58 protein-coding genes and 3 tRNA genes (1 of these 61 running past the window's edge) are annotated in these 55571 nt (G+C 59.0%); 49 read left to right on the plus strand and 12 right to left on the minus strand.

Annotated features, from left to right (window positions below; all coding sequences use genetic code 11):
• Positions 1-5: 5 nt before the first annotated feature.
• The 3 genes from waaF to V7714_RS16425 all read right to left on the minus strand — a co-directional run bounded on the left by waaF (position 6) and on the right by V7714_RS16425 (position 2267).
• A complete protein-coding gene (gene waaF, locus V7714_RS16415) occupies positions 6-1067 on the minus strand; it encodes a lipopolysaccharide heptosyltransferase II (RefSeq protein WP_335710679.1) in 1062 nt (353 codons plus the stop codon).
• Between the two features lie 8 nt (positions 1068-1075).
• Positions 1076-1279, minus strand: coding sequence for a zinc-finger domain-containing protein (locus V7714_RS16420; RefSeq protein WP_335710680.1), 204 nt, complete (start codon positions 1277-1279; stop codon positions 1076-1078).
• 67 nt (positions 1280-1346) lie between these two features.
• The gene (locus tag V7714_RS16425; protein ID WP_335710681.1) at positions 1347-2267 is read right to left on the minus strand and encodes a branched-chain amino acid transaminase; all 921 of its coding nucleotides are present in this window, start codon (positions 2265-2267) and stop codon (positions 1347-1349) included.
• A gap of 127 nt (positions 2268-2394) precedes the next feature.
• Here V7714_RS16425 and V7714_RS16430 point away from each other — a divergent pair, with 127 nt between their 5' ends.
• A complete protein-coding gene (locus V7714_RS16430; protein ID WP_335710682.1) occupies positions 2395-2796 on the plus strand; it encodes an MAPEG family protein in 402 nt (133 codons plus the stop codon).
• 18 nt (positions 2797-2814) lie between these two features.
• Here the strand turns inward: V7714_RS16430 and V7714_RS16435 are convergent, their stop codons facing one another.
• Both V7714_RS16435 and trxB read right to left on the minus strand, forming a co-directional pair.
• Complete coding sequence (locus V7714_RS16435; protein ID WP_335710683.1) at positions 2815-3447, minus strand: Smr/MutS family protein; 633 nt, start codon at positions 3445-3447, stop codon at positions 2815-2817.
• Between the two features lie 65 nt (positions 3448-3512).
• Complete coding sequence (trxB, locus tag V7714_RS16440; RefSeq protein WP_290331638.1) at positions 3513-4466, minus strand: thioredoxin-disulfide reductase; 954 nt, start codon at positions 4464-4466, stop codon at positions 3513-3515.
• 230 nt (positions 4467-4696) lie between these two features.
• Between trxB and V7714_RS16445 the strand changes: the two genes are divergently transcribed.
• From V7714_RS16445 to V7714_RS16560, 24 genes are all read left to right on the plus strand, one after another.
• On the plus strand, positions 4697-5329 hold the full coding sequence (locus V7714_RS16445; RefSeq protein ID WP_335710684.1) for an ABC transporter permease: 633 nt from the start codon (positions 4697-4699) through the stop codon (positions 5327-5329).
• Entirely contained in the window at positions 5326-5877 is a 552-nt protein-coding gene (locus V7714_RS16450; protein ID WP_335710685.1) for a hypothetical protein, read from the plus strand. The genes V7714_RS16445 and V7714_RS16450 overlap by 4 nt, the downstream gene beginning before the upstream one ends.
• Positions 5877-6839, plus strand: coding sequence for an MlaD family protein (locus V7714_RS16455; protein WP_335710686.1), 963 nt, complete (start codon positions 5877-5879; stop codon positions 6837-6839). Before V7714_RS16450 ends, V7714_RS16455 begins: the two co-directional genes overlap by 1 nt.
• Entirely contained in the window at positions 6836-7621 is a 786-nt protein-coding gene (locus tag V7714_RS16460; RefSeq protein ID WP_335710687.1) for a hypothetical protein, read from the plus strand. Before V7714_RS16455 ends, V7714_RS16460 begins: the two co-directional genes overlap by 4 nt.
• 230 nt (positions 7622-7851) lie before the next feature.
• Positions 7852-8574 (plus strand): 30S ribosomal protein S2, encoded by a 723-nt coding sequence (gene rpsB / locus V7714_RS16465; RefSeq protein WP_284197374.1) that lies wholly within the window; start codon positions 7852-7854, stop codon positions 8572-8574.
• A gap of 91 nt (positions 8575-8665) precedes the next feature.
• Positions 8666-9538: a translation elongation factor Ts gene (gene tsf, locus V7714_RS16470; protein ID WP_284197373.1), complete on the plus strand. Its 873-nt coding sequence runs from the start codon at positions 8666-8668 to the stop codon at positions 9536-9538.
• A gap of 136 nt (positions 9539-9674) precedes the next feature.
• Complete coding sequence (gene pyrH, locus V7714_RS16475; protein ID WP_284197372.1) at positions 9675-10394, plus strand: UMP kinase; 720 nt, start codon at positions 9675-9677, stop codon at positions 10392-10394.
• A 241-nt stretch (positions 10395-10635) separates the two neighbouring features.
• A complete protein-coding gene (gene frr, locus V7714_RS16480; protein ID WP_284197371.1) occupies positions 10636-11193 on the plus strand; it encodes a ribosome recycling factor in 558 nt (185 codons plus the stop codon).
• A gap of 76 nt (positions 11194-11269) precedes the next feature.
• Positions 11270-11959, plus strand: a complete 690-nt coding sequence (gene uppS, locus V7714_RS16485; protein ID WP_439954242.1) for a polyprenyl diphosphate synthase — start codon at positions 11270-11272, stop codon at positions 11957-11959.
• Entirely contained in the window at positions 11953-12771 is an 819-nt protein-coding gene (locus V7714_RS16490; RefSeq protein WP_335710689.1) for a phosphatidate cytidylyltransferase, read from the plus strand. The genes uppS and V7714_RS16490 overlap by 7 nt, the downstream gene beginning before the upstream one ends.
• Positions 12772-12776: 5 nt before the next feature.
• Positions 12777-13964, plus strand: a complete 1188-nt coding sequence (ispC, locus tag V7714_RS16495) for a 1-deoxy-D-xylulose-5-phosphate reductoisomerase (RefSeq protein WP_335710690.1) — start codon at positions 12777-12779, stop codon at positions 13962-13964.
• 78 nt (positions 13965-14042) lie between these two features.
• Positions 14043-15386, plus strand: coding sequence for an RIP metalloprotease RseP (rseP, locus tag V7714_RS16500; RefSeq protein ID WP_335710691.1), 1344 nt, complete (start codon positions 14043-14045; stop codon positions 15384-15386).
• Positions 15387-15440: 54 nt separating this feature from the next.
• Positions 15441-17750, plus strand: coding sequence for an outer membrane protein assembly factor BamA (bamA, locus tag V7714_RS16505; RefSeq protein ID WP_335710692.1), 2310 nt, complete (start codon positions 15441-15443; stop codon positions 17748-17750).
• 41 nt (positions 17751-17791) lie between these two features.
• Entirely contained in the window at positions 17792-18283 is a 492-nt protein-coding gene (locus V7714_RS16510) for an OmpH family outer membrane protein (RefSeq protein ID WP_335710693.1), read from the plus strand.
• A gap of 10 nt (positions 18284-18293) precedes the next feature.
• The gene (gene lpxD, locus V7714_RS16515; RefSeq protein WP_335710694.1) at positions 18294-19334 is read left to right on the plus strand and encodes a UDP-3-O-(3-hydroxymyristoyl)glucosamine N-acyltransferase; all 1041 of its coding nucleotides are present in this window, start codon (positions 18294-18296) and stop codon (positions 19332-19334) included.
• 77 nt (positions 19335-19411) lie between these two features.
• The gene (gene fabZ / locus V7714_RS16520) at positions 19412-19876 is read left to right on the plus strand and encodes a 3-hydroxyacyl-ACP dehydratase FabZ (protein ID WP_335710770.1); all 465 of its coding nucleotides are present in this window, start codon (positions 19412-19414) and stop codon (positions 19874-19876) included.
• 7 nt (positions 19877-19883) lie between these two features.
• Positions 19884-20660 (plus strand): acyl-ACP--UDP-N-acetylglucosamine O-acyltransferase, encoded by a 777-nt coding sequence (lpxA, locus tag V7714_RS16525; protein ID WP_335710695.1) that lies wholly within the window; start codon positions 19884-19886, stop codon positions 20658-20660.
• A 30-nt stretch (positions 20661-20690) separates the two neighbouring features.
• Positions 20691-21863, plus strand: a complete 1173-nt coding sequence (gene lpxB / locus V7714_RS16530; protein WP_335710696.1) for a lipid-A-disaccharide synthase — start codon at positions 20691-20693, stop codon at positions 21861-21863.
• Positions 21864-21865: 2 nt separating this feature from the next.
• Positions 21866-22447 (plus strand): ribonuclease HII, encoded by a 582-nt coding sequence (rnhB, locus tag V7714_RS16535; RefSeq protein ID WP_335710771.1) that lies wholly within the window; start codon positions 21866-21868, stop codon positions 22445-22447.
• Between the two features lie 200 nt (positions 22448-22647).
• Positions 22648-23502 (plus strand): flagellar motor stator protein MotA, encoded by an 855-nt coding sequence (motA, locus tag V7714_RS16540; protein WP_284197360.1) that lies wholly within the window; start codon positions 22648-22650, stop codon positions 23500-23502.
• 27 nt (positions 23503-23529) lie between these two features.
• A complete protein-coding gene (gene motB / locus V7714_RS16545; protein ID WP_335710697.1) occupies positions 23530-24441 on the plus strand; it encodes a flagellar motor protein MotB in 912 nt (303 codons plus the stop codon).
• Entirely contained in the window at positions 24438-25163 is a 726-nt protein-coding gene (locus V7714_RS16550; protein WP_335710698.1) for a class I SAM-dependent methyltransferase, read from the plus strand. The genes motB and V7714_RS16550 overlap by 4 nt, the downstream gene beginning before the upstream one ends.
• On the plus strand, positions 25148-26584 hold the full coding sequence (locus V7714_RS16555; RefSeq protein ID WP_335710699.1) for a hypothetical protein: 1437 nt from the start codon (positions 25148-25150) through the stop codon (positions 26582-26584). The genes V7714_RS16550 and V7714_RS16555 overlap by 16 nt, the downstream gene beginning before the upstream one ends.
• Before the next feature lie 92 nt (positions 26585-26676).
• Positions 26677-27453 carry a TrmH family RNA methyltransferase gene (locus tag V7714_RS16560; RefSeq protein WP_335710700.1) on the plus strand — a complete coding sequence of 259 codons (777 nt, stop codon included), beginning with the start codon at positions 26677-26679 and terminating at the stop codon, positions 27451-27453.
• 12 nt (positions 27454-27465) lie between these two features.
• Here V7714_RS16560 and V7714_RS16565 read toward each other — a convergent pair whose 3' ends face one another.
• The 3 genes from V7714_RS16565 to V7714_RS16575 all read right to left on the minus strand — a co-directional run bounded on the left by V7714_RS16565 (position 27466) and on the right by V7714_RS16575 (position 29528).
• Positions 27466-28383 (minus strand): DMT family transporter, encoded by a 918-nt coding sequence (locus V7714_RS16565; protein WP_335710701.1) that lies wholly within the window; start codon positions 28381-28383, stop codon positions 27466-27468.
• A 489-nt stretch (positions 28384-28872) separates the two neighbouring features.
• The gene (gene cadR, locus V7714_RS16570) at positions 28873-29304 is read right to left on the minus strand and encodes a Cd(II)/Pb(II)-responsive transcriptional regulator (protein WP_335710702.1); all 432 of its coding nucleotides are present in this window, start codon (positions 29302-29304) and stop codon (positions 28873-28875) included.
• The gene (locus V7714_RS16575) at positions 29301-29528 is read right to left on the minus strand and encodes a hypothetical protein (RefSeq protein WP_335710703.1); all 228 of its coding nucleotides are present in this window, start codon (positions 29526-29528) and stop codon (positions 29301-29303) included. The genes cadR and V7714_RS16575 overlap by 4 nt, the downstream gene beginning before the upstream one ends.
• A gap of 75 nt (positions 29529-29603) precedes the next feature.
• Here V7714_RS16575 and V7714_RS16580 point away from each other — a divergent pair, with 75 nt between their 5' ends.
• The 6 genes from V7714_RS16580 to V7714_RS16605 all read left to right on the plus strand — a co-directional run bounded on the left by V7714_RS16580 (position 29604) and on the right by V7714_RS16605 (position 34537).
• On the plus strand, positions 29604-31748 hold the full coding sequence (locus V7714_RS16580) for a heavy metal translocating P-type ATPase (RefSeq protein WP_335710704.1): 2145 nt from the start codon (positions 29604-29606) through the stop codon (positions 31746-31748).
• A 66-nt stretch (positions 31749-31814) separates the two neighbouring features.
• On the plus strand, positions 31815-32351 hold the full coding sequence (locus tag V7714_RS16585; protein WP_335710705.1) for a DUF3703 domain-containing protein: 537 nt from the start codon (positions 31815-31817) through the stop codon (positions 32349-32351).
• Positions 32352-32356: 5 nt separating this feature from the next.
• A complete protein-coding gene (gene lspA, locus V7714_RS16590; protein WP_335710706.1) occupies positions 32357-32869 on the plus strand; it encodes a signal peptidase II in 513 nt (170 codons plus the stop codon).
• A complete protein-coding gene (locus tag V7714_RS16595; RefSeq protein ID WP_335710707.1) occupies positions 32866-33327 on the plus strand; it encodes a protein-disulfide reductase DsbD N-terminal domain-containing protein in 462 nt (153 codons plus the stop codon). Before lspA ends, V7714_RS16595 begins: the two co-directional genes overlap by 4 nt.
• A gap of 50 nt (positions 33328-33377) precedes the next feature.
• Complete coding sequence (locus V7714_RS16600) at positions 33378-33812, plus strand: hypothetical protein (RefSeq protein WP_335710708.1); 435 nt, start codon at positions 33378-33380, stop codon at positions 33810-33812.
• 68 nt (positions 33813-33880) lie between these two features.
• Positions 33881-34537 (plus strand): thiol:disulfide interchange protein DsbA/DsbL, encoded by a 657-nt coding sequence (locus V7714_RS16605; RefSeq protein WP_335710709.1) that lies wholly within the window; start codon positions 33881-33883, stop codon positions 34535-34537.
• Positions 34538-35000: 463 nt separating this feature from the next.
• Here V7714_RS16605 and V7714_RS16610 read toward each other — a convergent pair whose 3' ends face one another.
• Positions 35001-35771, minus strand: a complete 771-nt coding sequence (locus V7714_RS16610; RefSeq protein WP_335710710.1) for a phytanoyl-CoA dioxygenase family protein — start codon at positions 35769-35771, stop codon at positions 35001-35003.
• A gap of 157 nt (positions 35772-35928) precedes the next feature.
• Between V7714_RS16610 and V7714_RS16615 the strand changes: the two genes are divergently transcribed.
• Both V7714_RS16615 and ung read left to right on the plus strand, forming a co-directional pair.
• A complete protein-coding gene (locus tag V7714_RS16615; RefSeq protein WP_335710711.1) occupies positions 35929-36450 on the plus strand; it encodes a PilZ domain-containing protein in 522 nt (173 codons plus the stop codon).
• Positions 36440-37114 (plus strand): uracil-DNA glycosylase, encoded by a 675-nt coding sequence (gene ung, locus V7714_RS16620; RefSeq protein WP_442891387.1) that lies wholly within the window; start codon positions 36440-36442, stop codon positions 37112-37114. Before V7714_RS16615 ends, ung begins: the two co-directional genes overlap by 11 nt.
• 89 nt (positions 37115-37203) lie before the next feature.
• Here the strand turns inward: ung and V7714_RS16625 are convergent, their stop codons facing one another.
• Both V7714_RS16625 and lplT read right to left on the minus strand, forming a co-directional pair.
• Positions 37204-37512: a cupin domain-containing protein gene (locus V7714_RS16625; protein WP_335710712.1), complete on the minus strand. Its 309-nt coding sequence runs from the start codon at positions 37510-37512 to the stop codon at positions 37204-37206.
• A gap of 10 nt (positions 37513-37522) precedes the next feature.
• Positions 37523-38815: a lysophospholipid transporter LplT gene (lplT, locus tag V7714_RS16630; protein WP_335710713.1), complete on the minus strand. Its 1293-nt coding sequence runs from the start codon at positions 38813-38815 to the stop codon at positions 37523-37525.
• A gap of 484 nt (positions 38816-39299) precedes the next feature.
• Between lplT and V7714_RS16635 the strand changes: the two genes are divergently transcribed.
• The 14 genes from V7714_RS16635 (at position 39300) to V7714_RS16700 (ending at position 53218) form a co-directional block, all read left to right on the plus strand.
• On the plus strand, positions 39300-40526 hold the full coding sequence (locus V7714_RS16635) for an aspartate kinase (RefSeq protein WP_335710714.1): 1227 nt from the start codon (positions 39300-39302) through the stop codon (positions 40524-40526).
• A gap of 53 nt (positions 40527-40579) precedes the next feature.
• Positions 40580-40673: transfer RNA gene (locus V7714_RS16640), tRNA-Ser, on the plus strand.
• Between the two features lie 23 nt (positions 40674-40696).
• Positions 40697-40773 (plus strand) — tRNA-Arg (locus V7714_RS16645).
• Positions 40774-40806: 33 nt separating this feature from the next.
• Positions 40807-40883: transfer RNA gene (locus tag V7714_RS16650), tRNA-Arg, on the plus strand.
• 795 nt (positions 40884-41678) lie between these two features.
• Positions 41679-42329, plus strand: coding sequence for a hypothetical protein (locus V7714_RS16655; protein ID WP_335710715.1), 651 nt, complete (start codon positions 41679-41681; stop codon positions 42327-42329).
• A 111-nt stretch (positions 42330-42440) separates the two neighbouring features.
• Positions 42441-43361, plus strand: coding sequence for a MotA/TolQ/ExbB proton channel family protein (locus tag V7714_RS16660; protein ID WP_335710716.1), 921 nt, complete (start codon positions 42441-42443; stop codon positions 43359-43361).
• Between the two features lie 9 nt (positions 43362-43370).
• The gene (locus tag V7714_RS16665; RefSeq protein ID WP_308447054.1) at positions 43371-43790 is read left to right on the plus strand and encodes an ExbD/TolR family protein; all 420 of its coding nucleotides are present in this window, start codon (positions 43371-43373) and stop codon (positions 43788-43790) included.
• A 26-nt stretch (positions 43791-43816) separates the two neighbouring features.
• Positions 43817-44242: an ExbD/TolR family protein gene (locus tag V7714_RS16670; RefSeq protein ID WP_284197339.1), complete on the plus strand. Its 426-nt coding sequence runs from the start codon at positions 43817-43819 to the stop codon at positions 44240-44242.
• 175 nt (positions 44243-44417) lie between these two features.
• A complete protein-coding gene (locus tag V7714_RS16675; RefSeq protein WP_335710717.1) occupies positions 44418-45569 on the plus strand; it encodes a tetratricopeptide repeat protein in 1152 nt (383 codons plus the stop codon).
• Between the two features lie 143 nt (positions 45570-45712).
• Positions 45713-47515, plus strand: a complete 1803-nt coding sequence (locus tag V7714_RS16680; protein ID WP_335710718.1) for an ABC transporter substrate-binding protein — start codon at positions 45713-45715, stop codon at positions 47513-47515.
• Between the two features lie 47 nt (positions 47516-47562).
• Positions 47563-49548, plus strand: a complete 1986-nt coding sequence (locus V7714_RS16685; protein WP_335710719.1) for a M3 family metallopeptidase — start codon at positions 47563-47565, stop codon at positions 49546-49548.
• Positions 49548-50486, plus strand: a complete 939-nt coding sequence (locus V7714_RS16690) for an ABC transporter permease (RefSeq protein WP_335710720.1) — start codon at positions 49548-49550, stop codon at positions 50484-50486. The genes V7714_RS16685 and V7714_RS16690 overlap by 1 nt, the downstream gene beginning before the upstream one ends.
• A 91-nt stretch (positions 50487-50577) precedes the next feature.
• The gene (locus V7714_RS16695) at positions 50578-51528 is read left to right on the plus strand and encodes an ABC transporter permease (protein WP_335710721.1); all 951 of its coding nucleotides are present in this window, start codon (positions 50578-50580) and stop codon (positions 51526-51528) included.
• A 10-nt stretch (positions 51529-51538) separates the two neighbouring features.
• Complete coding sequence (locus V7714_RS16700; protein WP_335710722.1) at positions 51539-53218, plus strand: ABC transporter ATP-binding protein; 1680 nt, start codon at positions 51539-51541, stop codon at positions 53216-53218.
• 256 nt (positions 53219-53474) lie between these two features.
• Here the strand turns inward: V7714_RS16700 and V7714_RS16705 are convergent, their stop codons facing one another.
• Positions 53475-54011, minus strand: a complete 537-nt coding sequence (locus V7714_RS16705) for a phasin family protein (RefSeq protein ID WP_284197332.1) — start codon at positions 54009-54011, stop codon at positions 53475-53477.
• Positions 54012-54333: 322 nt separating this feature from the next.
• Here V7714_RS16705 and phaR point away from each other — a divergent pair, with 322 nt between their 5' ends.
• Both phaR and V7714_RS16715 read left to right on the plus strand, forming a co-directional pair.
• Positions 54334-54894 carry a polyhydroxyalkanoate synthesis repressor PhaR gene (phaR, locus tag V7714_RS16710; protein WP_335710723.1) on the plus strand — a complete coding sequence of 187 codons (561 nt, stop codon included), beginning with the start codon at positions 54334-54336 and terminating at the stop codon, positions 54892-54894.
• A 185-nt stretch (positions 54895-55079) separates the two neighbouring features.
• On the plus strand, positions 55080-55571 hold the start of the coding sequence (locus V7714_RS16715; protein ID WP_335710724.1) for a helix-turn-helix domain-containing protein. 492 nt of this gene lie beyond the right edge of the window; 492 of the gene's 984 nt are visible here — the first part of the coding sequence; it begins with the start codon at positions 55080-55082; its stop codon lies beyond the right edge, outside the window.

Raw genomic sequence — 55571 nt, forward strand, 5'->3', positions numbered from 1 at the left:
TAGTCCTAGACGGACGCGATGGGTATATAGGGGCTGGCGGGCGTGCCGGGCGGCTTGGTCAGGGTGCGTGCGATGGCGGCTTCGACCAGATTGCTGTCCAGCTGCTCCATACAATCGAAATGCTTGAGTGGGCAATTGCGTTCGAAGCAAGGGCTGCACTCGAGATCCAGCGAGACGATTTCGGCCCTGTCGCTCAGCGGCGGGGTGAACTCTGGGCTGCTGGAGCCATACAGTGCCACCAAGGGGCGTTCCAGCGCAGCAGCCACATGCATCAGGCCTGAATCATTGGTGACCACCATATGGGCCAGCGACAGCAGGTCTATCGCCTGGGCCAGCGAAGTGCGGCCCGCCAAGTCTACCAGCGGGACGCCAGCCAGCCGGCTGATGGCTTGGGTTTCGGCCTGATCCTTGGCCGAGCCGAACAGCCAGACTGCGTAACCCTGCGAAACCAGGCGGCGGGCCAAATCAGCAAAATGCCGGGCTGGCCAGCGTTTGGCCGGGCCATACTCGGCGCCAGGGCAAAAAGCCACGATGGGGCGTTCGGTATCCAGCCCCAGGCTGCTCAGGGCTGCCTGCTGTTGTTCCGGCTGTATGGTCAGCCTTGGTGCCGGGATGGGGCGTGGCAAGGGGTTGCCGGGCACACGCTCAGCCAGGATGGCGAAGCGCTCCACCATCTGCGGCAGAGCCTTGGGGTTGAGGGTGCGGGCATCGTTGAGCAGGCCGTAGCGTGATTCACCAATAAAGCCGGTGCGCAGCGGGATGCGGGCAAACCAGGGCACCAGTGCCGATTTGAGTGAGTTCGGCAGCAAGATGGCCTGGTCGAACTGGCCACGCAGGCTACGCCCCAGACGGTAGCGGGCACCCAGCTTGAGTGCGCCGTGGCCGAAAGGGTTGCGCAGGGTGGCATCCACCTCGGGCATGCGCTCAAGCAGGGGCAGGGTCCAGTCCGGCGCCATGACGGTGAGATGGGCGTCGGGCTGGTACTGCTTCAGGCGCCGATAAAGCGGCTGGGCCATGACGCTGTCGCCCACCCAGGCAGGCGCAACTACGAGAATGCGATCAGGCATTGCCAGGCTCAGTGGCCGTGGCCAACGGGACCGCCTTTGAGTACGTACTTGGTGCCGCAATAGGGGCACAGTGCTTCGCCGGTATTGCCCACCGGGATAACCACGCGCGGGTGGGCATTCCACTTCACCATATCGGGCATGGGGCAGTACAGGGGCAGATCCTTGGCTTCGACTTCGATCTGGCTACGGTTATTTTCTTTGAGTTGCGTCATGGTGCTTCCTTTTTACGTACTACCCGGCCGCTGTCGGCGGCCGGGAGTGGATATCGGGTGTCGTTGATCAGACCCAGCTCAGCCAGTCGTTGTGCTTGGCGGACTCGCCCTTGACGGCAGCAAAGTAGGCTGCCTGCAACTGGGTGGTGATGGGCCCGCGGCTGCCTTCGCCTATGGTGCGGCCATCCAGCTCGCGTATGGGGGTGATTTCGGCGGCTGTGCCAGTAAAGAAGGCTTCATCGGCGATATAGAGCTCGTCGCGGGTGATGCGCTTCTCAATGACTTCGTAGCCGTGTTCGGCCGCCAGCTGGAAAATGCTGTCGCGGGTAATGCCTGCCAGGCAGGAGGTCAGGTCAGGTGTGTAGATCTTGCCCTTGCGGATGACGAAGATGTTCTCGCCCGAGCCTTCGGCCACATAGCCGTCCACGTCCAGCAGCAGGGCTTCTTCGTAACCGTCGCGTACGGCTTCGGTATTGGCCAGGATGGAATTCATGTAGTTGCCATTGGCCTTGGCCTTGCACATGGTGACGTTGACATGATGACGGGTGAAGGACGAGGTCTTGACCCGTATGCCCTTCTCCAGCCCGTCGGCACCCAGATAGGCGCCCCAGGGCCAGGCTGCCACGATCACATGTACATCGCCCAGCGGCGGTGCAATGCCCAGCTTGCCTGAGCCATAGAAAGCCATGGGACGGAAATAGCACGACTTGAGCTTGTTCTCGCGTACCACCTGCTTGTGGGCCTCGTTGATCTCATCCTTGCTGTAGGGCAGGGTCATGCCGAGGATTTTGGCCGAGTTGAACAGGCGGTCGGTATGGTCCTGCAGGCGGAAGATTGCCGGGCCCTTGCTGGTTTCGTAGGCGCGCACGCCCTCAAAGACGCCAAGGCCATAGTGCAGGGTATGGGTCAGCACATGGGTATTGGCATCGCGCCAATCCACCAGTTTGCCGTCATACCAGATGACGCCGTCGCGATCGGACATGGACATGCTTGTTCTCCTCAAGTCTTGCTGCCGCAGGCAGGTGTTTCAGCCAAAGAGGGCATTTTAGCGGTTTCACTCACTGCGCTCCATGCATGGCGTAATATCCGGCCCATTAATCATGGAGAGGCGTGCTATGTCCCTGGCTTACAGCTGCATTCTGATTGCCGTATTGCTGCCCTATGTGTGGATCTGCTTTGCCAAATTCGGGCGCCAGCCCGATGGCAGCAAGCTACGCTACAACAATCATACTCCCCGCTTGCAGCAGGCACAGATGGAAGGGCGAGCCGCCAGGGCGGTAGGCGCACATCAAAATGCCTTCGAAGCCTTACCGGCATTCGCTGTCGCCGTGCTGGTGGCGGTGCAGGCGGGGGTGCCGGTGGCGCAGGTGGATATCGCGGCCATGGTATTTATTGTGGCGCGCGTTCTGCATGGCGTCTGCTACCTGGCAGATTTGCCCCGTGCACGCTCCTTGAGTTGGGTGGTGGGGCTGTTGAGTGTGATCGCCCTGTTCGTGATGGCGCTGCGCTTGGCGTAGCCGAGCCTGGGTGGATGGTCAGCGCCTGCGGCCACGCAGCAGTACGATCACGGCGCCTGCACCACCGTCCACTTGTCGTGCCTGGCAGAAGGCCTGTACTTCGTCCCGCTGTACCAGCCAGTTGCGCAGCTTGTTCTTCAGTACGGGCTCCTTGTTCTTGGAGCCGAGACCTTTACCATGGACGATGCGGACGCAGCGCCTGTCCTGTTGCACACAGTCGTGCACAAAGGCTCCGACAGCGGCGCGGGCTTCGTCGGTATTGAGCCCATGCAGATCCAGATGAGCTTGCACCACCCAATGACCGCGCCGTAGCTTCTTCATGGTGTCCAGCTTTTGGCCTGCGCGCAGGTAGAGCAGCTCCTCGCCGCTTTCAATTTCATCCCAGGGCCAGAAGTCTGTCATGGCATCGTGCATGACCAGTCCTTCGTCGTGCAGATGTTGCTGTGGCCAGGGAGAGATGGCTGGGCTGGGATGGGGGAAGGGCAAGGGGTGCTTTAGCGGCTGGACATCCGCCACGGCTTTGCGGAACAGCGCTGCCTCGTCGTCGGCAACCGGTTTGGCCGGCTGGCCGGCAGGCCGTCCTTTTGCTGCCTTGAGGGTGCGGGCGAGCGGCTTGAGCTGGTCGGCAAGTAGGGTCTTGGGGCGGGCCATGCGGTATTTTACCTGCTGCAAACGACAAGGCCGCCTCGCGGGCGGCCTTGTCGTAAGCGCAAGGCTTACTTCAGTGTATCCAGATACTTGTCGGCGTCGAGCGCGGCTTGGCAGCCGGTAGCGGCGCTGGTGATGGCCTGGCGGTAGATATGGTCTTGCACATCGCCGGCTGCGAACACGCCTGCTACGCTGGTGCTGGTGGCACCGCCCTGATTGCCGCCCTTGGTGATGATGTAACCGTTTTCCATCTCCAACTGGCCTGCAAAGATATCAGTGTTGGGTTTGTGGCCGATGGCGATAAAGCAGCCTGTCACGGCCAGGTCCTTGGTGCTGCCGTCCTTGGTGGACTTGAGGCGTATGCCGTTGACACCGGTGTTGTCACCCAGCACTTCGTCCAGGGTGCTATCCAACTGCAGGCTGATCTTGCCGCTGGCAACCTTTTCCATCAGGTGATCGATCAGGATCTTCTCGGCGCGGAAGGTGTCACGGCGGTGTACCAGGGTGACGTGGCTGGCGATATTGGCCAGGTACAGGGCTTCCTCGACGGCAGTATTGCCGCCACCAACCACGGCGACCTGTTGGTTGCGGTAGAAGAAGCCATCGCAGGTGGCGCAGCCGGACACACCCTTGCCCATGAAGGCCTCTTCGCTGGGGAGGCCCAGGTATTGGGCCGATGCGCCCGTGGCGATGATCAGGGCGTCGCAGGTGTATTCGCCGGCATCGCCTATCAGGCGTATGGGCTTTTCGTCGAGCTTGGTGGTATGAATATGGTCAAACACGATCTCGGTGCCAAAGCGGCGTGCGTGTGCTTCAAAGCGCTGCATCAGCTCAGGCCCTTGCACACCGTCTGCATCGGCGGGCCAGTTGTCCACATCTGTGGTAGTCATCAGTTGGCCGCCCTGAGCCAGGCCAGTTACCAGCAGCGGCTTGCGGTTGGCGCGTGCGGCGTAGACGGCGGCGGTGTAGCCGGCGGGGCCGGAGCCGAGAATCAGCAGGCTGCTGTGCTTGGTACTGGACATGGCGGGTTCCTTTTTGTTTGGATACTGGGAAAGCTGGCGTGGCTGGCTGTGGCCGGTCACAATTGGGCGATAGTATAAGTCCGGCATCGCAAAGGAATTAAATTGATTGTTTCAATATATCCGATAGCCCACTGTGCTCCACGAGGTGTGGCATGAGTAGCGCAGGCTTGCTCTGGGCCAGCTTGTGCGGTTTACCGGCCTTGCGCTATTGGCCGGTGCGGCGGGTTTTGATGAAGCAATTGTACTTCTGCGGCATCGAGGCGCTGCCCTTGCTGCTGTTTGTGGGCGTGGCCGTGGGCGGTATTGTGGTGGCGCAGTTGCATTACCAGATAGGCCAGAGCGGCGAGGGCAGCCTGCAATTGCTGGCTACCATTACCTTGGGGGAGCTAGCCCCCATGCTGACCGCCATCCTTCTGACGGCACGTTCCAGTTCGGCCATGGCCAGCGAACTGGCGCTGATGCGTTTTCATGGTGAGCTGACCAGCCTGAGCCGGATGGGCGTGAACATCCATCTGTACCTGGTCATGCCACGGGTGCTGGGCATGATGCTGGCCTGTGGCGTGCTGACCTTCTACTTTGCAGCGGCTTCGCTGGTTACTGGGGCCATTGCGGTGGCAGGCTTTGGGTGGCTGCAGGAGCTGACGCGGCTATCGTTGGTGTTGCCGCCGGCTACCTTGTTGCAATGTTTGGCCAAGGGGGTGACGTTTGGCGCGGCGATCGCTGCGGTTGCCTGCGCGCGCGGCCTGGCTGGGGGGCATAGTGGTACCGATGTGCCCATTGCGGCCTCCAGTGCGGTGATACGTGCCTTGTTGACAGTGTTTGCGTTGGACCTGGTATTCATTGTGGTGAGGTATTACGCATGAGCCTGCTCAGCCTGACGTATGAGGGTGGGGCTGCTCGCCTCCAGCCTGGCGGGCGGCTGTGGTTGCCGGTGTCGGGGCATGAGCGTGAGCTGTTGTTTGATACTGCGGCAGCGGCGGTGGCGGGGCCGCATGGCTGGCTGCCAGGTGAGGGCGGGTTGGTGGCCAATCTGCGTGTATGGGAGAACTGCCTGTTGCCGCTGAGTTATTTCGGGCGGCCGCCGGCCATGGCGGATGAGGCATTGTTCCAGCGATTGCTGGATGGATTGGCGATGTCTATGCCGGATCGCGCTGCTTTTGCGGCGTCGCCAGCGGGTAGCCTGACACCAAGACTACGGCGAGTGGCCTGTGGCTTGCGCGCCCTGTTGGCCAGGCCGGCGCTGTTGCTGGCCGAAAGCGAGTGGTTCGGCAGGTTGGAAGAGGTGGATGCGCTGAATCTGGCTGGGCTGTTTGCCGAGCATTGCCCCCATAGCGCCTGGCTGGTGCTGGGCAGCCGCCGGCCTGCGGCCTGCTGGGGATTTACTGATGATGACAACCGGGAAGCATCCTGATGCTGCTGCGTGACAATGACCCGCGCTTTCGTGCGCTACCCTGGAAGCTGGCCTTGTTCGGGCTGGCCGCCTTGATCAGCTCGGCGGCCATCCTGCTGTTTCTGGCCATCAAGCAGGGCTATTTCGAGGCCAAGACACCGATCAGCTTTATCAGTGACAGCGGCAACGATCTGAAGCTGGGCATGGCGGTGAAGTTTTCTGGCTTCAAGATAGGCGAGGTGACCGATCTGAGCTTGGATACCAATGGGCCGGTCAGTCGGGTACGTATCTCGGTCCTGGTGGAGGACAGGCATCTGCGCCTGATCAAGCCTGATTCGGTAGGGCGTATCGCCAAGGATGGATTGATAGGCGACGGTTATATCGACGTGGGTATCGGTAGTGCCACTGCGCCGCCGGTGGAGCGCGACGCGGAGCTGGAGTTTGTGCCGGCCAAGAGCCTGGACGAGATCATGCGCGAGGTGCGTGATCGGGCCATGCCGGTGATCAATGAGGTGGAGACCATGATACAGCGGGTGAATGACCCGCAGGGAGATCTGCACCAGACCCTGAAGAATCTGCGTACCTTCTCGGCCGGCCTGAACGAGACGCGTCACAACCTGGACCAGGTGCTGATCAGCGTCAACCAGCTTACCGGCAAGGAGGTGCCGGCAACCTTGGCTACCACGCGGCAGGCACTGGAGCGGGCGGATGCCTCGTTGCTGCAGATAGAGCAGCGCATGCCCGGCTTGCTGGATAAGGCCGACCGTACCCTGGGCCACCTTGAGGCGGCGGGGAATGCCACCAATCAGCTGGTGAAACAGATAGGGCCGGACGCGGTGGGGCTGGTGCACGAAGGGCGGGAGCTCTCTCGCAAGGGCAATGAAACCATCGATGCGGTAACGGGGGCGTGGCCTTTGAACAAACTGATCACGCCACCCGCGAGCCAGCCGCCGCGCAGTGATAGCCAGGGGGTGGCGCCATGAGGCACGGATTGATCATCATGGCGCTGTTGCTGACCGCCTGTGCCAGTGGCCCGACGCAGCCTGCCATGCGCAAGCAGGCAGAGACCGCCAGCCAGGTTGCCGCACGTGCCAGCGGAGAAGGCAAGTGGACGGTTGCTGTGCAGCTGTGGCAAGAGGCGGCGCGTCGGCATCTGGCCTTGGATGATGGGCAGGGTGTGGCGATTGCCGCGCTGGCCCAGGCCCAGGCGCTGCAGCGCCTGGGTCGCCTGGACGAGGCGACGCGCCTGCTTGATAGCCTGTTGCCAGAAGGTGCGTACCCGGTGGTGCAGCAGGCAGAGGCGCGCTATCAGTTGGCCCTGTTGAAGGCTGATCAGGGAGAGTGGGCGGCGGTTGGTCGTTTGCTGGATGCGGCAGAGCGAGATGCCGGCCAGGATGCGGAACTCAGGGCTGCCGTGGCTAATCTACGAGCCCGTGCTGCCTGGGTTGCTGGTGATTGGCTGGGGGTGCGGCAATATGCTGCCACGGCGCTCACGACGGCCGGACCTGCCAGCGGTGAGCGTGCCAATGCCCTGCGCCTGCAGGGGCAGGCGGCCATGCGCCTGCTGGATTGGCCTGTGGCTACGCAAGCGCTGGAGGCGGCTTTGCAACTGGACAAGCAACTAGCCCGCCCTGGCGGCATCGCTGCTGATCTGCGGGCCTTGGCCGAGCTGGCAGCCCTGCGCGCCGACCCATCGGCGCAGGCGCTGGCCGAACGTGCAGCCAGGGTGTGTGAGGCGGCGGGAGCCGAGTTTTGCCGGCCCTGAATGCCACTCAATGCCATTTAACCAGGCAGCTGCTCAAGGTATCTGGAGGGTGGCTGGCGGGAGTGAATACCGGTGTGGCTTGAGGGAAATTGGGTTTTGTGTCTATAATCGCTGGCTTCCCAAATCCGGGAAGAGAATTTACCCGTCCGCGCAAGCCAGGGTGCATCCGTCTCAGGACGATGTGTCGGTCGCGGGCGGTAAGTCCATAACCCTTGCATTGGAGTTACCCTATGTCCGTCAGCATGCGCGAAATGCTGGAAGCCGGTGTTCACTTCGGCCACCAGACCCGTTACTGGAACCCCAAGATGGCTCCGTTCATCTTCGGTCACCGCAACAAGATTCATATCGTCAACCTCGAAAAGACGTTGCCGATGTTCGAAAACGCACTGGCCTATGTGCGTCGCCTCACCGCCAACAAGGGTTCGATCATGTTCGTCGGTACCAAGCGCCAGGCTCGCGAGATCGTTCGCGAAGAAGCCCTGCGTGCTGGCACCCCGTTTGTTGATCACCGCTGGCTGGGCGGCATGCTGACCAACTACAAGACGGTCAAGCAATCCATCAAGCGCCTGAACGAGCTGCAAGTGACCCTGGCTGATGCCAACAATGGTTACTCCAAGAAAGAGCAGCTGATGCTGCAGCGCGAAGTTGAGAAGCTGGAAACCTCGCTGGGTGGTATCAAGGACATGAACGGTCTGCCAGATGCCATCTTCGTGATCGACGTTGGCTACCAGAAGGGCGCCATCGTGGAAGCCCAGAAGCTGGGCATTCCCGTCATCGGCGTGGTCGATACCAACAACTCGCCTGAAGGCATTGATTACGTGATCCCGGGTAACGATGACTCCGCCCGTGCGATTCGTCTGTATGCCCGTGGCGTGGCTGATGCCATCCTCGAAGGCCGTGCCCTGGCCATTCAGGAAATCATCGCTGCCGGTAGCGAAGCACAAGCTGCTTAATCGCTCTGTCACATGAAGTCAGCAAAAAGGGGCATACAAGCCCCTTTTTGTTAAATCAATACCGAATATCGAACGATCAAGGAGTACCAACATGGCGGAAATCACCGCAAAGATGGTTGCCGAGCTGCGCGAAATGACCGGCCTGGGCATGATGGATTGCAAGAAGGCACTGGTTGAGGCTGATGGCGACCTGAAGGCAGCTGAAGAAGCGCTGCGCATCAAGAGCGGCAACAAGGCTTCCAAGGTTGCTGGTCGCACCGCTGCTGAGGGCACTGTCGCTGCTTTCGTGCAGGGCAATATCGGCGCCCTGGCCGAAGTGAACTGTGAAACCGACTTCGTGGGCAAGGATGCGGGCTTCCTGGCGTTTGCCCAGGCTGCTGCTGAAGCCATCGTTGCGGGCAACCCTGCCGACGTGGAAGCCCTGGGTGCGGTCAAGACCGCTTCGGGCGAAACCGTGGAAGAGCTGCGCAAGGCCATCATCGCCAAGCTGGGTGAGAACATCAATGTTCGCCGCTTCGTGCGTTTCGAGACTCAGGGTCAACTGGCTACCTATCTGCACGGCTCCAAGATCGGTGTCGTGGTCGATATGACCGGCGGCGACGCCGTGTTGGGCAAGGACATTGCCATGCATATCGCTGCCTGTAAGCCGAAGTCGCTGGATGCCTCGGGCGTTGATGCTGAGCTGATCGCTACCGAGCGCCGCGTTGCCATCGAGCGCGCCAAGGAAGCCGGCAAGCCGGAAGCCATGCTGGAAAAGATCGCCGAAGGCACCGTGCAGAAGTTCCTGAAGGATGTCACTCTGCTGAGCCAGCCCTTCGTCAAGGACGACAAGCTGTCGGTCGAGCAACTGCTGAAGGCCAACAATGCCAGCGTGACCGCATTCACCATGTATGTTGTGGGTGAAGGCATTGAGAAGAAGGTTGTCGACTTCGCTGCCGAAGTTGCTGCTGCCGCCAAGGTCTAAGCTGTACCCGTAGTATCAGACAACCGTCCGGGGTGACCCGGGCGGTTGTTTTGCAAGTAGCGTACGCATTGTGCGAACTTTTTGCCGTGCGGCTGCTACAAAGAAGCGATTTCTCCACATCATAAAAGGTGAGCCCATGAGCCAGTCCCCCATCTATAAACGCATCCTCCTCAAACTCTCGGGTGAAGCGCTGATGGGCGAGGACAGTTATGGGATCAACCGGATTACGGTCGAGCGCATTGTTGCCGAGATCAAGGAAGTGGCTGAGCTGGGCATACAGGTGGCCGTGGTGATAGGCGGTGGCAATATCTTCCGTGGCGTGGCGCCAGCCGCTGCCGGCATGGATCGCGCAACGGCCGACTATATGGGCATGTTGGCCACGGTGATGAATGCCATGGCACTGCAGGATGCCATGCGTCAGCAAGGCCTTGTCAGCCGTGTGCAATCGGCGCTGACCATACAGCAGGTGGCTGAGCCGTATATACGCCCCAAGGCCATTCAGTATCTGGAGGAAGGCAAGGTGGTGATTTTTGGCGCCGGCACCGGCAACCCCTTCTTTACCACCGATACGGCCGCAGCCCTGCGCGGCATGGAAATGAACGCCGATATCGTGCTGAAGGCCACCAAGGTCGACGGTGTTTATACCGATGATCCGAAGAAGAACCCGGATGCAGTGCGTTACTCGGCCCTGACTTTCGACGAGGCCATCAGCAAGAACCTCAAGGTGATGGATGCGACGGCGCTGGCGCTGTGCCGTGACCAGAACATGAATATCCGTGTATTCAGCATCTTCAAGGCTGGCGCGCTCAAGCGCGTGGTGCTGGGAGAAGACGAGGGTACGCTGGTACACTGCTGATCTGCTGCCGCACTGATAGGCATGCCACCCGTCGCGCCAGGCAGGACCCGTCGGGTTCTGCCGGAGGTGACAATTGGGCCCGTCCCTGATTGCTCCGTATTTTCCCACCTCCGCACCTTGGCATACGGACATCGCGCTTGTCGCGGTACCGTGGCTGACCTTGTGGCAAAGAATCCCTGCGCGGGTCATACGACCGGCGCTTTTTATCCAAGACAACCTAAGCAACACAGGAGCGAGAAGCATGATCGCCGACGTGAAAAAAAACACCGAAGCCAAGATGCAGAAGTCGGTGGAAAATCTGAAGAACAATCTGGCCAAGGTGCGTACTGGCCGGGCCCACGCAGGTCTGCTGGACCATATCACCGTGGACTACTACGGCAATCCCACCCCCATCAACCAGGTGGCCAGTGTGGGCCTGATGGATGCCCGCACCTTGTCGGTGTCGCCATTTGAAAAGAAGATGGCGGCCGCTATCGAGAAGGCGATCCGTGACTCTGACCTGGGTTTGAACCCGGCCTCCATGGGTGACGTGGTACGTGTGCCGATGCCAGCGCTGACCGAAGAGCGTCGGCGTGATCTGATCAAGGTGGTGCGTGGCGAGGCTGAAGACAGCCGGGTGGCGGTGCGTAACCTGCGGCGCGACGCCAATGAGCAGCTGAAGAAGGCCGTCAAGGACAAGCTGATTTCGGAAGATGACGAGCGGCGTGGTACCGACGATGTGCAGAAGCTGACTGACAAATACATCGCCGATATTGACAAGCAGCTCGCCGACAAGGAAAAAGAGCTGCTGACGGTATAAGGTCGTGAAGCTCTTTCAAAGCTCTACCCGCGAAGTACCTGCTGTTGCTGCGGTGCCCAGCCACGTTGCCATCATCATGGATGGCAATGGCCGTTGGGCCAAGCAGCGTTTCCTGCCACGCGTGGCAGGGCACAAGCAGGGTGTCGAGACTGTGCGAGAGGCGGTCAAGGCCTGTTCCGAGCTAGGGGTGGGATATCTCACCCTGTTTGCCTTTTCCAGCGAGAACTGGCGTCGTCCGGTCGAGGAAGTCTCGTTCCTGATGGGCTTGTTCCTGGCGGCACTGGAGCGCGAGGTTGCCAAGCTGGACAAGAACGGCATACGGCTCAAGCTGATAGGCCGGCGTGATCGCTTCTCTGCCGAGATTGTCCGCTCCATCGAGGCGGCAGAAGCACGCACTGCCGCCAACACCGGCCTGACGCTGACCATTGCGGCCGACTATGGCGGTCGGTGGGACATATTGCAGGCCACCCAGGCCATGCTGAAGGCGCGCCCCGAACTGGCTGGCGGCGAGTTGGACGAGGCGGATCTCGCGCCTTTCCTGGCCATGGCCTATGCACCCGAGCCTGATCTCTTCATTCGCACGGGTGGGGAGGCGCGGGTGTCGAATTTCCTGCTCTGGCAACTGGCCTATACCGAATTGTATTTCACCGACGCTTACTGGCCGGATTTTGACCGGGCGGCGCTCGAATCTGCCATTTCATCGTACCGTAATCGTGAGCGGCGTTTTGGCCGTACCAGCGAGCAACTGAAGGGCTCGGCATGCTGAAGACCCGTATCCTGACCGCGCTGGCGCTATTACCGCTGGTGCTGGGTTGCCTGTTCTTTGCGCCGGCGTGGGGTTGGGGGCTGTTTGCCCTGTTTGCGCTGTCCTTGGGGGCCTGGGAATGGTCGCGCTTCGCCAGCTATCGGCGCGACGAGATGGTCTGCTTTATCCTGGGTTTTGTGGGCCTGGGTGCAGCCTGGCTGTATCTGCCGCTGGCTCGCGTCTGGGCGCCCATTGTTGATGTGCTGGCCCTGGTGTTCTGGTTGCTGGTGGTGCCCATGTGGTTGCGCCGTAAGTGGACGCTCAAGCGCAAATGGTTGTCGGCACTGATAGGCTGGCTATTGCTGCTGGCTTCACTGGTGGGCGTGACCCGTTTCCGGGAAATGCAGGATGGCGCCTGGGCTTTGTTGTTCCTGTTGGCCATCGCCTGGGTGGCTGATGTGGCCGCCTATTTTTCCGGCCGCGCGTTCGGCAAGCGCAAACTGGCGCCCAGCATCAGCCCCGGCAAGAGCTGGGAAGGGGTGTATGGTGCCCTGGTAGGCGTGACGCTTTATGCACTGGCGCTGCACTTTGCGGGTGCGCCGCTGTTTGCCAAGATACACCTCGCGGCCTTGCTGCCCCTGGTATGGGCGCTGACTGCCGTGAGCGTAGTGGGTGACCTGTTTGAGTCCCTGCTCAAGCGCCAAGTGGGCTTCAAGGACAGCAGCAATCTGCTGCCCGGCCACGGCGGTGTGCTGGATCGCATAGATAGCCTGCTGGCATTGATTCCGGTAGCCAGTGCCCTGTTGTTTGGCTACGCCTTATGGATGGCTTGAGTACCATGCCACAATGCACCATTACTGTTCTGGGTTCTACTGGCAGCATAGGCGTCAATACGCTGGATGTGATTGCCCGTCACCCTGATAAATATCGTGTCGTAGCCTTGAGCGGCAACGGCCAGGTCGACAAGCTGGTTGAACAATGTCTGTTGCACAAGCCACGCTATGCTGTGCTGGCGACGGTTGAAAGAGTGGCCGAGCTGCGTACCAAACTGGTGGCAGCCGGCTTGAGCGGTATCGAAGTCATGGCGGGCATGGAGGCGCTGGAACATATTGCCACCTTGCCTGAGGTCGACGCGGTGATGGCGGCCATAGTCGGTGCTGCGGGCATGCGTCCGACGCTGGCAGCGGCACGCCAGGGCAAGCGGGTGCTGCTGGCCAACAAGGAAACCCTGGTCATGGCCGGGCGCCTGTTCATGGATGCGGCACGGGAGGGGGGTGCCACGCTGTTACCCATAGACAGTGAGCACAACGCTATCTACCAGTGCCTGCCGCAGCCTTTTTCCGATCAGGCAGGGCAGGGCGTCAGGCGCATACTGTTGACGGCATCCGGCGGCCCGTTCCGGCACTTCAGCACCGAACAGCTGGCCGTCGTGACCCCAGAGCAGGCAGTCAAGCATCCCAACTGGAGTATGGGCCGCAAGATATCGGTGGACTCGGCCAGCTTGATGAACAAAGGGTTGGAAGTCATCGAGGCGCGCTGGTTGTTCAATCTGCCGCCTGAGCGTATCTCGGTCGTGGTGCATCCACAGAGTGTCATCCATTCCATGGTTGAGTACGTCGATGGATCGGTGCTGGCGCAGTTGGGCAATCCCGATATGCGTACACCCATCGCCTATGGCCTTGCCTGGCCGGAGCGTATCGATGCGGGTGTGACGGCGTTGGATTTGTTCCAGATTGCCAGGCTGGATTTTGAGCAGCCGGATACGGCCCGGTTTCCATGCCTGGCGCTGGCGTTCGAGGCGCTGCGCATGGCTGGCGCGGCACCGGCTGTACTGAATGCGGCCAATGAAGTTGCGGTGGCGGCTTTCCTGGCGGGTACGCTGGGTTTTGCCGATATTGCTCGCCTGAATGAGCAGGTCATGCAGCAGGTAAGCCCGGATTTTGATGCCGATACGCTGGAAGGTCTGATTGCTGCAGATGCGGCGGCGCGTGATGTTGCCGATGCGTGGATATCCCGGCGCAGTTAATCTGCCCCTGGCCCATGCCTTGCGCTACCATCTTGGCTTCCATGCTGTTGCCCTGCTTACGTTGAAGAAGTCTGCCCCATGTCGCTGTTGATCACCCTTGCTGCCTTCGCCCTCGCCATCGGGGTGCTGGTTTCCATCCATGAGTATGGCCACTATTGGGTGGCCAAGCGTTGTGGCGTCAAGGTCCTGACTTTCTCCATAGGCTTTGGCAAGCCCCTGCTGACCTGGCAGCGTGGAGAGACCCAGTGGCAACTGGCGGCCATACCGCTGGGTGGTTACGTCAAGATGCTGGATGAGCGTGAGGCCCCGGTCGCTGACCACGAGTTGCATCGCGCCTTCAACCAGCAAACACCTTTGCGCCGTATGGCCATCGTGGTAGCAGGACCATTGGCCAATTTCCTGCTCGCCATCCTGGTTTACTGGGGCATTTTTATGACTGGGGTGGATATCACGCTGCCCCGGCTGGGTACGGTTGTGCCTGGCAGTGTGGCGGCTACCGCAGGTTTGCAGGCTGGTGACACGATACAGGCCATTGATGGTGAACAGCTGGGTAGTTGGGCTGAAGTGCAGCTTGCCTTGATAGACCGGGCCGCAGCCAGGGCACAGGTTGGGCTGGAGGTTGACCGCCGTGGCGAGCGGCAGACCCTGGTGCTGGATCTTTCGCGTCTTGGCAATGAAGCTGTCGACGGCCGTTTGACCCAACATATCGGCATGTTGCTGGGTGTGTTGCGGGTGGGCGAGGTGCAGGCGGGTAGTGCCGCTGCCTTGGCCGGTTTGCAGGGTGGCGACCAACTGCTGCAGGTGGAGGGCAAGCCCATTGCCGGCCCAGGTGCATTTGTTGCTGCCATACAGGCCAGGGCCGGCCTGCCTACGCGTCTGGAGGTGTTGCGTGCCGGGCAAGTCAGGCAATTGGTGGTGACCCCCCAGGCCATCGTGGAACATGGCCGCACCATAGGGCGTATCGGCGCGGGTGTGGGGATGGATATCGCTGCGCTGCAGAGCCTGCAGCAGCAAAAGCGCTATGGCCCGGTGGAGGCTGCCGGCCGGGCCCTGAAACAGACCTGGGCGACTTCGGCCTTGTCTTTGCGCATGATGTGGCGCATGTTGCAGGGCAATGTATCCGTCAAGCAACTATCCGGCCCGGTGGCGATAGCCGACTATGCCGGCCAAAGTGCCAAGATAGGCCTGCGTGCCTACCTGGAATTTCTCTGCCTGATCAGCATCAGCCTGGGGGTGCTAAACCTGCTGCCTGTGCCGGTGCTGGATGGTGGGCATTTGATGTATTATTCCGCCGAACTTTTGCGGGGCCGACCCGTGTCGGAACGCGTGATGGAACTTGGTCAACGCGTGGGCGTCGGACTTCTCGCCGCGTTGATGGTTGTTGCCCTGTTCAATGACATTACGCGCCTGGTGGGTGGCTAGCCACCCAAACTCCATCCCATCGACGGTGTCACGCTTGCGCCGCCGGATTCGTTTATGAAACCGACCTCGATCTCGCTCGCTCTACTCGCCGTATTCGGCCTATCTGTACCCGCTCAGGCTTTCGAGCCTTTTGTCATCAAGGAAATCCGTGTAGAGGGCATCCAGCGCACGGAAGCTGGCACAGTATTCAACTACCTGCCTGTGAAGGTGGGTGACCGTGTAGACAATGACAAGGCCGCAGCCGCCGTCAAGGCGCTGTTCGCCACTGGTTTCTACAGCGATGTCAGGCTGGAGGTCGACAAGGATGTGCTGGTGGTGGCTGTGGACGAGCGCCCCATCATTGCCAATATCCTGATCGAAGGCGCCAAGGAATTCGAATCGGATCAACTGCTCAAGGCCTTGCGCGACAATGGCCTGGCGGAGAGCCGGACATTCGACCAGGCTTTGCTGGGCTCGGCTGAGCAGGAACTGAAGAAACAGTACTACAGCCGTGGCAAGTACTCGGTACAGATCAAGACCACGGTAACGCGGCTTGAGCGTAACCGCGTGGGGATTTCCTTTGATATCTCCGAGGGCCTGGTTGCCACCATCAAGCAGATCAACCTGGTGGGTAACCAGAAATTCAGCGAAGGCGATCTCAAGGATTACTTCCAGCTAGATACGGGTGGTTGGTTCAGCTGGTTCTCCAAGAGCGACCAGTATTCCAAGCCCAAGCTGCAGGCCGATATCGAGGCACTACGTTCCTACTACCTCGACAATGGCTATCTGGAATTCAATATCGATTCCCAGCAGGTGGCCTTGTCCGACGACAAGAAGGATATCTTCCTCACCGTCAATCTGACCGAGGGCGAACAGTTCAAGATCAGCGACGTCAAGTTCGCGGGCGAGCTGATTGTGCCTGAGGCGGAGCTGCGTCGGTTGATCGGTATCGAGGCTGGTGAGGTGTTCTCCCGTGCCAAGATCAATGCGGCCACCACCATCATTTCCGAGCGCTTGGCGGACGAGGGCTATGCCTTTGCCAATGTCAATGCCGTGCCTGAGGTCAACAAGCAGAAATTCGAGGCTGCGTTCACCTTCTATGTTGATCCAGGCCGCAAGACCTATGTACGCCGCGTCAATATCAGCGGTAATACCCGTACCCGCGACGAAGTGATACGCCGTGAGATGCGCCAGCTGGAAGCCGCTCCCTACGCCGGCTGGAAGATCAAGCGCTCGAAGGAGCGTCTGGATCTGCTCGGTTATTTCAATGAAGTGACGGTGGATACCCCCCTGGTTGCAGACAGTACCGACCAGGTGGACGTCAACGTGACGGTGACCGAGAAGCAGACCGGTAATATCCAGGTGGGTGCCGGTTACTCGCAATCAGATGGTCTGGTGCTGTCGGGCTCCATTGCGCAGGCCAATATCTTCGGTAGCGGCAAGTACCTGAAGCTGGAAGTGAATACCAGTTCCAGCAACAAGGTCTACGCGGTGTCGTTCACCAACCCCTATGCCACACCCGATGGCGTATCGCGCGGTTTTGACTTGTACAAGCGCCGCTATGAGCCAGATAACCTGTCGGTGGGCAGCTATCTCAACGACACCGTAGGCGGTGGTCTGCGCTGGTCTGTGCCGGTCAGCGAATACGACGGTGTGAACCTGGGCCTGTCGGCCGAACGCTCCAAGCTGACCTTGTTCGAGAACAGCCCGGAAGAGTACAAGCGTTTCGTCAACAAGTATGGCGAGACCAATATTACGATACTGGGTTCGGCAGGCTGGGCACGCGATACCCGCGACAGCGCCCTGTTCCCGACCCGTGGCAAGCTGCTCTCCATCAACGCTGAATCTGGCTTGCCGGGTGGCGACGTCAAGTATTACAAGGTGACGGCCCAGCAGCAGTGGTTCTTCCCCTTGAGCAAGACCTTTACCTTGCTGTGGAATACTGAGGCAGGCATGGGCGGCGGCTATGGTGGACAAAAACTGCCGTTCTATTCCAACTTCTTTGCTGGTGGCGTGAACTCGGTGCGTGGCTATGAAAGCTCCAGCCTGGGCCCGCGTAACACCATCACCAGCGGCACCAGCACCGTAACCACAGATGAAGCAACCGGCGGTAATCGTCGCCTGGTCACCAACCTGGAACTGCTGTTGCCGGTGCCCGGCATGAAGACCGACAAATCGACGCGCTTGTCGGCTTTCATAGACGGCGGTAACGTGTGGGGTGAAGATCAGAAGCTCAAGCTGGGTGACATGCGCTTCTCGGCTGGTGTGGCCTTTAGCTGGCTTGCACCAGTGGGGCCGATGAAGTTCAGCTATGCCAAGCCCCTCAATGCCAAGGATGGGGATAAACTGGAGCGCTTCCAGTTCTCGCTTGGCCAGATTTTCTGATGCATGCTGTTGCCTGGCAGCCAGTTCAAAAGGACGTAATCGTGAAACGCCTGTTCAGCCTGATTCTTGCCACCGGTCTGATGACACCTGCCATTGCGCAGGACGTCAAGTTCGGCTTCGTCAACCTGGATCGCATCATGCGTGAGTCTGGGCCGGCGGTGAAAGCCGTCAAGAAGATAGAGAAGGAATTTGCAGGTCGTGATGCCGACATCAAGAAGCTGACCGAGCAGGTACGGGGCCGCCAGGTGGAGTTGGACAAAGGCGGCCTGACCATGCCGGAGACCGAGCGCCGTAACAAGGAGCGCGAACTGGTAAAGCTGAATCAGGATCTGGCACGTATTCAGCGCGAATTCCGTGAGGATCTGAATGCCCGCCGTAACGAGGAGTTGTCGGGCATCCAGGAACGCGCCTACAACACCATCCAGCAGATTGCCGCACAAGAGAAGTACGACGCCATCCTGCAGGAGGCGGTGTACGTGAACCCTAAGCTGGATATCACCGACAAGGTCCTCAAATCCTTGTCTGACAAGTAAGGCCTGATCGGTGCTGAGGCTGTCCGATATCGTCGCCCGGCTGGGCGGCGAACTGGTCGGTGATGATGCAGAGATACGCCAGGTGGCAACGCTTGAGGCTGCCAAGCCCGACGAACTGGCTTTTCTGGCGAACCCCAAGTATCGCAAGCAACTGGATGAGACCCAGGCTGCAGCTGTCGTGCTGGGGCAGCAAAGTCGTGATCTGACTCAGCGGCCGCGTATCGTGGCTGCCAATCCCTATCTGTATTTCGCGCAGGTTTCCGCTTTGCTCAACCCGCCGCGCATGCCGGCCCCGGGTGTGCATCCCACCGCCTGGGTGGCACCCGATGTCTGCCTGGCGCCGGGCGTTCGCATAGGCCCGCATGCCAGCGTGGGGCAGGGCGCCATATTGGGTGCCAATGTGGTGATCGAGGCAGGTTGCCGAGTGGGTGACGGTGTCGAAATAGGCGACGACAGTCGGCTTTACCCCAATGTGGTGATCTACCACGATTGCCTGCTGGGGCAGCGGGTAGTGGTGCATGCCAATGCGGTGATCGGCTCCGATGGTTTTGGCAACGCCTGGACAGGTGAAGGCTGGTACAAGATTCCACAGATAGGCCGGGTACGTATAGGCAATGATGTGGAGATTGGCGCTTCCACCACCATAGACCGGGGGGCGTTGGGCGATACGGTGATCGAGGATGGCGTCAGGCTCGATAACCAGATACAGATAGCCCACAACGTGCATATAGGTCGGCACACTGCCATGGCCGGTTGCGTGGGCGTGGCGGGTAGTACCCGTATAGGCGCCTATTGCACCTTTGGCGGCAGTGCCATGATCCTGGGGCATCTGGAGATTGCCGACCGGGTCAACATCATGGCAGGTACCTTGATAGGCAAGTCGATATTGAAGGCGGGTACCTATGTAGGGCAGTACCCGGTGCAATCGCACGAAGACTGGTTGGCCAATGCATCCCACCTGCGCAGGCTGGATGCCATGGCAAAGAGATTGAAAGAACTTGAACGTAAAGTTGGCCGCAATGATGCCAACACGGGAGAATCAACGTCATGACCCAAGCGCAAATCGAAGCCGGCGCCGCGACCGGAACCGCCACCGGAACCGCCACCGGACCCGAGACCATCGAAAGCATGGATATCCAGGGCATACTGGACCATCTGCCACATCGCTTCCCTTTTCTGCTGATAGACCGGGTGACCGAACTGGTGCCTGGCGAGCGTATCGTCGCCTTGAAGAATGTGTCCTACAACGAGCCTTTCTTCGTCGGCCACTTCCCCAAGTACCCGGTCATGCCCGGCGTGCTGATTGTAGAGGCGATGGCCCAGGCAGCCGGTGTACTGAGCTTCCGTACCACTGGCGACAAGCCCAAGGATGGCTACCTCTACATGTTTGCTGGCATCGACAATGTCCGCTTCAAGTCGCAGGTCATGCCTGGCGATCAGATGCTGATCGAGGTCAAGATAGAGCGGCGCATGCGCAATATCTGGAAGTACAAGGCCGTGGCCCGCGTAGCAGGCAATATGGTGGCAGAGGCAGACCTGCTGTGTGCCCAGGTGGCCACCAAGCCGGCCACAACCGCCTCTGCGGCGGCGTGAGGCAGGCATGGCCCGTATCCATCCGAACGCCGTAGTCCATCCAGGCGCCCAACTGGCTGACGATGTCGAGATCGGCCCCTTCAGCGTGGTGGGTGAGCATGTCAGCATTGCTGCCGGTAGCCGGGTAGGTCCGCATTGCGTGATCGATGGGCACACTACCATAGGCCGCAACAATGTTTTCCATGGATCGGCCCAGATAGGCTGCGCCCCGCAGGACAAGAAGTACCAGGGCGAACCGACCAGGCTGGTCATGGGTGATGGCAATAGCGTCTACCATTTCGTCACCATCTCCACCGGCACCAGCCAGGATGAGGGCTTGACCAGCTTGGGCGACGACAACTGGATCATGGCTTATGTGCATATCGCGCATGATTGCCGTATCGGTAGCCATACCATACTGGCCAACAACGCCACGCTGGCGGGCCATGTGCATCTGGGTGATTGGGTGTTCCTGGGCGGTTTCACCACCATCCATCAATTCTGCAAGATTGGCACGCATGCCATGACGGCGTTTACGGCAGCGGTGACGCAGGATGTGCCGCCCTATGTGACGGCGGCCGGCAACCGTGCGGCGCCAGCAGGTATCAACAGCGAGGGCTTGCGCCGGCGCGGTTATACCGCCGAGCAGATCACCGAGATCAAGCGGGCCTACAAGCTGCTGTATCGCCAGGGCTTGAGCCTGGAGGAAGCCTGTGCCGAGATCGTGGCGCGTGCATCGGCGCGGCCCGAGCTGCAGGCCTTTGTGGATTTCTTTCCGACGGCTACGCGCGGCCTGATTCGCTAAGCTGTTTCATTCATCGGTAAATCATTGCCCATGCAGTCCTTGTTTGATGGCCATTCCGGCCCGCGTATTGCCATTGTTGCTGGTGAGGCCTCTGGCGACCTGCTGGGCGCCAGCCTGATAGAGGCGGTGCGGCGGCGCATGCCCAATGTGCGCTTCGCCGGCATAGCCGGCCCCAAGATGCAATCGGCCGGCGCGACCAGCCTTTTCCCTATGGATAAGCTGGCGGTGCGTGGCTATGTCGAGGTGCTCAAACACCTGCGCGAGCTGCTGGGCATACGCTCGCAGTTGCGGGCGGCTTGCCTGGCCGAGCGCCCGGATCTGTTTATCGGCATCGATGCCCCTGATTTCAATCTGGGGCTGGAGCGCAAACTCAAGGATGGCGGCATACCCACTGTTCATTATGTCAGCCCCTCTATCTGGGCCTGGCGAGGGGAGCGCATCCACAAGATCAAGGCGGCCACCAGCGAGGTGCTGTGCCTGTTTCCGTTCGAAAAGGCGCTGTATGACGCGGTAGGTGCCAAGGCGACCTATGTAGGTCACCCCCTGGCCGATGAAATGCCGCTGAGCGTGAATCGTGCCGAGGTGCGTGAAACCATAGGCTTGCCGCAGCATCAACTGGTGTTCTCCATGCTGCCAGGTAGCCGGGTCAGCGAGGTGGAATTCCATGCCGAACTCTTTATCGAAACGGCCAGGTTGCTGCACGCACGTTACCCGCAGGCGCAGTTTCTGGTACCGCTAGTAACGCGTGAGACCCGCGATCTGTTTGATACGGCCCGCTACAAGTACAAGGCGCTGGATTTGCCCCTGCGGCTGATGTTTGGCCACGCCCAGGAGGCCATGCAGGCGGCGGATGCCAACCTAGTGGCCTCGGGCACCGCCACCCTGGAAGCCATGCTGGCCAAGCAGCCGTTGGTGATTACCTACAAGCTGTCTGATACCACCTACAAGCTGGTCAAGAAGAAAATGCGGCTGCCTTATGTGGGCTTGCCCAATGTACTGTCTGGCCGCTTTGTGGTGCCCGAGTTGCTGCAGCATGAGGCGACACCTGCCAACCTGGCGCAGGCCTTGGGCAACTATGTGGATGATCGCCGGCTGGCTCAGTCGCTGCATGCGCTGTTTACCGAGCAACATGAAGCGCTGCGGCAGGATGCGGCCGAGCGTGCAGCCGATGCCGTGGTGGCCTATCTTCGGGGTAGGTCGTGAGCTTGGTTTGTGGTGTTGACGAGGCGGGCAGGGGGCCGCTAGCCGGTTCGGTGTTCACTGCTGCTGTGATACTGGGTGACGATCATGGTATAGCGGGCCTGGCTGACTCCAAGGTACTGACTGCAGGCCGGCGCGAGCAATTGTCTGAAGCCATCAAGCAACGCGCTCTGGCCTGGGCCATTGCCAGTGCCACGGTGGCGGAGATAGATGAGCACAATATTCTCAAGGCGACCATGCTGGCCATGCGCCGTGCGGTTGAAGCCTTACCGATGGTGCCTGCGGAGGCCTTGATCGATGGCAACAGGGTGCCGCCAGGCCTGCTCTGCGCTGCCCGGGCGATAGTGCGGGGGGACGCGATTGAGCCGGCGATCTCTGCCGCTTCCATTCTGGCCAAGGTAGCCAGGGATGCCGAACTGGTGGCGCTGGATGCCAGCTACCCTGGCTATGGCTTTGCCGTACACAAGGGCTACCCCACACCCGCACACCTTGCCGCCTTGGCTGCGCTAGGCCCCTGCGTGGCACACAGGCGTAGCTTTGGGCCAGTGCGGGCACAGGTAGAGGCGCGCCAGATCAGCCTTTGGTAGCGCAGAACCTTAGGGTTTTGTGTTGGACAAGCCCGCCATGCCGGTTTGCAATACCCTATCAAAACAAGCACCAAGCGCTGCGGTTACAGCTATTCTCAAGTTTGGGTTTGTCATAACCCCTGTACGACAACTAATATCCAACCGTTGCGTCGCTCGCTGGCGCGCCAACCGGCCTCAAGAGCTGATGGGAGCAGGATCCGATGTTTGTCGTCATTGGCTACGTTTTCATGTGCGTCTGTATTTTCGGCGCCTATGCCGCTCATGGCGGCCACCTGGCGGTGCTTTGGCAGCCGTCTGAAATCGTCATCATCTTCGGTGGCGGATTGGGCGCCATGCTCGTGGCCTATGGTCCCAACCTTAAAGTCATTTTCGGCTCCATACCCTTGCTGTTCAAAGGCTCGCCTTATGGCAAGGCCTTTTATATGGACCTGTTTGCGCTGATGTATGAAATCCTCTCCAAGGTGCGCAAAGAAGGCCTGATGTCGATAGAAGGCGATGTGGAGAACCCCGACGCCAGCCCCATGTTTGCCAAGTACGCCAGCATTGCCAAGGATCACCATGTCGTCGAATTCATCTGCGACTACCTGCGTTTGATGGTGGGTGGCAATCTCAATGCATTCGAAATCGAGAACCTGATGGATGTGGAAATCGAAACCCACCACCATGAGGCGGAAATTCCGGTGGGTTTCTTCCAGAAGCTGGGTGATGGCCTGCCTGCATTCGGTATTGTGGCTGCCGTGATGGGCGTGGTGCATACCATGGGTTCGCTGCATCTGCCGCCGACCGAGTTGGGCAAGCTGATTGGTGCGGCGCTGGTCGGTACTTTCATGGGTATCCTGCTGGCCTACGGTTTCATCAATCCCCTGGCCTGGATACTGGATGGCAAGGCGGCTGATAGCACACGGGTGTTCCAGACCATCAAGGTGACCTTGCTGGCCAGCCTGAATGGCTATGCGCCGCAGGTTGCTGTGGAATTTGGTCGCAAGGCCATGGAAGGCCGTATCCGTCCTTCCTTCCTGGAGCTGGAAGAATTCGTGAAGAACAAAAAAGGCTGATCGTCAGCGATATAGCGGAGAGAGACGATGAGCGACGATTCGCAACGGCCCATAGTCGTCAAGAAGATCAAGAAAGGCGGCCATGGCCACCACGGTGGTGCATGGAAGATCGCCTACGCCGACTTTGTGACAGCCATGATGGCCTTCTTCCTGTTGATGTGGCTGCTGGGCTCCTCTACCAAGGGGGACTTGCGCGGCATTGCCGAGTACTTCCAGAACCCGCTCAAGGTCGCCCTGAGTGGTGGTTCCGGTGCTGGCGAATCGCAAAGCGTGCTGCAGGGTGGCGGCATGGACCTTTCCAAGAAGGCCGGCGAGCAGCGCCGTGGTGACGGTGGCAAGGAAAAGAAGCGTCTGGATGAGCTGAAAGAGAAGATCAAGCAGGCCATAGACGGCAAGTTGGCCCAGTACAAGGATCAGATCCTGCTCGATATCACGCCCGAGGGCTTGCGGGTACAGATCATTGATCAGCAGAACCGCCCTATGTTTAAAAGTGGTAGTGCCCAGATGGAAGGCTATGCCGGCGAGATACTCAAGGAGATCGCCACCATCCTGAACGAGGTACCCAACCGCCTTTCACTTTCAGGCCATACCGATGCGGCGGGTTTTTCTACCGGTGATAACAGCTACAGCAATTGGGAATTGTCGGCCGACAGGGCCAATGCCTCCCGGCGGCAATTGCTGACAGGCGGCATGGCCTCGACCAAGATATTGCGGGTTGTGGGTCTGGCCGATTCGGTGCCCTTTGATGTGGTCAATCCGGCTAACCCGGTGAATCGCCGTATCAGCATCATCGTGTTGAACAAGGAAGCCGAAGAAAACATCATGAAGCTGGCTGGCAAGGCGGCAGGTGATGCAGAAGCCGTGAGCGACCCGGCAAGTGCCATCCAGGCAGGCGCTGCCGCCGCGACCGAACCCGCTGCTGCACCGGCCACGCCGTGACACCCGCCTGGGTAGGTTTGTTGGTACAGGCTGGCGCCAGCCTGCTGAGCCTCGCCTTGGTGTGGCTGGGCTGGTTGGCTGTCAGCTACTGGCTACCGGTGCAGGTGGGGCTAGCTGTGCTGGGTGCACGCATGCTGGGGCAACCGCGCTGGTGGTTGCTGATACACGCCTTGTTTGCACCCGCCATCGTGCTGGGGCTCTGGCTGGATCTTCCACCTTGGATCTACCTGCTGGCTTTTACACTTGCTTGGCTTTTGTTTGGCCGGATAGACCGTAGCCGGGTGCCGCTGTACCTGAGCAACCAGGCAACACTGGCCGCCCTTGAACCACTGCTGCCCAAGGGTGCCAGTGTGCTCGATATCGGCGCAGGCACAGGTACGGTGCTGGCCGGGCTAGGGCGCCGTAGCGATCTGCAGCTGACGGGGGTGGAGCATGCGTGGTTGCCGTGGCTGCTGGGCTGGTGCCGCTTGCGCCTGAGCGGCCGCCCGATTGCCTGGTTGCGCGGCGATATGATGGCGGTGCCGCTACGGGATTTTGACGTGGTGTATGCCTTTCTCTCACCTGCCGCCATGCCGGCAGTTTGGCAAAAGGCCAGGCAGGAAATGGCCAGTGGCAGTTTACTGATCAGCAATACCTTTGCCGTGCCCGATGTGACGGCGGATCGTATTATCGAAGTCAACGACTGGAAGGGCGCAAGGCTACATTTATGGCGAATGCCCTGATTGCCGACAAAGCGGCAGCAGCGACCAAACACGATGACAGGAATGAAGCCTGGCTGGCCTTTTGGGCACGCCGGCCGCTACCCATACTGCAGTCTACCAAGGCTGCCCTGGCGGGGTTGAATGCACGGGTAGAGACCGTGCGTACCGACGAGATCGTCGACTTGGTGTTGCGCGATCCTTTACTCACCGCCCACGCCCTGCGGCTGATCAACCAGCGCGAGCGCGGCAGTTTGGCAGCCGATATCGTTTCCATCGAGAGTGTCGTGCTGCTGATGGGGGTGGATGCCTTTGTCGGCCAGTTTGCCCGCTTGCCCAGCGTGGAGTCGCTGCTGTTGCCCAAGCAGCCGGCGCACTATTTTGGTTTGCTGCGCGATATAGCCGCAGCCCGTCTGGCAGCCAGGTTGGCTCGCGATTTCGGCGTGCTGCGCTACGATGCCAGGCTGGATGAAATCTACATCACTGCTTTGCTGGCAGGCCTGCCGCGCATGCTGCGTTACCTGGAGGTCGGCTTGCCGGACAAGGCACCACCGGTCGACCTTGGTAGTGTGGCCTTGCCTTTGTTTGCCCGCTGGCGCCTGCCCGAGGTTTTCAATACCTTGCTGGATGACAGTGCGGCCTCCAGCCAGCGCAGCCTGCTGCAGCAGGCTGCGCTGCGGCTGGCTGATCGCCTGCAGCAGGGCTGGTGGCACGAGAGCCTGAACAGCGACCTGCATCTTGCTGCCCATACCCTGGGTGTGGAACAGCCAGAGGCCTGGGAGCTGGTCTGCAAGGCCCTGCTGCACTTTGCCCATAAGGACTGGCCTTACGCCCAGATATTCGCACCCGCTCGCTGGCTGGTGATGTTGCCGGGTGAGTGGCCCAAGCCGCAGGCCAAGGCCAACCCCGGTGCTGCGAGCCACGAACCGGCGCGGCCTTCGCTGAACGATATTCTGCGTGAGATGCAAAAAGCAGGGCAGAGTGGTGCGTCCTTCAACCAGATCATGGGCTTGGCCATACGGGCTCAGTCCGAGGCCCTGGGTATGAAGCGCATCATGTTTGGCCTGCTGATGGCGGGGCACAACCTGCTGAAGACGCGCTACATTGTGGGCGCGACCGATAATGATCCGCTGCGTACCTTCCAGGTCGATCTCTCTGCACCGCATATCTTTACACGGTTGATGCTCAAGCCGCAGTCCGTCTGGCTGAATGCAAGCAACCGTGCGCAATACGATGCCTTGCTGCCACGCGGGCTGCGGCAGGCCGTGGGCGAGGGCGAGTTTGTTGCCATGTCGCTGTTTGTGGAGGAGAAGCCCGTAGGCCTGTTCTATGCCGACAATCAGGGTGGTGCGCTGACAGAGGCGCAGTACAATGGCTTCAAGCAGGTTTGCCTGATGACGGGACAGTGCCTTACCCGTCAGGCCAAACGGCTGGAGCTGGGTTGAGTCTGCGGCGATTGCCCTTGGTAAGCTACCTTTCTGCCTTTTTCTCTACCAGGCCGCTTTGCCGGCCTGGTTTGCTTTTGTGATCGCCCCTTATGGATGTCATACAGTCTCGCCAGAACCCCTTGATCAAGGCCTGCATCAAGCTGATGGAAAATCGGCGGGAGCGCCTGAAAACCGGCCAGACCTTGCTGGATGGCCCCCATCTGCTTGCTGCGGCGCTTGACGCGGGGCAGCCACCGGAACGCCTGCTGCTATCACAGAGTGCGCCCCAACGTGCCGAGGTGGCTGCGCTGGCGGCACGATTCGATGGGCCGGTCTCGGTAGTGGCCGATACCCTGTTTGCCGAACTGACCGAGCTGGAGTCGGCATCCGGCGTACTGGCGCTGTGGGCGCCGCCGCCCGCACCCGCACCGTTGCAGCGTGGCCTGGTACTGGCATTGGACGGTGTGCAGGACCCTGGCAATGTGGGTGCCATGCTGCGCACGGCTGCAGCTGCTGGTGTGGCACAGGTATGGCTGAGCCCCAACTGCGCCGATGTCTGGTCGCCCAAGGTACTGCGTGCCGGCATGGGGGCGCATTTTCTGCTGCCTGTGGTGGAGCGGGCAGACTTACCTGCGTTGCTGACCAACTTTGTCGGGCGTAAGGCGGTGACTGTGTTGGATGGCAGCATCTCACTCTACCAGGCCGACCTGCGGGGCGATCTCGTGCTGGTAATGGGCAGCGAAGGGCAGGGTATCAGCCGCGAGGTGCTGGCACTGGCCGATTTGCGTCTGGCCATACCGATGAGGGCAGGGCTGGAATCGCTCAATGTCGGCGCCGCGGCGGCTATCTGCCTGTATGAACGGCTGCGCCAGACGCTTTCTGCATGAGCGGGGGAGTGCTCAGGCCAGCCGTGCCGCCAGCCTGGTCAGGCCCAGCTTGCGCAATACCGGGGCGATGTCGAGCAGCATAATGACATTGCCGGCAACGGCACAGGCTATGCCAGCTACTGTCCAGATGCGCCATTGGAATCCTTCGAACCAGCCAGACAGCAGTAAGGCTACGATGGGGACAGCGACGGCGATATAGCCGGACTTGGCGGCGCCTATGCGCCCTAGCAGCGTGAGATAGGCGGCAAACGCCAGGACCGAGCCGAAGATAGATAGATAGAGCAAGGACGCAAGGTAGCTGGGGCGGGTATCAAATACCAGGCCTTGGTTACCGATCAGCGTGAAGATCAGCGCAATACTGCCGCCCACCAGCATGCCGTAGCCTATGGAGGGTAGCAATGGTATTTGCTGATTGCGGTTGTGCTGTGCCACCAGGTTGCCCAGGGAGGCCAGCAGGGCGGCTCCCAGGCCACAAGCCACACCCAGCCAGGCAGAGGCGGTGCGAACATCGGTCAGTTCCGGCCAGAACACCAGGGCGATACCCAGTATGCCCAAGGCCGCACCCAGGACGGACTTCTGATCCATCCGACGGCCAAATACCAGGCTCATGCCCACCAGGTTGATGACTACCATGCTGGAGTTCAATACGGCCATCAAACCTGAGGCGATGTGTTTTTCGGCCTCGTACACCAGCATATAACTGACCCCGAACATCAGCGAGCCCTGCAGTGCAGACCAGGCCATTTCGGTGCGACTCAGTTGCAGGCGCTCACCGCGTAGCTTGCACCAGCCCAGCAACAAGAGGCCGGCCAGCAAGAAGCGATAAGCCACCGAGGCGCTGGCGGGCACGCTGCCGTATTGAAACGTGATGGCCAGCCAGGTTGACCCCCAGATCAGTGTGGCAACGGCATAGAGCAGGGCGTTGGGCATGGCGGCATTCCTGGGAACCCATGATGGGCTCAAGTCATTGATGTGTGCTGACGGGGCGGCGGCGCAGCCTAAATCAGCGGGCTCCCCCTGATTGCTTCCCCCTGCCATCCTCATGCTTAGAGCCGCTAACAAAACCCTCTGGCGTTGTTGTGCAAACTTGCCATACCCACGGATTGTGTACGTTTGCACGCCTAGCCAGAACCGCTTCGCCGGATTTTGTTAGCCGCTCTTAATGCGCTTTCAGTATTTCAATGGTTTAGGCTCATACCAGGCTTCGAGAGGTATGCCCTAGCGTAGTCTTCCTGGGTACAAGGTGGCAGGCACGGCCTGTGCCTGCGGAAGCTGACTGTGATGGTGGCCATGGCAGGACACTTCGTCGCCTAGTGCCGGCGCTGGGGCTGGCCACCGGGCAGTCGGTTCAGCCTATACCGCCTATACCGCCGGGTCGGCGTGATGCTGCAGTGACGCGTCGGTAGAATGAACAGATGCTCAGCCTAAATGGGTGTGCCGCTCCTGCCGTGCCTCACTCTCCATGCTGACCAGCCCCTGCAATATGCCGCAGGCTGCTGCAGGCTGTTCTGCCTTGCATTGGTGCCGCAACTCACCAAGCTGCAGTTTCAGCTGCATCAATTCTGCGATGCGTGCATCAACGTGACCGATGTGTTCATCCAGCAAGGCGTTGACTCGGCCACATCCTGCAGCGGGTGCATCCATTACCTCCAGCAAGGTGCGAATTTCACCATGCGTCATGTCGAGCGCCCGGCAATTGCGGATGAATCGCAGGCGCTCCAGATGCTGGGGGCCGTAGCTACGGAAGTTGCCAGAGGTGCGCTCTGGCTGTGGCAGCAGTCCTTCTTTTTCGTAGTAGCGAACCGTTTCAACGGTGCACTGCGCAATCTGTCCTAGTTCACCGATTTTCATGTGCGTTCCAAATAATCCGATTCATGACTTGACTCTATAGTAGCTTCAGGGTGTGAGATGGCGCCATCGCAATATGGAAAAATATGGAAAGCCCACTCATGTCTTCCGCCCATGTGCATGAAAAATCGGCCGGAAAAGCTTGCTGTGATCATGGTATCCCGCATGGCGAGGCTAATCATGCCCACCATCACCATGATCATGCGGCCGATCACGATCACGATCACGACGCGGCCGCAGTAGCCGTGGCTGAGACCGTGGGAGTGGACGCCTGTACGCCGTCTTGCTGTGGCGGGGGGACCATGGCGCCGCTGGTAGGTATCACGGAGCCGAGCCCGGTATCCACGATGGTGCCTGCGGGCTGCGTGCGCAGCCAGCTACGCATCGCGCAGATGGATTGTCCTGTTGAAGAAGCACTGATACGCAAGAAGCTGGGCGGCATGGCTGCGGTGCAGGGGCTGGAGTTCAACCTGATACAGCGGGTACTGACGGTGGTGCATGCCCCCGGCGCGCTGCCCGCAATCGAGGCGGCGATCCTTAGCTTGGGTATGACAGCGGAAGGCATCACTGACAGCGCGGCACCTGCTGCAGCCGTGGCGCCCAGCAAGCCCTGGTGGCCGCTGGCTGTATCTGGCGGCCTTGCCCTGGGTGCGGAGATCGCACATTGGCTGCAAGGGCCGGAGTGGGTGAGCGCCGTGATGGCACTGGCTGCCATTGCACTCTGCGGCATAGGCACCTACAAGAAAGGTTGGATTGCCCTCAGGAACGGCGAGCTCAACATCAATGCCTTGATGACCATCGCCGTTACCGGTGCAATATTGATACGCCAGTGGCCAGAGGCGGCCATGGTGATGTTCCTGTTCACCATTGCCGAGCTTATCGAGGCCAAGTCCCTGGATCGCGCCCGCAATGCCATCCGTGGCTTGATGCAACTGACGCCGGAGCGAGCCACCATGCTGCAGGCCGATGGTCGGTGGCTTGAGGTGGAGGCCAAGGCTGTGCCCCTAGGCGCCGTGGTGCGGATTAAGCCGGGCGAACGTATCGGTCTGGATGGCGTGCTGGTAAGTGGGGGCTCGACGGTCAATCAGGCACCCATTACAGGCGAGAGCATCCCCGTAGATAAAGTAGTAGGCGACACGATCTTTGCCGGCACCATCAATATTGCGGGCTCGTTCGAATACCGTGTGACCGCCGCCGCCAGCAACAGCACCCTGGCCCGCATCATTCATGCGATTGAGGAGGCACAAGGCGCGCGCGCGCCGACCCAGCGCTTCGTCGATCGCTTTGCCAGGATCTATACCCCGCTGGTATTTGTCCTTGCCCTGGCTGTGGCCTTGCTACCGCCCTTGCTGATGGAGGGTGATTGGTATGCGTGGGTATACAAAGCACTGGTGCTGCTGGTTATTGCCTGCCCCTGTGCCCTGGTGATTTCCACGCCCGTGACCATAGTCAGCGGCCTTGCTGCCGCTGCGCGACATGGCATCCTCGTCAAAGGCGGGGTGTATCTGGAAGAAGGCCGCCGACTGAAATGGCTGGCATTGGACAAGACCGGCACCATCACGCATGGCAAGCCAGAACTGGTCGATAGCGTCATCCTGGATGAGTCCGTCAATGCCATGCAACTGGCGACTAGCCTGGCTGTCCGATCCGACCATCCTGTTTCACATGCCATCGCCCGTGCCGGTAAGCAATCGAATGTAGCTGTACTGCCGGTTGCGGATTTCAGCGCCTTGCTGGGGCGAGGTGTACGCGGCCAGGTGGCGGGTGAGCTTCTCCATCTGGGTAACCACCGCCTGATCGAAGAACTTGGGGTGTGCTCGCCGGATTTGGAACAACACCTGTTTGCGCTGGAAGAAGCAGGCAAGACCGTTATCTTGCTTGCCAGCGAGCGGAAGGTACTGGCCTTGTTTGCCGTAGCAGATACGGTGAAGGACAGCAGCCGGGAAGCGGTCAAGGCATTGCATGCGCTGGGCATCAGGACCGTGATGCTGACCGGGGACAATCAGCATACTGCCGCTGCGATCGCCAGGCAGGTAGGCATGGATGAGGCGCGCGGCAATCAGCTCCCCGAGGACAAGCTCAAGGCAATTGAAGCCTTTGCCCAGATGGGCAAGGTCGGCATGGTGGGCGATGGCATCAACGATGCGCCAGCGCTGGCACGGGCAGACATTGGGTTTGCCATGGGCGCGGCAGGCACCGACACCGCCATCGAAACAGCCGATGTGGCCTTGATGGATGACGATCTGCGCAAGATCGCACGCTTTGTGCAGCTGTCACGCAGCACCCACGCTGTACTGGTACAGAACATCAGCCTAGCGCTGGGCATCAAAGCAGTATTCCTGGCGCTTACCCTTATGGGGCTGGGCACCATGTGGATGGCTGTGTTTGCGGACATGGGCGCCGCCTTGCTGGTTGTGGGCAACGGCCTGCGACTGTTGCGCAAGTAAGGCTGTTTACGGAGTGACCATGCAAGCAGATGAACCGACCTGCGCAAGGCAAGCTGACCTGGTGCGATGCGGCATGCGCCGCCGCAATTTGCGTACTGGACTGTTGTTGTTCGCCGTCGTACTGATTTTCTCGTTGAGCGTTTTCCACAAGTATGGTGCGTTCAGCGCGACACCCGCTGCAGCCACACCTGCCGTAAAGGGACAATCATGAACCGGCCCACGTCTGCTGTGCTGGCTTATCAGCAAGCCATGCAAAACGCCAAGGATAGACTGAAGGCCGGCGAGACGGCGGCAGCCTTCGCGCTTCTGGAGCGGGCGCATGTGCTGGGACAGCGCAAGCTCTGGCCGCACTGGGCCGTGCATATCTGGATGCTTAGGGTGGCCCTTGCACGTCGTGATGTGCGGGAGGTCATAGGCCAGCTTTGGCGCTTGTTCCTTACCCCCTTTGGTCATCTGACCGGACGGCTTCCGCTGGGAAATACCGGCGGCGCCAATGTCAGCGCTTTCGCCCCTATGGAGATATCGGCGGAACTGCGCGCCATCATGCAAGCCGGTGAAAATCAGGCGGAACAGCCTGGGCCAAACCGCGATTATTTGAGCTAAAGCATATGGTTTACTCCTCACGTACACACTTTCTGCCGTGGCTGCTGCTGACACTATTGCTGATTACCGTCGATCAGGCTGTCAAATATGGGGTGAGTGTCTGGCTGCCGCTACATGGCAGCGTCGAAGTGACGCCTTGGTTCAATCTGGTGCATGTGCTTAACCCAGGGGCCGCTTTCTCTTTTCTGGCCCATGCAGGCGGGTGGCAGCGCTACTTCTTTACGCTTCTGGGCTTGGGCGTCTGCGGCTTGCTGCTGTTCTGGCTATGGCGAGGAGTAAGCAACAGGCTCGAAACGGTGGCGTATATCGGGCTGATCGGTGGCGCCATGGGCAATGTGCTGGATCGCATCCGCATTGGCGCTGTGGTGGATTATCTGGATCTGCATTGGCAAGGCTGGCATTGGCCTGCCTTCAACCTGGCTGATGTTTTCGTGATAGGCGGTGCTGTCTTGTTGGTACTCGCCAGTGCACGTCTAGGGCTTAGTGGTGTTACTCCCGCGCGAGGAGCGTCAACTTGAAACACCTTTTCTACCCTCTGCTATGCCTGGTCTTGGGCCTTTCACTGCCAGCCTATGCCAGCTCTGACGATTGGCTGGGCAAACTGGTCAACAAGCCTTCCAGTGAGCCGCTGCCACCTGAGTTGGCATTCTCGGTAAAGGCCCGGCGTGTTGATACCAAGACCATCATGGTCGACTTTGCAGTGACGCCGGCTTATTACCTGTATAAAGATAAGTTGCTGATTGTGCTGAAGAATACGACAGGCACGCGCATCGGCGGGATTGATTTCCCGCCTGCCGTAACCAAGAACGACCTCAGCTTCGGCGACACGCAGGTCTATACCAAGCCTTTTAGCATCAAGGTGGAGTTGGCGGGGGAGGGTGCTGGGCCGATTACACTGCTGACCCGATACCAGGGCTGCTTTGAAACCCGTGGACTTTGCTATACGCCGCAATCGGCAACACTCACCTTGCCATGAAGCAGTTGCTTATATTTGCGATAGCCTTGCTGGCTTTAGGCGCATTACCCGTGAGTGCCGTTGGCCAGCCTGTAACCCTGGATTCTGAGAAGGTACTGCTGGACACACTGGCTGGGCGGCTTGAGCAGGCTGCGCAGCTGTCTCAGGCATTTCTGGCAGAGGGAAGCGACAAGCGCTTGCGTGCGCTTGCGCAGACGGAACTGCGGCTACGGCGCGTACAGGCGGCGCAGCTACGTGAACGATTGCGACGCTGGTATGGCATTGAAACGGTCAGGAATTTTCCAGCGCCATCGGCCAATGAGCCGGATCGTTATGCCGAGGCGCTGCGTATCAATCATGGACAGATCGTAGAGCTGCTGGAGCTAGGGCAGGGGCTCAGGCTGCGTGCTGAACTACGCCGCCATATGGAGCAGATTGCACTGGATTGCCTGGTTCAACTTCCCGCTCGCCGCACCGCACCGCGTGCCCGGAAGGTAGCGCCATGATGCAACGCCATGCTGTTGCAGCAAAGCGGATTTGCTTTACCTAACCCAACCTTTGAGGAATACCTTATATGAATACCAAGCGATTGTTTGGTCGTGCCCTGCTTGCCCTGGGCTTGGCGATGACTGGCGTTCCAGCACTGGCAGGCGGCGATCATAGCAATGAGAGCCCCGTCATGCCGCTGGCGAATCCGCAACCGGTAGAAACCCCCGGCAAGATCGAAGTGATTGAATTCTTCTGGTATGGCTGCCCACATTGCAACAAGGTGGAGCCCACGGTCGAAGCATGGGAGAAAAGGCTGCCCAAGGACGTGGTGTTTCGCCGTGAGCATGTATTGTGGGATGGCCGCAGTGATATGGAAGGCCATGCCAAGCTCTTCATCACCTTGCGGATGATGGGTCTGCTGCCCAAGCACAATCGCGCAGTGTTCGATGCAGTACATGGCACCAAGGTGGAGTTGCGGGATGAGCAGGTGTTGTTCGACTGGATAGCCAAGCGCGGCGTCAATCGCGCCCAATTCGAGGCTAATTACAAGTCATTTGGCATCGGTGCGCAGCTGGGTCGCGCCAAGCAATTGACTAAAGCCTACCGTATCGAAGGCGTACCGACCTTCATCATCAACGGCAAGTTTGTTACCTCGCCACATCAGGCCGGCAACGAGCAGCGCATGTTCGCCCTTATCGACGAATTGATCGTCCGCGAACGCAAGGCAGGTAAGGGGCAGTAGATAGTGTCCACCTTGGGCGGCATAGCCCTTTGCTTAGAGCCTGTTCAAAGTCTTTTCGCCGCGTCGTTCGCAACCTTGCTGGATGAAGGGCAAGGCGCAAGCCGCGCAGCGGTACGGGTTCCGGTACCGGTACCGTCAGCGGCTTGCAACGCCGCCATTCGCCGGCAAGGCTTCGAACCCGAAGGGCTGAACTGGAAAACGGCCATTCACTGCGTTGCGGCGCTTGGCAATAACTTGTTATTGCCTGCGCACCACGCCTTGTGCCTGGCCATTTTCCAGCTCAGCGACGCGGCGAAAAGACTTTGAACAGGCTCTTAGGCAAGGACTCTGGACGCACTGTTGATCCACAAGGTCATGGGTAGGCTGCTTGCGCCCCCACCATGCGCGATATCAGGAACCGTATGACCAGATGGGCTGCTGCCAGGGTCTGCACCTCCAGCCCCTGGCGCTGCCATGTTGTGCATCAGTCCAGTGGGATGGAGGGCAGGCTGGCGCTGCGGCTACCTGGCAAGGGCAGGTTGTCCTGGCGATGGTAGCCAAATACCAGCGAATACTTGGTAGCCTCGGTGCGGTTCCAGCCGGCCGCATGGAAGGTCATGGCATGAAAGAACACCACGTCACCGGCTTCCAGTTCAGGAAACACGGCACTGTCGATCAATGCCTTGTTCTCTGGTAGATCGGTGCGCAGGAATGCCCGATTCTCAAAGCGTTCTGTGTCCATTTCCATGGTATGGGTGCCTGGCAGAAAGCCCAGGCAGCCGTTCTCTCGAACTTCCTGTCCCAGGGCCAGCCATACGGATACCAGGTTGCTGTGCTCGAAGCTCCAGTAGCGTATGTCGCGGTGCCAATGGGTCACGCTGGAGAACGCCGGCTGCTTGGTCATCAGGCTGTTGTGGTGGGCCTGTGTCAACGCAACAGCAGGGCTGCCCAAGAGTTGTTTTACCCGCTCTGCCACCTGGGGGCTCATGGCCCAACGCTGGAAGGCCGGGTGGCGGGCGTAGACTTGCAGCAATCGACGTGCGGTACGGCCACCGGCGGCCTCGCGCGAGCTGGGTGCGCCGGGGTAGTGGGTATCGGCTTCGTACTCTATCGGCTCGATGGCGCGGGCGAGATGATCCTTGCCGGCCGCCAGGATATCGGCACGCAAACTGGCGTCGGCCAGGCCCTTGATGACGATAAAGCCCTGCTCATGAAAACGGTCGAGTTCTGCGGGGGAGAAGGAGTGGGTGTGCATTTACTGCTTCCGACGATGACGGCGTCACCGGGAGGCGACGTTGCTGAAGGGCGGATTCTACTCTCACCGCTGCGGCTATGGCATTGCGCTGGCGCAAAGATATGCTGCGAGCGAGAGTCGCGAGTGCCGCAGCGTATAATTGGCATCAGGAGACAATATGCCGACCACGATATGCATACAACTGAGCGCTGCCGGGGCGTGGCAGGCTGGTGAGCCCGAGGCGGCCAGCGATGGCGTGCTGCTGCTGCGAGTGCTGGCACTGATGGAGGCGGCACCGCCGCATCTGGATGATGAGGATGGCCCGGACGCATTGCGCTGGCAAGCGCTGGAAGCCAGGGTGGACCTGACCTTGCAACTGCTGGGGCAATTGTTGGCTCGCGGTGTGCCACGGCCACCTGTTTGCAACTTCCTGCTGAGTGGCGAGACTGCCAGCTGGTCTATGCCGGCACCACCGCCATTGGGCGAGGTGGGCACACTGGCACTTTATCTTTCCAGCCGCATTCCGCAGCCGCTGCAACTACCTGCTACGGTCACTGCGGTGGAGCCGATGACGGATGGGGCACGTGTGACCGTGACATTCAACCGGCTGGAGCCTGAGCTGCAGGACTGGCTGGATAAGACCATTTTCCGGCGACATAGGCGTGAAATCTTTGAACGAAAGCATTCCCATGATGAATGAACTGCCTGCCCCGTGGGTGCAATGGTTGGGTGATGAGACCAGCCAGCCCTACTGGCAGTCGCTCCATGCATTCCTGGCGGCTGAAGCCGATGCGGGCAAGGTGGTATATCCGCCCCGGGAGCAACGCTATGCCGCATTGGCGACCATGGCACCGGCAGACGTCAGGGTGGTGATACTGGGGCAGGATCCGTATCACGGACCTGGCCAGGCCCATGGGTTGAGCTTCTCGGTGCCCCATGGGGTCAGGCCACCCCCATCGCTGCAGAACATCTTCAAGGAAATCGCACGGGACCTTGGACACAATCCACCCCAGCATGGTCATCTCGAGGCCTGGGCCAGTCAGGGTGTGTTGCTGCTTAACAGTGTGCTGACGGTGGAGGCCGAGAAGGCCGGCTCGCACCGCAAGCGCGGCTGGGAGAAGTTTACCGACGCACTGGTGGCGCGCTTGTCGCGGGAGCAGGCCGGTATCGTGTTCATGCTGTGGGGGGCTTACGCTGAGGCCAAGGCGGGATTGATCGATACCGCACGCCACTGCGTCTTGACCTCACCCCACCCTTCGCCGCTCTCTGCCCATAGAGGATTTATAGGGAACGGACATTTTTCGGCGGCTAACCGCTATTTGCAGGCGCAGGGTAGGGCACCCATAGACTGGGCGCTGGCCTGAATCTGATCCAAGAGTACAGATAGTCAACTCAATAAAACGCCGCATTGAATGCGGCGTTTTTTGTAGGGATGGCTTGCCGTAAGGCTTGCTTATGCGCCACCGAACAAAGTAAGGATGACACCATCGCTATCTGCGGCGAAGCGATGACGCAAGCCGGGAGGTATGAGTGCCATTTGGCCGGCAAGTAGGGCGTGGCAAGCACCGGCCTCGGTCTCAAGATTGAGTTTGCCCTGGATGCAGACGATGCGCTCTTCGACCTTGTGCGACTCATAGGGGTAGTCGGCGGGCGGCGCTAGATGGATCAGCAAGGCTGCGCCATCCTGCAGGCGGGTGAGCAGGTGGTCGGTGTCAACGGCCAGGGAGCGGCCCAGTACGGTAAGGTCGGTTACGGTAATCATGGGAAGATTCCTAGTCGTGCATCAGGCCGGCAGCCACACCACGCTTGTAGCGGTGCATGATGATCAGCATCAGGATGCTCAATAGCAGACCAAAGCCGATGATGATGCCGTACATGGGGGGAATGCCGCCGAGATTCTGGAAATAGGCGAGCGCCTGACCGTGCATATTGTCGGTCAACGGGGTGCTGAAGTATTTCACCAGCATGGCGTGGGCCCCCACCATGACCAGGATGCCCAGGTTTTCATTGAAGTTCTGCACGGCGATGGAATGGCCGGCTCCCATCAGCATGTGCCCACGGTGCTGCAGCATGGCGTTGAGTGGGACCACGAAGAAGCCTGCTAGGGCGCCAACGACCAGCATCTGGAATGCGGCCAGCTTGACGTCATAGATGAACAGCATGCTGATGACCATGAAACCCATGGCGACGCCGGCAGGCAATACCCGGAAAGCTTGATTGAGGGGGATGAACTTGCCGGCAATGACGGAACCCAGCGCTGTACCCACGGCAACGACTGCGATCATCAGGGTGGCTTGCTCCAGGCTGAAGCCCAGCCACAGGATAGCCCAGTTGATGACGACCAGCCGCATGGTGGCACCCGCACCCCAGAACAGGGTGGTTACACCCAGCGAGAGCTGGCCTTGCGGGTCGCGCCAGAGCTTGACGACACAATCCCAGAACTCCCGAATCAGGTAGCTCGGATCAAAGTGTATGGGCTTGAGTTCGACATTGAGCTTGGGGATATACATATTCACCCAGCCAGCTGCCAGATAGATGAGGCAGAGCACGACTATGGCGAATACGGGGGCAGACAGGAAGGATAGCGGCGTCGTGGCCAGCCAGGCGCCGACATTGGGGCCTGCCAGTTGGCCGCCCAGCACGGTACCAAAGATGATGGCACTGACGGTGGCTCCCTCCAGCCAGCCATTGGCCGCCACCAGCTTCTCATGCGGTAGATACTCGGTGATGATGCCGTACTTGGCCGGCGAGTAGGCTGCGGCACCGAAGCCGACGATGGCATAGGCCAGCAGCGGCGGCAGGCCTACCAGCATACCTATGCAGCCAAACAGCTTGATGCCGTTGCACAGCATCATGGCCCGGCCTTTATGCATGGAATCGGCAAACGAGCCGGCGAACGGTGCCAGGACCACATAGGAGACGGTAAAGCACCAGAGCAGCATGGACTGATGCCAGGCGGGTGCTTCCTGTACCTTGAGCAGGGCCAGGGCGGCGATGAACAGGGCATTGTCGGCCAGTGCGGAGAGGAACTGGGCTGCGAGTATGGTGTAGAAACCGCGATTCATCAGAAGGCGTCGCTTGCTTGAGCAAAGGCGCAGTATGAAGGAAGCGGCTTTATACCACACGGCCTATGTTGCGCGATGTATTGCCCGGATTGCAGTTGCTTAGGCCTTGGCGGCCCGCTGCTAGCTGCGGGTGGCTGCGGGTGGCTGCTGGGGCAGGTGGGGATATACAGGCGCCACCAGCCTGATCTGTTCCCTTCGAAGCGCCATGCCGTGCAGGATAGGGGGCTGGCCAGACACCGGGACGCTGGGTGGGCCTGTGCGACCTTGAGACGACGGCAAAAAAGCAGCTAGGCATGGGCACTTGAAGGTGGCAAGGCTGACTAGACAAGACCGGTATCTGCTTGCCATACCAGGGGAGACATATAGCGCTGCGGTCTGTAGGCTTGTTCGAAATATTCTAATTCATGTAGTCAAACCCGCCTTGTCTTCACACAAGGCTTTCATTAGATTCGATTTCTTTTTTACGCAATACCTGAGGGAAGGAATGGCGCTAATCGTCCAGAAGTACGGCGGCACATCCATGGGTTCGCCAGAGCGAATCAAGAGTGTGGCTCGCCGCGTTGCCCGTTACCGGGCACAGGGGCATGAGGTCGTGGTAGTGGTGTCGGCCATGAGTGGCGAAACCAATCGGCTGATTGCATTGGCCAAGGAAATCCAGGCCCAACCCGATCCACGTGAGCTGGATGTCATCATTTCCACGGGCGAGCAGGTCACTATTGGCTTGCTGTCCATGGCCTTGAAGGATATTGGTCTGGATGCCCGCAGTTATACCGGCACCCAGGTCAAGATACTGACTGACAGTTCGCATACCAAGGCCCGTATCCAGCACATAGACGAGTCTGCCATGCGGGCTGATCTGAAGGCAGGGCGTGTGGTGGTGGTGGCGGGTTTCCAGGGGGTGGATGCCGAGGGCAACATCACCACGCTGGGGCGAGGGGGCTCGGACACCACAGGCGTGGCGCTGGCCGCTGCGCTCAAGGCAGATGAGTGCCAGATATATACCGATGTGGATGGCGTCTATACCACGGACCCACGGGTCGTGCCGGAAGCACGCAGGCTGAAGACGGTGACTTTCGAGGAAATGCTCGAAATGGCCAGCCTGGGCTCCAAGGTGCTGCAGATCCGCTCGGTGGAGTTCGCCGGCAAGTACAAGGTCAAGCTGCGCGTGCTCTCCAGCTTCCAGGAGGAAGGGGAGGGGACGCTGATCACATTCGAGGAAGAAGACAATATGGAAAAGGCCATCATCTCGGGCATCGCATTCAACCGTGACGAGGCGCGCATCAATGTGACCGGCGTGCCCGACAAGCCCGGCATCGCCTATCAAATTCTGGGGCCGGTAGCCGACGCGAATATCGATGTCGACATGATCATCCAGAACGTCGGTATAGAGGGGCATACCGACTTCTCGTTTACCGTGCCGCGTAATGACTACCAGAAGGCCTTGGCCATTCTGGAGGGCGTGCAAGGCCATATAGGCGCCAAGTCCATCTCCGGCGACGATAAGATCTGCAAGGTATCGGTGGTGGGCGTGGGCATGCGTTCCCATGTGGGTATCGCTTCCACCATGTTCCGTACCTTGGCCGAGGAGGGAATCAACATCCAGATGATTTCTACTTCCGAGATCAAAATCTCGGTAGTGCTGGACGAAAAGTACCTGGAATTGGCTGTTCGGGTGCTTCACAAAGCTTTTTCTCTCGATCAGGAGCCATGAACGCTTGACGAGCCTTAGGGGCGCCGCTATAGTGGCGCCCTCTTGAGCGAGACGGAGAAGTGGCCGAGTGGTCGAAGGCACTCCCCTGCTAAGGGAGCATACGGGCATAAACCTGTATCGAGGGTTCGAATCCCTCCTTCTCCGCCAAGTTTGAATTGTTGTTGTGCAGTGCGCCCGTAGCTCAGCTGGATAGAGTACTTGGCTACGAACCAAGGGGTCAGGAGTTCGAATCTCTTCGGGCGCGCCAGCAAACAGCAGCACTTCAATAAATCAAGACAATGCGCCCGTAGCTCAGCTGGATAGAGTACTTGGCTACGAACCAAGGGGTCAGGAGTTCGAATCTCTTCGGGCGCGCCAGTATTAAAACGACAAAGGCCACATTCGTGGCCTTTGTCGTTTTCGTGCGTCCGTGCCATGCGTGCTGCCCAACTCTGTTGGGTACGTGTTGGTGTGGGCCGACTTGCGTAAATAGCGACTATCTATCGCTTGCTTTGTTGTGAATATCGTGCATTGCATTTTGGTGTGGTAAAACGGCGGGGGTCTGCTAAGGCTAAAATCAAATTGCGACAATCGCTTGCTACCCGCATGTTGGTGTGCAATAGCCTTGAATGCCTTGCCTGGAGCGGGTTTTGGGGTTTTCCCTTGCGCCTGGTTATGGGGATGTTTGTGACTTTTTAACAACAAAGCGGGCTTGTCTTCTTTGCCATATTCTTGATGGCTAATTTTCTTGGTATTGTCTTGGGTTTGAGCTTGCGGCGATTGTAAGGTTGAACGTCGCAGGTGAGTTGGTTGGCAGGTAGCCATTTATGTTGCACTGCAGATTTACGTTGTCTCTTCTGTGGTGTTAAAGTGGTGTTAAGTGCTGACTAGGGTTCCATCAAGATTTGGGTATGCTTGCTGGCTATGCCGAAGTGGTCTTGGATTGATGTTGGTACCTTGTTGTTGCTGGGCTTGGTTCGGCCGGTGAATAACAGCTTGCTGCGGGCTTGAGTAATTTACGTCGCGCCCTATGTGGTGTTAGAGTGGTGTTAGTTCCACATGGGTTGGGCGTTAATGCTTGGTTGTAGTGGCAAGCTCGTCGTGATCCGTTTGGGCTTGTTAATTTAGCTTAACCCTGCCGTTACCCAAGTGGCAGGCCTAGAGGGTAGATACATGGATTTTGCACAGCAGCAGAGGAATCCGACCAAGCACCTCGCTGGTATCGGCTTTGTCGTCCTTCTGCACGTTGGTATTGCCTACGGTCTGATGATTGGCCTTCATCGGGATATCATCAAGGTCATCCAGGATCCTCTTGAGACCAAGATCATCGAGGAGGTAGCACCGCCACCTCCGCCTGAAACACCGCCCCCGCCCCCGCCTGATTTCAAGGCGCCGCCCCCGCCCCCTTCGTTTATTCCGCCGCCTGAGGTGGCTGTTACGCCTCCGCCTACGCCGGTGCAGACCATTACGGCTACGACAAGCGTGCAGCCTACTACCCCGACGCCGTCCATTACGCCGCCGACGCCTGGTCCAGTAGTTGCTGCGCCTGCACCGTCCTTGTCCGGCAGTTGCTCGAATGTGAATGATCTGAAAGAGCAGATGAGCGACAAGTGGCCTGGGATTGCTGACGCTGAAGGATTGACTGAAGGTAGGGTTGAGGCACGTATCTCGGTCAAGCCGGGTGAGGCACCTGTTGTCAGCATCAAGTCGTCCTCTCACCCTGCGCTGGCCAATCTGGTTAAGTCGGTGATGCGTCGTCTTAAGTGTAGTGTGCCCGCAGAGCAGGTATTTGGTTACGACGTGCCTTTCTCGTTGAACGATTAAGCGGTTGTTGCTTGGTTTTTAAGTTTGTTCTGGTGGCGTACTTATTCGCTGTCAGGTGATTTCTGTGTCGACTCTTGATCGGGTCAGCCTAGCTAAGGAGCTGGAAGAATTATGTCCGTTGCAAACCGTCTGTCCGCACTCTTCGCGGCATTTACCCTCGTTGCCGCTCCGACGGTGACCGTTTTTGTTGCTCCCGCTGCCTATGCCGAAGAGCCTGCAGCGACTGCACCCGCAGCAACTGATGCTGCCGCCCCTGCTGCTGATGCCGCTGCGGCCCCCGCAGAAGCTGCTGCAGCCCCGGCTGACGCCGCCGCCACCACCGAAGCACCCGTTGCACCGCCTGCAGCAGACGCTGGTGTGCCCACTGACAACCCATATGGCCTGAAGGCCCTGTGGACCCAGAGTGATATGGTGGCCAAGGGCACCCTGGTGATCATGCTGATCATGTCCATGGGTACCTGGTATGTCATGGTGACCAAGCTGTTTGAGCAGTTCAAGCTGATGCGCCAAGCCAAGGCTGCGCGTGAGTCCTTCTGGAGTGCAGGTTCGGTGAAGGCCGGCGTAGGCACCCTGGAGGAAGGCAGCGCCTTCCGCTTCATCGCAGAGAGCGGTGTAAATGCTAACGAGCACCACGAAGGTGCCCTGCTGGAGCAGATTGACCGCAATACCTGGGTGACCATGTCCATCCAGCGCTCCATCGAGAATGTGCAGAACCGCCTGCAGGATGGTCTGGCCTTCCTGGCTACCGTGGGTTCCACTGCACCGTTTATCGGTCTGTTCGGTACCGTTTGGGGTATCTACCACGCTCTGGTGAAGATCGGTATGTCCGGTCAGGCTTCCATCGACAAGGTGGCTGGTCCCGTGGGTGAATCGCTGATCATGACCGCCATCGGTCTGGCCGTCGCCGTGCCTGCTGTGCTCGGTTACAACTGGCTGGTTCGCCGCAACAAGTCCGGCATGGAACAAGTGCGCGCCTTCGGTGCCGATCTGCACAATGTGCTGATGAGCAACAGCCAGGCGAAGAAGGGCTAAGCCATGGGGATGAACGTCGGAGAATCCGGCGGCGATGACGAGGTAGTGTCGGCAATCAACACTACCCCGCTCGTGGATGTCATGCTGGTGCTGTTGATCATCTTCCTGATCACCATCCCCGTCGCGACACACACCGTCCCGGTCAAGCTGCCTACTGAGACTAACCAGGCGAACGAAACCAAGCCGGAGAACATCAACATCGCCGTAAACAAGGATGGCGATGTGTTCTGGAACATGGCTTTGATCCCAGATAACGAAACGCTGGTGACCAAGCTGAAGGAAGAGGCGGTGAAGGTGCCTCAGCCTGAAGTCCAGATCCGTGGTGACCAGACTGCTCGTTATGAGTTCGTGGGTAGGGTAATCGTGGCTTGCCAGCGTGCCGGTATCGTCAAGGTCGGTTTTATCACCGAGCCTCCGCCGCGCGGCTAAGTTGAAATAATTGCGAAGGATAAGCCATGGGCATGAATGTAGGCTCAGGTAGTGATTCCGGTGATCCGGAAGTCATGGTGGACATGAACACCACGCCGTTGATCGACGTGATGCTCGTGCTGCTGATCATGCTGATCATTACTATCCCGGTGCAACTGCACGCAGTGAAGCTTGATATGCCTGCGGGTAATCCCCCGCCGCAGACAACCGAGCCTATCGTGCATCGCATTGATATCGATTTTGACGAAACCATCTATGTGGATGGCATCGTCACGGATCGCGCTACGCTTGAGGCCAAGTTGCGTGAATATGCCGCTCAGCCTGAACAGCCTGAGGTGCATCTGCGCCCCAACAAGCTGGCACCGTACAAGACGGTTGCAGGCGTGATGGCTGCCGCACAGCGTCTGGGTGTGACCAAGATCGGTATGATCGGTAACGAACAGTTCATGTAACAAAACGGGTTGCGGCGACATCGTCTAGACGGTGTCGCCGCGCTTTGCTTTTTAAGAAGCCACCAACCAATTCGGAACAAAAATGCGCGCTCGTCCTCTTTGCCTTGGACTGCTTATCTGGGCAGCCATTGGCTCCCCCGCCCTTGTTAGCTTGCATAGCAGCCCGGCCGCTGCCATGGCCCAGGAAGCCGTGCGCCCCGAGGTGGGCAAGCCGCTGGCCGCAGCAAGCAACCTGATGCGTTCAGGCAAACACAGGGAAGCGCTAGCCAAAACCCGAGAGGCCGATGCTGTCGGTGGCAAGTCGGCTTACGAGTCGTTTGTGGTTGATCGCATGATGGGTTTTGCCGCCGCCAGCGCGGGCGATGCGCAAACAGCTGCCAAGGCGCTTCAGTCCGCCATGGATTCGGGCAAGATGTCTGGTTCCGAAAAACTGACAGCAATGGAAGCACTGGTCAGTGCTTACTATCGCGCCAAAGATTTCAAGGGTGCTGCAGCATGGGCTGATCGTTACACCCGTGCTGGCGGCACTAACGCCCAGATCACCGGCCTGTCTGCCCAGTTGCGCTATATGAGCGGTGATTCCGCTGGCGCTGCGCGTGAACTGAATGCCCAGGTGGCAGGCGACATCAAGGCAGGCCGCAAGCCGTCTGAGGAAAAGCTGCAGTTGCTGGCCAATGCCTATTTGAACCAAAAGAATACGGATGGCTATCTGGCGACGCTGGAGAAGCTGGTTACCTATTACCCCAAGCAATCCTACTGGACGGATGTGATCTCGCGCGTATCGCGCAAGACCGGCTTTGCTGATCGTCTGGCCTTGGAAGTGTATCGACTGAAGTTTGCCACCAACAATATGGCCTCGGTGGAGGACTTTATGCAGATGGCCCAGCTTGCCATGCAGGAAGGCTTTAATGCCGAAGGCAAGAAGGTGGTTGAAAAAGGCTTTGCTGCCAATGTCCTGGGGCAGGGCCCACAGGCTGAGCGGCAGAAGCGTTTGCTGGATCTTGCAAACAAGCGTGTAGCCACCGAAGCGGCTACGTTTGCACAACTGGAAAAAGAGGCGAATGCCTCGGCTGATGGCAGCCTGTTGGTCAATCTGGGCATGAGCCTGGTGGGCGCAGGTCAAACCGCCAAGGGCATCGCCATGATGGAGCAGGGTATACAGAAGGGCGGTCTCAAGCGTCCTGAAGACTCCAAGCTGCGTCTCGGTATTGCGTATCTGATGGCAGGCCAGAAGCCCAAGGCCGTGCAGATGCTGAAAACCGTGCAGGGCAAAGATGGAACGGCAGATGTTGCCCGTCTCTGGACGCTCCACGCCCAGCAGCACTGAATACGGCAGTATGCGACGGGCAAGGCCTACCGGTCTTGCCCGTTGCTATGCCTGATGGCATAACCATCCGGGCATGACAGCGGCGGATATGACCGTGCTGTATGCGTTTTCCCAGTTGCAGTTTTCCAAAGCGACACCACACCATGAAACTTGCTTCCATTGCAGGCCTGAGCTTGTTTGTCGCCGGCCTGGCGGGCCCAGTTGCCGCGCAGTCGGCCGACATGAACAAGACGCTTCATACCTATTTCGAAGCGCCTGAATCCGGTTTTGACCCTGCCAAGTATTCCGATCATTACTCTGGCGAAGTCAACAGCAGCATCTTCGAATCACTGCTGGCCTATGACTATCTGGCCCGTCCGCAAACCCTGGTCCCCAGGCTGTCCGACCTGCCCCAGGTGCTGGATGACGGCAAGACCTTCATCTTCAAGATTCGCCCTGGTATCTACTTTGCTGATGATCCTGTGTTCAAGGGCAAGAAGCGTGAAGTGGTTGCCACCGATGTGATCTACACCATACAGCGCATTGTTGACCCCAATAGCCGCGGCGCACCCTGGGACTTCATGTTCAAGGGCAAGGTGATAGGCCTGGACGAAAAGATCGAGGCGGCCAAGAACAAGCCTTTCGACTTTGACAAGCCGATAGAGGGCTTGCAGGCACTGGACAAGTACACGGTACAGATCAAGCTCAAGCGCACTGATTACAACCTGCCTTACATCATGGCGGCGCCGGCTACTGGCTTGGTAGCGCGCGAAGCTATCGAGGCCTATGGCGAGAATTCGGAAGCGCATCCGGTAGGGACTGGCCCTTACATGCTGAAGTCCTGGCAGCGGCGTAACCGTATCATCCTGGTGGCGAACCCTAACTATCGTGGCTTCCAGTACAAGCCTGTCAGTGGGCCAGGTATTGAGGTGGATCAGGGCATCGCCAAGCAGTTGGAAGGCAAGACCTTCCCGCGTATAGGCACCATTGATATCCGCGTGATTGAAACACCGCAGGCCTCCTGGCTGTCGTTTCAGAGCGCACAGCTGGATATCCACCCTCGCTTAGGTAACAACTACTCCAAGATTGTTGCGCCGGGCAATGAGCTCTCCCCCAAATATAAAGAGATGGGTTGGCGCTATTTCCGTGAAGCTGAGGCGGATATTACCTATTACATGTTCAATATGGACGACAAGGTCGTGGGGGGTAACTCGCTTGAGCGTATAGCCCTGCGCCGTGCCATTGCCTTGTCATATAACCAGGCCAAGGAACTGTCCATTATCCGCAATGGCCAGGGTCTGCCGGCGCAATCACCGTTGGCACCACAAATTAACGGCTACGATCCGAATTTCAAGAATGTGCTGGGTCGCTACAGCCCGTCACGCGGTAACGCGCTACTGGACAAGTTTGGCTACAAGGATTGCGACGGCGATGGTTGGCGCGAGCAACCAGGTTGCAAGCCTTTGACGATCACCTATATGGCCAGTACCGGCGCCGATGGCCGTGATCAGGAAGAGTTGCTGCTCAAGGGCTTTGGCGCCATTGGCATCAAACTCGAAATCGTCAAGATGAACTTCTCCGATCTCTTGAAGAATCGCCAGGGCGGCACTTATCAGTTTGCCGGTGGTGCATGGGGGCAGGATTACCCGGATGCTGAAAACTTCATGCAATTGCTGTATGGCCCCAATGCGGGTCCTGTGAACGAGTCGCGTTTCCGTAACAAGGACTTCGACAAGTTGTATGAGCAGATTGCTGCGGAACCCCAATCGGAAGCGCGTAACGAACGGCTGCGCCAAATGAGCCGTATCGTGGCGGCTTATGTGCCCTGGATATACAACGTCAACCGCATCCGTACACATATCGCTCATCCTTGGGTCAGTGGCTATAAGCCGCATCCGGACAATATGCCGCACTGGTACTACCTCGATGTAGATGTCGAGAAGCAGCGCGCTGCCACCAGCAAGTAATACATCGAATCGTTCAAAAGACGTGGACCGAAACGGGAGAAACCCGCATGCGTAAACTTACACCACTCGTACTCGCGCTCTGCCTGCCAGCGGCTTTTGCTGCCGAGCGTGGCGAGATCCGTATTTCCAAGGCCGAGGCTGTGCCAGCACTCTGCAGCCAGGCGATTACCGACCTTAATGGCGCTGCAGCCCAGTTGCAGAAGCTGCCCCTAGCCGAAGCCAATGTTGATACTGTGCTGGTGCCTTGGAGCAAGACCATGGGCGGCTTGGTCGAATTCTGGTGGGGCGGTGGCCTGGTTGCCAACGTGCACCCGGATGAGAAGCTGCGCCAGGCTGAAGAAGCTTGCGACCTCAAGATTTCGGATGCCATGAACAAGCTGATGCAGCAGGAGGCGCTTTATCAGCGCTTCAAGGCTGTGAAGCCGGCGGATGCCATCGATGCCGAGACGCTCAAGGGCATCCTGGCCGAATTTGAAGACAAGGGTGTGAACCTGCCAGCGGCCAAGCGCGCCCAGGCTGGCAAGCTGTTTACCCGCCTGGACAAATTGCAGCAGGACTTTGCTCGCAATGTCCGTGAGAACAAGCAGAAGCTGGCTTTCAGCGCAGAGCAGCTCAAGGGTTTGTCTGACGATGTGCTGCAGGGTCTGAAGCGCGATGCCAAGGGTAACTACCTGGTGGGCTTCGACTACCCCGAATACCTGCCTGTGATGGAGACTGCCGAGAGCGGCGAAACCCGCCGGCAGATGCAGTACGCCTATGCCCGCCGTGGCGGCGCAAAGAATCTCGCCATCCTGCATGAGGTAGCCAATATCCGTAAGCAGCTGGCCACGCTGATGGGCTACCCCTCTTACGCGGCTTGGGCTACCCGTAACAATATGGTGGGCAAGCCGGAGGTCGTGCTGGATTTCCTGGGCAAGGTCCGCAACACCGTGACCGAGGTGGAAAAGCGCGAGTTGGCCGAACTGGCCAAGGATAAAGCGGCTCACACCCAAGACCCCAAGGCCGTGATGCAGCGTTGGGATCAGGCCTTCTATGAGCGCCGGGTGCAGAAGGCACGCTTCCAGATTGATCAGGAGGCTGTGCGCGCCCAGTTCCCCACCGAGCCGACAATCAACTGGATGATGGCCGTGACCAGCCGTCTGTATGGTGTGGAGTTCCGCCAGAACGCCAAGCTGCCAGTCTGGCACGAAGATGTGAAGGGCTACGATGTCTTCGACAAGGCATCGGGTGAGTACCTGTCATCTTTCTATCTGGATTTGTTTCCCCGTGATGGTAAGTACAAGCATGCTGCGGCCTTCACGGTACGCCAGGCCAGTACGCTGACGGGCCAGACACCGGTTTCGGCGCTAGTGACCAACTTCAACCGCAAGGGCTTTGATCAGGACGAACTGGAAACGCTGTACCACGAGTTTGGCCACATCATGCATGGTGTGCTCAGCCGCACCCGCTACACCCTGAATGCTGGCACCAATACCAAGCGTGATTTTGTCGAGGCACCATCGCAGATGTTCGAGGAGTGGGCGCGTAACCCTGCTTCGCTGGCGCTGTGGAACGAAGTCTGTGCCAGCTGCAAACCTATCGATATGCAACTGGTGGCCAAGATGAATGAATCGCGTCTGTTTGGCGCGGGTACCAAGTACGCCCGTCAATGGCTGTACGCCGCCTATGACATGGCACTGGCAGGCCCGGTGCCGCAGGATCCGCTCAAGCTGTGGCAGAAGATGGAAGCCGCCACACCGCTGGGTTACGTGAAGGGTACCGAGTTCCCAGGTGCTTTTGGCCATATTGTTGGTGGCTATGCTGCCGGCTATTACGGCTATATGTGGTCTGAAGTGCTGGCGCTGGATATGCGCTCGGCCTTTGGCAGCAATGTCATGGACCCGGTAGTAGGCATGCGTTTCCGTAAGAGCATTCTGGAGAACGGTTCGCAAGTGCCCGAGATGGATCTGGTTCGCCAGTTCCTGGGACGCGAACCCAGTTCCGATGCTTTCTTCCGCGAAATCACCGGCCAGAAGGCTGCAGAGGCTAAATAATGAGCACCTACCTGTTACGCCGTATTTGGCAGATGATCCCGACCTTGGCCGGGGTCATGCTGCTGGTTTTCTTCCTGTTCAACGTGTTTGGCGGCGACCCTGCCGCCATCCTTGCCGGCAAGGTGGCCAGCAAGGAAAAGATTGATGCCATCCGCGAACAGCTGGGCTTGAATGCACCGATCTGGGTGCAGTTGTGGATTTTCGTCAAACAGGTCTTCACGTTTGACTTTGGCGCCAGCTGGAGTACCAACGAAGCTGTTTCGGCCATCATCCTGCAGAAAGCGCCAGTCTCGCTGACCGTCATGCTGCAGGTCTGGTTGCTAGATGCCATTGTGGCTGTGACCTTGGCGGTAGCTGTTGCCTACAAGCGTGGTTCGTTTACCGATCGTGCAGTAATGGGTATCTGTACGGCTGCCATGTCCATCTCACTGCTGTTGTACGTGGTCGTGGGCCAGTGGTTGCTCGCCTACAAGCTGGAGTGGTTTCCGGTCCTTGGCTGGAGTGATGATTTCTGGACCAATGTCAGCACTTACGCACCGCTGCCGATTCTGTTGCTACTGTTTGTTTCCATCGCGCCGAGCTTGCGTTTGTATCGCTCCTTTGTGGTGGAAGAAACCGGCCAGGATTACGCACGGACTGCTCGCGCCAAAGGCGCTACTGAACACCGCGTCATGTTTGTCCATGTACTGCGCAATGCCGCCGTGCCTATCGTGACCAATCTGGCGCTGGCATTGCCGGGGCTGTTCGTAGGTTCCTTCCTCATCGAGATGGTTTTCTCCATCCCGGGTTTGGGTAAGGAAATCGTCAATGCGGTGCAACGCAGCGATTTCCCGGTGATCAAGGCGATCACTGTCTACCTGGCCATGTTTGCCATGGCTGTCAATTTGCTGGTCGACGTCTTGTACAAGAGACTCGATCCGCGTGTCGAACTGAAGTGAGGCGGCGACAATGACTCAGCAACAAGCATCGTATGGATTCTGGCGCGCCGCCGGAAAGCGCCTGTGGGCGGATAAGCTGGCGCGATTCTGCATGGCCGTTCTGGTTGTGTACTTCCTGGTCGCAGGCGCGGCGGGTATGGGTTGGGTGGCGAAAGACTGGAACGAGGAGGTTGGTGTGTCATACGCCAACCCATCTTTCCTGGGCGATGACTACCCTAATCCACAAGGCAAGAACAGCATCATCAGCCAGGATGTGCTGGTGGTTGATGAAAAGCAAAAGGCTGTCGATCCGTTGGCGCCTTACTATGAAGAGATTGAGAAGAACGCTGCAGCCTATGAAAAGGCTGAGGTCAAGCCTAGCTGGACGCTGCTATTGGGGGGCGACAAGTGGGGGCGTGATGTCTTCGACAAGGTAATCAAGGCCGGTCAGGTGTCGATCAGCATTGGTCTTGCATCGGCATTGCTGGCCGTGTTTATTGGCACCGTGCTGGGTGCGCTGGGTGGCTACTTCGGTGGCAAGCTCGGTGATTTGCTGGAGTGGTTCTACAACATCTTCACATCGGTACCCTATATCCTGCTGGTTCTCGCATTTGCTGCTGTCTTTGGCAAGGGTGTGAGTACCGTCATCCTGGTTTTGGGTTTTGTGGGCTGGACCGGTACTTACCGCCTCATCCGTGCCGAGTACATCAAGCAACGTGGCCGTGACTATGTCATGGCAGCGAATGCCATCGGCGCCTCGCATGGGCGCAAGATGTTCGTACATATCCTGCCTAACGTCTCACATCTGATACTGGTTCAGCTTTCGCAGTTGGTGGTGGATTTCATCAAGGCGGAAGTCATCCTGTCCTTCCTGGGTCTTGGTGTACCGACGGATTCAGTGTCCTGGGGCATCATGATCAACGAAGTCATGCCTGAGCTCGTGCTGGGCAAGTGGTGGCAATTGGCGACGGTAGCTGTGGTCATGTCGACCTTCGTGGTCTCGTTTGGCCTGTTTACCGACTTGTTGCGCGATGCGCTCGACCCCAAGGCCAGCCGCCGCTAAGGAATGCACGATGACCACTGAAAACCTGCTTGAAATCAAGAATCTGCGCGTTACCTTCAGGCTCGGCAAGAACGAGCGTTTTGAGGCGCTGCAGGGCGTCAACTATGTGATTCCCAAGAACAGCGTAGTTGCGCTGGTTGGTGAATCGGGCTCGGGTAAGTCGGTATCGGCCATGGCCATCATGGATCTGTTGCCGCGTGCCAATACAGAGATACCCGCCGACAGCGGCATGGTGTTCGAAGGCACCGATCTGCTGAAGCAGACCGAAAAGCAGCGCCGTGACCTGTGCGGCAAGCATATTTCGATGATCTTCCAGGATCCGATGACCTCGCTGAACCCGGTCTACCGGGTGGGTGACCAGATCGTCGAAGTGCTGCGCCTGCACAAGCCCTTGAGCAAGAACGAGGCGAAGAAGCGTGCGGTCGAGTTGCTGCGCGAGGTAGGTATTCCCGACCCGGAAACACGGGTCAACAGCTATCCGCACGAAATGTCGGGCGGCCAGCAGCAGCGTGTGATGATCGCCATGGCGATTGCCTGCGAACCCAAGCTGCTGATTGCGGATGAGCCGACCACCGCGCTGGACGTGACGATACAGAAGCAGATCATTGAACTGCTGATGAAGCTCAAGCAAAGCCATGGCATGAGCGTGTTGTTCATTACCCATGACCTGGAGCTGGTACGTGAGATTGCCGACCATGTGGTGGTGATGCACCGTGGCGTGATCAAGGAGCAGGGGCCGGCCGAGAGCGTGTTCACCGCCCCCAAGGATCCTTACACCCGCGCCTTGCTGGCTTGCCGTCCTACCATAGACAAGCGTCCCATCCGTCTGCCTATCGTTGAGGACTTTCTGCAAGGCCGCGAGCATGAATTGCCCCAGGGTGAGCGCAGCCGTGGTGTCAGCCCGGCCGATCCCATCATCCTGCAGGTGAATAACCTGAAGAAGACCTTCCGCGTCAAGCAAGGCCTGTTCAGCCATAAGGAAGTGGCTGCGGTGAAGGATGTCAGCTTCAAGCTGGCGCGTGGCAAGACCTTGGGTATCGTGGGTGAGTCGGGCTCTGGCAAGACCACACTGGGCAAGACCATCCTGCGCCTCAATAGCTGCGAAGGCGGGGAGGTGATCTACAACAACAAGAACCTGATGGGTCTGTCCGACCGTGAGTTCCAGCCCTACAAGCGGCAGTTGCAGATTATCTTCCAGAACCCCTATGCCAGCCTGAATCCCCGCTTTACCGTGGGTGACATTCTGCTGGAGCCGATGCGTGTGCATGGTATTCACGACACCGACAAGGACCGTGCTGACCATGCGATCCAGTTGCTGCGCCGGGTGGGGCTGGATGAGAAAGCTTTCCACAAGTATCCGCACGAGTTTTCTGGTGGCCAGCGCCAGCGGATCAGCATTGCCCGCTGCTTGTCGATGAAGCCGGAGATTCTGGTTTGTGACGAATCGGTGTCGGCGCTGGATGTGTCGGTGCAGGCGCAGGTGCTGAATCTGTTGCAGGAGCTGCAGGATGAATACGGTATGAGCTACCTGTTCATTTCGCACGATCTGAGCGTAGTCAAATACATTTCGGACGAGGTGCTGGTGATGCACCACGGTGAGATGGTGGAATACGCCAATTCTGATGAGCTATACCGCGAGCCCAAGCACGCTTACACGCAGAAATTGCTGGCCGCGATTCCCGGTCGCTGACCGGGCGCAAGGCGCGATATGCCCTTAGGAAGGCATATCGCCCCCGGTGAAAGCGTGGCGCTGGTCGCTGTAACCTGCCAAGCGCAGGCAGTGGTTGGGCCACGGGGGAGATAAGGGGCGCCGGGTAGCCTTGTGATGACTTGAAAGCCGCTGCTATAGCGGCTTTTCTTTTGCCTGCGGCAATATACGACCTGGGCGACTGCATGAGAAAAGGCCACTTACGTGGCCTTGATTCGGGGTTGTCTTGCGTAGCGCCTTACTTGCGACTACTGCTCTTGACGGCATCGGCGGTGGCGGTGCTGGCGGCCTTGATGCTGGCGTCGGCAAATTCAGCTACCTGCCGGCTGGCCTTGGTGAGGCTATCAAACGCGGCCTGGCTGGCAGCAATGCTGGATTTGAAACCCGCAGAAAATAGATCGGAGCCTGCCGGTGCAGACTGACCAAGCTTATCGAAGCCGGCCAGGAACTCTTGCTGCAGATTACCCAGGCGGGCTTCGCTTACCTTGGCCAGTTCGGCCTGGGTTTGCGCGGCCAGTTCGTAGATATTACGCGACAGGCCCAGCATCGAACCCATGGCTTGCTCGGTCAGGGCGGCGCGTACAGCCAGCGCGGATTGGGGGTCTTTGACTTCCGCCAGTTTGTTGGCCACCTTGGCGGAGTCCTCCAGGGCGTCTTTTGCGGCAGTCAGCTGCAGCTGCAGCATGCGCTCTGCGCTGTCTATGCTGATGCGGGCAAGCTTCAATGCGATTTCCAGTTGCTGCTGGGTGAGCTCTGCTTGAGGGGATGGTGCCATGTCATTCTCCAGGTTTGTTATGTGTCTGTACTGTTTGCCTGTAGGGGCTGTGTGCAAGTCCAAGACCGTGGAGCTGGGCGGGCTACCCATGCTGCATGGCACGCTTTGGCATGGCCTGCAGGTGCTGCCGGTTGTTGTTGGCAGTACGCAGGCGCGGGGGAAGAGTGCTGTACGCCTAGGCTTGCGTTATAGTTATGCTGCTTCGCACAACACAACCCATTCTAGGAAGCGGGTTCTGTGGCGTCAAGAACAACATGCTGCAACGCAGCAAAGTATATCTGCTCGCTAAGTGATTGATTCACAGAAAAATACGGAGACAAACTTGGCCGATACCCCAAAGCGCGTGATCAAGAAGTACCCCAATCGACGCCTCTACGATACTGCCACCAGCTGCTACATCACGCTTGAGGATGTCAAACAACTGGTACTTGAAAACGTCGAAATCGTGGTGGAAGACGCCAAGACTCACGAAGACATCACCCGTAGCGTGTTGCTCCAGATCATTCTCGAAGAAGAGAGCGGCGGGGCGCCCATGTTTACCTACGACGTACTGACCCAGATCATCCGCTTCTACGGCCATGCCATGCAGGGGCTGATGGGCAACTACCTGGAGAAGAACCTGCAGTTGTTCAGCCAGATGCAACAGCGCCTGCAGGAGCAATCGAAGACGGTTTACGGTCAGGGTGAGAATCCCTTGGCAGGGAATGCCAATCTCTGGGGGGATTTCATGAAGTTCCAGGCCCCGGCCATGCAGAACATGATGACCAGCTATCTGGAGCAAAGCACCAATATGTTCGTGGAAATGCAGCAGCAGCTGCAGGACCGCACCAAGAACATGTGGACTGGATTTGGCTTTCCTCCGGGTAGCAGTGATAAAAAATAGAGATCAATCCGCGCAGCGGATGAGCAAAAGGCGTGTCTGCGGATGCGCCTTTTTTGTTGCCGACTACCCCGTTTGGGTATCGGTGTGCGGCTTGCTAGCGTAAAAGCAACAGCAGGGGGTTTGAAAGTACCTTGCCTCTTACTGAGCCCTATGGAGTGTCCATGAGCGATGTAACATCCCTAGTCATGAATAGCCCTGTCCTACCACAGCCAAGCGCCGCGCTATCTGGGCTCACCGAGCTGCCAGAGCCTGCGCTCATCTATCAGCGGATCACCTCGCTGCTCTACCGCGAAGAGCCCAACCCCCGTCGACATGCCAGCACGCTGGCGAATGCGCTGAACGTAGACAAGAAGACGGTGAGTCGCTGGAGCAGCGATGGGGTTCGCAATGTCGAAGACATGATGGCCATCTGCCAGGCATTCGCGGTACCCCCTTCGGTCTTGCTGGCGCCGGTGATCGAGGGAACACAGATGGTGGATTGCCTGATCTCGGTGAACGGGACGGAATGCCAGGGGCGAGCCTGGATATCCTTGCACCCCTTGCCTACAGATAAGGCCAGCGCCATGGTGTGCAGGCCAGGGGAAGGGCGTTTCTGGCGGCTGGAGGCCTGCGGTAGCGGCCCACGTGAAACGGCGCACGTGGCCTATTATGTGGATTCGCTGTGCGAGACCCGCAAG

Origin of the sequence: Chitinimonas sp. JJ19, from assembly GCF_036961565.1 — a bacterium.
Taxonomy (GTDB): Bacteria; Pseudomonadota; Gammaproteobacteria; order Burkholderiales; family Chitinimonadaceae; genus Chitinimonas.

Excerpts from the sequence above, each read along its gene's own strand:
- V7714_RS16420 (WP_335710680.1), bottom strand. The coding sequence starts at position 1,279 with ATGACGCAACTCAAAGAAAATAACCGTAGCCAGATCGAAGTCGAAGCC.
- V7714_RS16680 (WP_335710718.1), top strand. The coding sequence starts at position 45,713 with ATGAAACTTGCTTCCATTGCAGGCCTGAGCTTGTTTGTCGCCGGCCTG.
- V7714_RS16655 (WP_335710715.1), top strand. The coding sequence starts at position 41,679 with ATGGATTTTGCACAGCAGCAGAGGAATCCGACCAAGCACCTCGCTGGT.
- V7714_RS16695 (WP_335710721.1), top strand. The coding sequence starts at position 50,578 with ATGGCCGTTCTGGTTGTGTACTTCCTGGTCGCAGGCGCGGCGGGTATG.
- V7714_RS16460 (WP_335710687.1), top strand. The coding sequence starts at position 6,836 with ATGAGGCACGGATTGATCATCATGGCGCTGTTGCTGACCGCCTGTGCC.
- motB (WP_335710697.1), top strand. The coding sequence starts at position 23,530 with ATGAGCGACGATTCGCAACGGCCCATAGTCGTCAAGAAGATCAAGAAA.
- V7714_RS16690 (WP_335710720.1), top strand. The coding sequence starts at position 49,548 with ATGAGCACCTACCTGTTACGCCGTATTTGGCAGATGATCCCGACCTTG.
- V7714_RS16675 (WP_335710717.1), top strand. The coding sequence starts at position 44,418 with ATGGCCCAGGAAGCCGTGCGCCCCGAGGTGGGCAAGCCGCTGGCCGCA.
- rseP (WP_335710691.1), top strand. The coding sequence starts at position 14,043 with ATGTCGCTGTTGATCACCCTTGCTGCCTTCGCCCTCGCCATCGGGGTG.
- V7714_RS16610 (WP_335710710.1), bottom strand. The coding sequence starts at position 35,771 with ATGCACACCCACTCCTTCTCCCCCGCAGAACTCGACCGTTTTCATGAG.
- V7714_RS16450 (WP_335710685.1), top strand. The coding sequence starts at position 5,326 with ATGAGCCTGCTCAGCCTGACGTATGAGGGTGGGGCTGCTCGCCTCCAG.
- V7714_RS16635 (WP_335710714.1), top strand. The coding sequence starts at position 39,300 with ATGGCGCTAATCGTCCAGAAGTACGGCGGCACATCCATGGGTTCGCCA.
- cadR (WP_335710702.1), bottom strand. The coding sequence starts at position 29,304 with ATGAAAATCGGTGAACTAGGACAGATTGCGCAGTGCACCGTTGAAACG.
- ispC (WP_335710690.1), top strand. The coding sequence starts at position 12,777 with ATGCCACAATGCACCATTACTGTTCTGGGTTCTACTGGCAGCATAGGC.
- tsf (WP_284197373.1), top strand. The coding sequence starts at position 8,666 with ATGGCGGAAATCACCGCAAAGATGGTTGCCGAGCTGCGCGAAATGACC.
- trxB (WP_290331638.1), bottom strand. The coding sequence starts at position 4,466 with ATGTCCAGTACCAAGCACAGCAGCCTGCTGATTCTCGGCTCCGGCCCC.
- V7714_RS16700 (WP_335710722.1), top strand. The coding sequence starts at position 51,539 with ATGACCACTGAAAACCTGCTTGAAATCAAGAATCTGCGCGTTACCTTC.
- V7714_RS16565 (WP_335710701.1), bottom strand. The coding sequence starts at position 28,383 with ATGCCCAACGCCCTGCTCTATGCCGTTGCCACACTGATCTGGGGGTCA.
- pyrH (WP_284197372.1), top strand. The coding sequence starts at position 9,675 with ATGAGCCAGTCCCCCATCTATAAACGCATCCTCCTCAAACTCTCGGGT.
- lpxB (WP_335710696.1), top strand. The coding sequence starts at position 20,691 with ATGCAGTCCTTGTTTGATGGCCATTCCGGCCCGCGTATTGCCATTGTT.
- V7714_RS16455 (WP_335710686.1), top strand. The coding sequence starts at position 5,877 with ATGCTGCTGCGTGACAATGACCCGCGCTTTCGTGCGCTACCCTGGAAG.
- V7714_RS16660 (WP_335710716.1), top strand. The coding sequence starts at position 42,441 with ATGTCCGTTGCAAACCGTCTGTCCGCACTCTTCGCGGCATTTACCCTC.
- motA (WP_284197360.1), top strand. The coding sequence starts at position 22,648 with ATGTTTGTCGTCATTGGCTACGTTTTCATGTGCGTCTGTATTTTCGGC.
- rpsB (WP_284197374.1), top strand. The coding sequence starts at position 7,852 with ATGTCCGTCAGCATGCGCGAAATGCTGGAAGCCGGTGTTCACTTCGGC.
- ung (WP_442891387.1), top strand. The coding sequence starts at position 36,440 with ATGATGAATGAACTGCCTGCCCCGTGGGTGCAATGGTTGGGTGATGAG.
- uppS (WP_439954242.1), top strand. The coding sequence starts at position 11,270 with ATGGATGGCAATGGCCGTTGGGCCAAGCAGCGTTTCCTGCCACGCGTG.
- V7714_RS16665 (WP_308447054.1), top strand. The coding sequence starts at position 43,371 with ATGAACGTCGGAGAATCCGGCGGCGATGACGAGGTAGTGTCGGCAATC.
- V7714_RS16625 (WP_335710712.1), bottom strand. The coding sequence starts at position 37,512 with ATGATTACCGTAACCGACCTTACCGTACTGGGCCGCTCCCTGGCCGTT.
- V7714_RS16605 (WP_335710709.1), top strand. The coding sequence starts at position 33,881 with ATGAATACCAAGCGATTGTTTGGTCGTGCCCTGCTTGCCCTGGGCTTG.
- V7714_RS16580 (WP_335710704.1), top strand. The coding sequence starts at position 29,604 with ATGGCGCCGCTGGTAGGTATCACGGAGCCGAGCCCGGTATCCACGATG.
- V7714_RS16670 (WP_284197339.1), top strand. The coding sequence starts at position 43,817 with ATGGGCATGAATGTAGGCTCAGGTAGTGATTCCGGTGATCCGGAAGTC.
- lpxA (WP_335710695.1), top strand. The coding sequence starts at position 19,884 with ATGGCCCGTATCCATCCGAACGCCGTAGTCCATCCAGGCGCCCAACTG.
- waaF (WP_335710679.1), bottom strand. The coding sequence starts at position 1,067 with ATGCCTGATCGCATTCTCGTAGTTGCGCCTGCCTGGGTGGGCGACAGC.
- lplT (WP_335710713.1), bottom strand. The coding sequence starts at position 38,815 with ATGAATCGCGGTTTCTACACCATACTCGCAGCCCAGTTCCTCTCCGCA.
- frr (WP_284197371.1), top strand. The coding sequence starts at position 10,636 with ATGATCGCCGACGTGAAAAAAAACACCGAAGCCAAGATGCAGAAGTCG.
- bamA (WP_335710692.1), top strand. The coding sequence starts at position 15,441 with ATGAAACCGACCTCGATCTCGCTCGCTCTACTCGCCGTATTCGGCCTA.
- V7714_RS16555 (WP_335710699.1), top strand. The coding sequence starts at position 25,148 with ATGGCGAATGCCCTGATTGCCGACAAAGCGGCAGCAGCGACCAAACAC.
- V7714_RS16705 (WP_284197332.1), bottom strand. The coding sequence starts at position 54,011 with ATGGCACCATCCCCTCAAGCAGAGCTCACCCAGCAGCAACTGGAAATC.
- V7714_RS16430 (WP_335710682.1), top strand. The coding sequence starts at position 2,395 with ATGTCCCTGGCTTACAGCTGCATTCTGATTGCCGTATTGCTGCCCTAT.
- V7714_RS16585 (WP_335710705.1), top strand. The coding sequence starts at position 31,815 with ATGCGGCATGCGCCGCCGCAATTTGCGTACTGGACTGTTGTTGTTCGC.
- V7714_RS16445 (WP_335710684.1), top strand. The coding sequence starts at position 4,697 with ATGAAGCAATTGTACTTCTGCGGCATCGAGGCGCTGCCCTTGCTGCTG.
- lspA (WP_335710706.1), top strand. The coding sequence starts at position 32,357 with ATGGTTTACTCCTCACGTACACACTTTCTGCCGTGGCTGCTGCTGACA.
- V7714_RS16615 (WP_335710711.1), top strand. The coding sequence starts at position 35,929 with ATGCCGACCACGATATGCATACAACTGAGCGCTGCCGGGGCGTGGCAG.
- V7714_RS16490 (WP_335710689.1), top strand. The coding sequence starts at position 11,953 with ATGCTGAAGACCCGTATCCTGACCGCGCTGGCGCTATTACCGCTGGTG.
- V7714_RS16685 (WP_335710719.1), top strand. The coding sequence starts at position 47,563 with ATGCGTAAACTTACACCACTCGTACTCGCGCTCTGCCTGCCAGCGGCT.
- fabZ (WP_335710770.1), top strand. The coding sequence starts at position 19,412 with ATGGATATCCAGGGCATACTGGACCATCTGCCACATCGCTTCCCTTTT.
- V7714_RS16425 (WP_335710681.1), bottom strand. The coding sequence starts at position 2,267 with ATGTCCATGTCCGATCGCGACGGCGTCATCTGGTATGACGGCAAACTG.
- V7714_RS16560 (WP_335710700.1), top strand. The coding sequence starts at position 26,677 with ATGGATGTCATACAGTCTCGCCAGAACCCCTTGATCAAGGCCTGCATC.
- V7714_RS16435 (WP_335710683.1), bottom strand. The coding sequence starts at position 3,447 with ATGGCCCGCCCCAAGACCCTACTTGCCGACCAGCTCAAGCCGCTCGCC.